At 50.2% G+C, this 57,671-nt stretch carries 47 protein-coding genes (2 of these 47 cut by a window edge); 19 read left to right on the forward strand and 28 right to left on the reverse strand.

What is annotated here, in order from left to right; genetic code table 11:
- A protein-coding gene (locus H6G21_RS05690) for a LuxR C-terminal-related transcriptional regulator (RefSeq protein ID WP_242041673.1) crosses the window boundary here: on the reverse strand, window positions 1–969 show its 5' portion. The gene continues 459 nt to the left of window position 1, outside the view; the window shows 969 of its 1,428 coding nt (coding positions 1–969); the start codon lies at window positions 967–969; its stop codon lies beyond the left edge, outside the window.
- Window positions 970–1,564: 595 nt separating this feature from the next.
- On the opposite strand from H6G21_RS05690, the gene H6G21_RS05695 reads away from it, so the two are divergent.
- Window positions 1,565–2,314: a cadmium resistance transporter gene (locus H6G21_RS05695; protein WP_190571462.1), complete on the forward strand. Its 750-nt coding sequence runs from the start codon at window positions 1,565–1,567 to the stop codon at window positions 2,312–2,314.
- A gap of 240 nt (window positions 2,315–2,554) precedes the next feature.
- Here H6G21_RS05695 and rpe read toward each other — a convergent pair whose 3' ends face one another.
- Window positions 2,555–3,253: a ribulose-phosphate 3-epimerase gene (gene rpe, locus H6G21_RS05700; RefSeq protein WP_190571464.1), complete on the reverse strand. Its 699-nt coding sequence runs from the start codon at window positions 3,251–3,253 to the stop codon at window positions 2,555–2,557.
- A gap of 188 nt (window positions 3,254–3,441) precedes the next feature.
- Between rpe and H6G21_RS05705 the strand changes: the two genes are divergently transcribed.
- Entirely contained in the window at window positions 3,442–5,271 is a 1,830-nt protein-coding gene (locus tag H6G21_RS05705; protein ID WP_242041674.1) for a S8 family serine peptidase, read from the forward strand.
- Between the two features lie 119 nt (window positions 5,272–5,390).
- Here H6G21_RS05705 and H6G21_RS05710 read toward each other — a convergent pair whose 3' ends face one another.
- Window positions 5,391–7,247, reverse strand: a complete 1,857-nt coding sequence (locus H6G21_RS05710; RefSeq protein WP_190571468.1) for a hypothetical protein — start codon at window positions 7,245–7,247, stop codon at window positions 5,391–5,393.
- A gap of 474 nt (window positions 7,248–7,721) precedes the next feature.
- Window positions 7,722–8,831 carry a polysaccharide pyruvyl transferase CsaB gene (gene csaB, locus H6G21_RS05715; protein WP_347277985.1) on the reverse strand — a complete coding sequence of 370 codons (1,110 nt, stop codon included), beginning with the start codon at window positions 8,829–8,831 and terminating at the stop codon, window positions 7,722–7,724.
- Between the two features lie 83 nt (window positions 8,832–8,914).
- Between csaB and H6G21_RS05720 the strand changes: the two genes are divergently transcribed.
- The 3 genes from H6G21_RS05720 (at window position 8,915) to tsaB (ending at window position 10,563) form a co-directional block, all read left to right on the forward strand.
- Window positions 8,915–9,217 carry a DUF2499 domain-containing protein gene (locus H6G21_RS05720; protein ID WP_190571470.1) on the forward strand — a complete coding sequence of 101 codons (303 nt, stop codon included), beginning with the start codon at window positions 8,915–8,917 and terminating at the stop codon, window positions 9,215–9,217.
- Between the two features lie 202 nt (window positions 9,218–9,419).
- Entirely contained in the window at window positions 9,420–9,725 is a 306-nt protein-coding gene (locus H6G21_RS05725) for a DUF3593 domain-containing protein (RefSeq protein ID WP_190571472.1), read from the forward strand.
- A gap of 154 nt (window positions 9,726–9,879) precedes the next feature.
- Entirely contained in the window at window positions 9,880–10,563 is a 684-nt protein-coding gene (gene tsaB, locus H6G21_RS05730; protein WP_190571475.1) for a tRNA (adenosine(37)-N6)-threonylcarbamoyltransferase complex dimerization subunit type 1 TsaB, read from the forward strand.
- 55 nt (window positions 10,564–10,618) lie between these two features.
- Here tsaB and H6G21_RS05735 read toward each other — a convergent pair whose 3' ends face one another.
- The 6 genes from H6G21_RS05735 to thyX form a co-directional block, all read right to left on the reverse strand.
- The gene (locus tag H6G21_RS05735) at window positions 10,619–10,999 is read right to left on the reverse strand and encodes a hypothetical protein (protein ID WP_190571477.1); all 381 of its coding nucleotides are present in this window, start codon (window positions 10,997–10,999) and stop codon (window positions 10,619–10,621) included.
- A 501-nt stretch (window positions 11,000–11,500) separates the two neighbouring features.
- Entirely contained in the window at window positions 11,501–13,765 is a 2,265-nt protein-coding gene (locus tag H6G21_RS05740) for a PBP1A family penicillin-binding protein (RefSeq protein WP_190571479.1), read from the reverse strand.
- 246 nt (window positions 13,766–14,011) lie between these two features.
- Window positions 14,012–14,425 (reverse strand): phage holin family protein, encoded by a 414-nt coding sequence (locus H6G21_RS05745; RefSeq protein WP_190571482.1) that lies wholly within the window; start codon window positions 14,423–14,425, stop codon window positions 14,012–14,014.
- Between the two features lie 280 nt (window positions 14,426–14,705).
- Window positions 14,706–15,464, reverse strand: a complete 759-nt coding sequence (locus H6G21_RS25965; RefSeq protein ID WP_199307048.1) for a biopolymer transporter ExbD — start codon at window positions 15,462–15,464, stop codon at window positions 14,706–14,708.
- 6 nt (window positions 15,465–15,470) lie between these two features.
- Window positions 15,471–16,202, reverse strand: a complete 732-nt coding sequence (locus H6G21_RS05755) for a MotA/TolQ/ExbB proton channel family protein (protein WP_190571484.1) — start codon at window positions 16,200–16,202, stop codon at window positions 15,471–15,473.
- A 320-nt stretch (window positions 16,203–16,522) separates the two neighbouring features.
- Entirely contained in the window at window positions 16,523–17,251 is a 729-nt protein-coding gene (thyX, locus tag H6G21_RS05760) for an FAD-dependent thymidylate synthase (protein ID WP_190571486.1), read from the reverse strand.
- A 234-nt stretch (window positions 17,252–17,485) separates the two neighbouring features.
- Here thyX and H6G21_RS05765 point away from each other — a divergent pair, with 234 nt between their 5' ends.
- A complete protein-coding gene (locus H6G21_RS05765; RefSeq protein WP_190571487.1) occupies window positions 17,486–18,370 on the forward strand; it encodes a tetratricopeptide repeat protein in 885 nt (294 codons plus the stop codon).
- Between the two features lie 125 nt (window positions 18,371–18,495).
- Window positions 18,496–19,110: a YdcF family protein gene (locus H6G21_RS05770; RefSeq protein ID WP_190571488.1), complete on the forward strand. Its 615-nt coding sequence runs from the start codon at window positions 18,496–18,498 to the stop codon at window positions 19,108–19,110.
- 135 nt (window positions 19,111–19,245) lie between these two features.
- Here H6G21_RS05770 and H6G21_RS05775 read toward each other — a convergent pair whose 3' ends face one another.
- The 3 genes from H6G21_RS05775 to efp form a co-directional block, all read right to left on the reverse strand.
- Window positions 19,246–19,608 (reverse strand): metalloregulator ArsR/SmtB family transcription factor, encoded by a 363-nt coding sequence (locus H6G21_RS05775; protein WP_190571489.1) that lies wholly within the window; start codon window positions 19,606–19,608, stop codon window positions 19,246–19,248.
- A gap of 149 nt (window positions 19,609–19,757) precedes the next feature.
- Entirely contained in the window at window positions 19,758–20,246 is a 489-nt protein-coding gene (gene accB / locus H6G21_RS05780) for an acetyl-CoA carboxylase biotin carboxyl carrier protein (protein ID WP_190571490.1), read from the reverse strand.
- Window positions 20,247–20,362: 116 nt separating this feature from the next.
- A complete protein-coding gene (gene efp / locus H6G21_RS05785) occupies window positions 20,363–20,923 on the reverse strand; it encodes an elongation factor P (RefSeq protein ID WP_190571491.1) in 561 nt (186 codons plus the stop codon).
- A 231-nt stretch (window positions 20,924–21,154) separates the two neighbouring features.
- Here efp and H6G21_RS05790 point away from each other — a divergent pair, with 231 nt between their 5' ends.
- Both H6G21_RS05790 and thiL read left to right on the forward strand, forming a co-directional pair.
- Window positions 21,155–22,243 carry a peptidylprolyl isomerase gene (locus H6G21_RS05790; RefSeq protein ID WP_190571492.1) on the forward strand — a complete coding sequence of 363 codons (1,089 nt, stop codon included), beginning with the start codon at window positions 21,155–21,157 and terminating at the stop codon, window positions 22,241–22,243.
- A gap of 105 nt (window positions 22,244–22,348) precedes the next feature.
- On the forward strand, window positions 22,349–23,434 hold the full coding sequence (gene thiL, locus H6G21_RS05795) for a thiamine-phosphate kinase (protein ID WP_190571493.1): 1,086 nt from the start codon (window positions 22,349–22,351) through the stop codon (window positions 23,432–23,434).
- 342 nt (window positions 23,435–23,776) lie between these two features.
- On the opposite strand, the gene H6G21_RS05800 is transcribed toward thiL, so the two are convergent.
- Window positions 23,777–24,787, reverse strand: coding sequence for a type I glyceraldehyde-3-phosphate dehydrogenase (locus H6G21_RS05800; protein WP_190571494.1), 1,011 nt, complete (start codon window positions 24,785–24,787; stop codon window positions 23,777–23,779).
- Between the two features lie 1,068 nt (window positions 24,788–25,855).
- Here H6G21_RS05800 and murC point away from each other — a divergent pair.
- The 4 genes from murC (at window position 25,856) to H6G21_RS05820 (ending at window position 29,742) form a co-directional block, all read left to right on the forward strand.
- Window positions 25,856–27,346, forward strand: a complete 1,491-nt coding sequence (gene murC / locus H6G21_RS05805) for a UDP-N-acetylmuramate--L-alanine ligase (protein ID WP_190571495.1) — start codon at window positions 25,856–25,858, stop codon at window positions 27,344–27,346.
- A gap of 149 nt (window positions 27,347–27,495) precedes the next feature.
- Window positions 27,496–28,500: a UDP-N-acetylmuramate dehydrogenase gene (murB, locus tag H6G21_RS05810; protein WP_190571496.1), complete on the forward strand. Its 1,005-nt coding sequence runs from the start codon at window positions 27,496–27,498 to the stop codon at window positions 28,498–28,500.
- Between the two features lie 276 nt (window positions 28,501–28,776).
- The gene (locus tag H6G21_RS05815) at window positions 28,777–29,127 is read left to right on the forward strand and encodes a YbaB/EbfC family nucleoid-associated protein (protein ID WP_190571497.1); all 351 of its coding nucleotides are present in this window, start codon (window positions 28,777–28,779) and stop codon (window positions 29,125–29,127) included.
- Window positions 29,128–29,253: 126 nt separating this feature from the next.
- Complete coding sequence (locus H6G21_RS05820; protein WP_190571498.1) at window positions 29,254–29,742, forward strand: low molecular weight protein-tyrosine-phosphatase; 489 nt, start codon at window positions 29,254–29,256, stop codon at window positions 29,740–29,742.
- Window positions 29,743–29,869: 127 nt separating this feature from the next.
- On the opposite strand, the gene H6G21_RS05825 is transcribed toward H6G21_RS05820, so the two are convergent.
- Together H6G21_RS05825 and H6G21_RS05830 are read right to left on the reverse strand one after the other, a co-directional pair.
- The gene (locus H6G21_RS05825) at window positions 29,870–30,574 is read right to left on the reverse strand and encodes a response regulator transcription factor (protein WP_190571499.1); all 705 of its coding nucleotides are present in this window, start codon (window positions 30,572–30,574) and stop codon (window positions 29,870–29,872) included.
- Window positions 30,575–30,877: 303 nt separating this feature from the next.
- The gene (locus H6G21_RS05830) at window positions 30,878–31,318 is read right to left on the reverse strand and encodes a dTDP-4-dehydrorhamnose 3,5-epimerase (RefSeq protein ID WP_190571500.1); all 441 of its coding nucleotides are present in this window, start codon (window positions 31,316–31,318) and stop codon (window positions 30,878–30,880) included.
- Between the two features lie 661 nt (window positions 31,319–31,979).
- Between H6G21_RS05830 and H6G21_RS05835 the strand changes: the two genes are divergently transcribed.
- Entirely contained in the window at window positions 31,980–32,273 is a 294-nt protein-coding gene (locus H6G21_RS05835; protein ID WP_190571501.1) for a DUF1232 domain-containing protein, read from the forward strand.
- A 204-nt stretch (window positions 32,274–32,477) separates the two neighbouring features.
- Here the strand turns inward: H6G21_RS05835 and H6G21_RS05840 are convergent, their stop codons facing one another.
- The 5 genes from H6G21_RS05840 to H6G21_RS05860 form a co-directional block, all read right to left on the reverse strand.
- On the reverse strand, window positions 32,478–33,584 hold the full coding sequence (locus tag H6G21_RS05840) for a response regulator transcription factor (protein ID WP_190571502.1): 1,107 nt from the start codon (window positions 33,582–33,584) through the stop codon (window positions 32,478–32,480).
- Window positions 33,585–34,026: 442 nt separating this feature from the next.
- Window positions 34,027–35,118, reverse strand: a complete 1,092-nt coding sequence (locus H6G21_RS05845; protein ID WP_190571503.1) for a hybrid sensor histidine kinase/response regulator — start codon at window positions 35,116–35,118, stop codon at window positions 34,027–34,029.
- A gap of 34 nt (window positions 35,119–35,152) precedes the next feature.
- A complete protein-coding gene (locus H6G21_RS05850; RefSeq protein ID WP_190571504.1) occupies window positions 35,153–39,022 on the reverse strand; it encodes a PAS domain S-box protein in 3,870 nt (1,289 codons plus the stop codon).
- Between the two features lie 336 nt (window positions 39,023–39,358).
- Complete coding sequence (locus tag H6G21_RS05855; protein WP_199307049.1) at window positions 39,359–40,468, reverse strand: response regulator; 1,110 nt, start codon at window positions 40,466–40,468, stop codon at window positions 39,359–39,361.
- 222 nt (window positions 40,469–40,690) lie between these two features.
- Window positions 40,691–42,004, reverse strand: coding sequence for a PAS domain-containing sensor histidine kinase (locus tag H6G21_RS05860; RefSeq protein WP_190571507.1), 1,314 nt, complete (start codon window positions 42,002–42,004; stop codon window positions 40,691–40,693).
- 886 nt (window positions 42,005–42,890) lie between these two features.
- Between H6G21_RS05860 and H6G21_RS05865 the strand changes: the two genes are divergently transcribed.
- Window positions 42,891–45,803 carry a CHAT domain-containing tetratricopeptide repeat protein gene (locus tag H6G21_RS05865; protein WP_190571509.1) on the forward strand — a complete coding sequence of 971 codons (2,913 nt, stop codon included), beginning with the start codon at window positions 42,891–42,893 and terminating at the stop codon, window positions 45,801–45,803.
- On the opposite strand, the gene H6G21_RS05870 is transcribed toward H6G21_RS05865, so the two are convergent.
- The 5 genes from H6G21_RS05870 to H6G21_RS05890 form a co-directional block, all read right to left on the reverse strand.
- The gene (locus tag H6G21_RS05870; protein ID WP_190571511.1) at window positions 45,789–45,998 is read right to left on the reverse strand and encodes a hypothetical protein; all 210 of its coding nucleotides are present in this window, start codon (window positions 45,996–45,998) and stop codon (window positions 45,789–45,791) included. The two genes, H6G21_RS05865 and H6G21_RS05870, sit on opposite strands and share 15 nt — an antisense overlap.
- 147 nt (window positions 45,999–46,145) lie before the next feature.
- Window positions 46,146–46,637, reverse strand: coding sequence for a spore coat U domain-containing protein (locus H6G21_RS05875; RefSeq protein ID WP_190571513.1), 492 nt, complete (start codon window positions 46,635–46,637; stop codon window positions 46,146–46,148).
- On the reverse strand, window positions 46,634–48,979 hold the full coding sequence (locus H6G21_RS05880; RefSeq protein WP_190571516.1) for a fimbria/pilus outer membrane usher protein: 2,346 nt from the start codon (window positions 48,977–48,979) through the stop codon (window positions 46,634–46,636). Before H6G21_RS05880 ends, H6G21_RS05875 begins: the two co-directional genes overlap by 4 nt.
- Before the next feature lie 136 nt (window positions 48,980–49,115).
- Window positions 49,116–49,925: a fimbria/pilus periplasmic chaperone gene (locus H6G21_RS05885; protein WP_190571518.1), complete on the reverse strand. Its 810-nt coding sequence runs from the start codon at window positions 49,923–49,925 to the stop codon at window positions 49,116–49,118.
- A gap of 172 nt (window positions 49,926–50,097) precedes the next feature.
- Window positions 50,098–50,625 (reverse strand): spore coat U domain-containing protein, encoded by a 528-nt coding sequence (locus H6G21_RS05890; protein ID WP_190571520.1) that lies wholly within the window; start codon window positions 50,623–50,625, stop codon window positions 50,098–50,100.
- A gap of 1,105 nt (window positions 50,626–51,730) precedes the next feature.
- On the opposite strand from H6G21_RS05890, the gene H6G21_RS25615 reads away from it, so the two are divergent.
- The 4 genes from H6G21_RS25615 to ychF all read left to right on the forward strand — a co-directional run bounded on the left by H6G21_RS25615 (window position 51,731) and on the right by ychF (window position 56,431).
- Window positions 51,731–52,207: a hypothetical protein gene (locus H6G21_RS25615; protein WP_242041675.1), complete on the forward strand. Its 477-nt coding sequence runs from the start codon at window positions 51,731–51,733 to the stop codon at window positions 52,205–52,207.
- Between the two features lie 327 nt (window positions 52,208–52,534).
- Window positions 52,535–54,457: an AMP-binding protein gene (locus tag H6G21_RS05900; RefSeq protein WP_190571522.1), complete on the forward strand. Its 1,923-nt coding sequence runs from the start codon at window positions 52,535–52,537 to the stop codon at window positions 54,455–54,457.
- Between the two features lie 132 nt (window positions 54,458–54,589).
- Entirely contained in the window at window positions 54,590–55,039 is a 450-nt protein-coding gene (locus tag H6G21_RS05905; RefSeq protein ID WP_190571524.1) for a YlqD family protein, read from the forward strand.
- A 300-nt stretch (window positions 55,040–55,339) separates the two neighbouring features.
- Window positions 55,340–56,431 carry a redox-regulated ATPase YchF gene (gene ychF, locus H6G21_RS05910; protein ID WP_190571526.1) on the forward strand — a complete coding sequence of 364 codons (1,092 nt, stop codon included), beginning with the start codon at window positions 55,340–55,342 and terminating at the stop codon, window positions 56,429–56,431.
- Between the two features lie 59 nt (window positions 56,432–56,490).
- On the opposite strand, the gene H6G21_RS05915 is transcribed toward ychF, so the two are convergent.
- A complete protein-coding gene (locus tag H6G21_RS05915; protein WP_190571528.1) occupies window positions 56,491–57,486 on the reverse strand; it encodes a pentapeptide repeat-containing protein in 996 nt (331 codons plus the stop codon).
- Between the two features lie 15 nt (window positions 57,487–57,501).
- Window positions 57,502–57,671: the end of a hypothetical protein gene (locus tag H6G21_RS25620; protein WP_242041676.1), read on the reverse strand. 1,213 nt of this gene lie beyond the right edge of the window; 170 of the gene's 1,383 nt are visible here — the last part of the coding sequence; its start codon lies off the right edge, out of view; the stop codon is at window positions 57,502–57,504.

Below are 57,671 nucleotides of genomic sequence, written 5' to 3' on the forward strand. Positions count from 1 at the left end.
TAGCCGCAGATCGGAGGGTTGTTGGCGATAGGGAAGGGTGAGTTGAATTTGCAGTGCCCGTTGGTTGGAGAGGGGTTGGGTGGTGAGTTGCCCCCCCAACCCGGACGCGAGAAGTTGAATTTCGGCAAGATGGCCATCAATTAGGTCGGTGGCGGCTGGCGATGGGTTAGAAACGGTGATCTCTAGGGATACACCTTGGTCGTCATACAGGAGTCGGGTGTAGGCGGCCTGGTTGAGGGTTTCCGCTAGTTTGAGCAAAAGATAGTGGGTCGAGAGGTCAAGGGTGCGTTCTGTCCCCAGCATGGTCAACCGCGACCCACTGAGAATTTTAGCGATTTGGTCGGAGAGGGGAATCTCGCTGCTGCTATGCCCCACGGCCAGTTGCCAGTTGTGCTTTTCTGTTTGGTATTGGATGGCAGTGCTGAGGGCGACGGTGACTAGGGTGCTGAGGGTGGGCAGCACTTCCAGAAATTCTGGTTCGAGGGGATGGTGGCTGAACAGGGCCAGTACGCCAATGACGCGCTGACCGATCGCGAGGGGATAGCCAGCAAAGCCGCGAATTTGGTGGGCGATCGCCCATTCCCGATTGCCCACCCAGGGTTCTTCTGGCAGGTTGTTACTCAAAAAGGAGACGCGGTTTTGGGCGATTTTGCCCACTTTATACGCCCCCATGGGCACGCGGCCAAAAAAGCCATTGGTGTGGGTGTACATGCCCGATGAGGCGACCAACCGCAAGAGGGTTTGATTGGATTCTAATAACCAGATGCGGGCAAAGGCGCAATTAAATCGCTCAACTAATCCATCAGTCAGAGATTGCGCCAGTAATTCTGGCTCTAGGCATCCCGCAAATGACTGGGCAATTTCGGTGGCTTGCTGCAAGTCAAATAGCAGGTGCGCTGGGTTAAGCAGGCTATCTGACGAGGTGGGCATTCGAGGTGGACTATTGTTGGCGTGGGGCGGCAGAACCATAGTCTCTATTGAGGCGTAGTTCTGCATTTGGCTGTGTATCTACGGTTACAAAGCTAAGGTTCTATGTGCAGTTGGCGGGGAAGAATGCTGATGTATTCGCCTGGAGTATATTCGCTCGGGGGTGGGGTGGGAAGGGGTTGGCTCCAGAGCAAGGGTTCGGCAACTATCGGCAACTCAACCCAGGCAATCCAGCTATTGACTCATGAAAATGAGTATTTCGTGACAATATCAGAAAGAATGGCTCAGGGGCAATTGTAAAGCAGGATAGGAAACCAATGCTTTTGTCTTGCGCTGTCAATGGATCTGGAGAATCCCCCATGACAACTTGCAACAGATCGTAATCACTTCCAGAGCTAGATTTAGGAACAATTGTATTCACCCCTGCAATTACCAACATGCTCAGTCAGTCTGAGATAGTAGCATTGTTACAACACTATCAATCAGGCGATTAATAATGTAGCTGTAAATGATTCAGCAAATTACGATTTAGTCGTGAACCGTTCAGAGAATAATGAACCTGGATTATTCGATCGAATGTGTTTTTCTGTTACAGTAGATTCACTTTAGTAATGCATTGGATATTGCAAATCATTACATGCATTGGGTATTGCAAGCAATTACAACAGGTATCGCTGCCTTCATTGCCACTAATCTTGATGATCTGATTCTGTTAACGATTTTATTCAGCCAAGTGTATTCTGCTGGCGATCGAGATGCTGCACCAACAGAGGGGCAACCCAGTCATGGACGAAAAGCTGAGGGGTCGCTAGTTCAAGCTCAGAAAATTCGGGCTCAGCAAATTCGGGCTCAGCAAATTGTTACTGGTCAATATCTCGGATTTCTGATCCTTGTGTTGGCCAGCTTACCAGGTGTTTTAGGCGGTTGGATTGTGCCTCGGCCCTGGTTGGGATTGTTGGGGTTACTCCCGATCGCCATTGGCCTGCACCAACTGTTGCATCAAGAACCCGAAGCAACCGTTCAGCAAGTCAATGTCATAGCCCTCCCCGATCGGCCCCAGCGAAATTCTCGCAAAATCACCGCTTTACTGAGTTCGCCGATCGGCCAAGTTGCGGCCATTACCGTCGCCAATGGGGGCGACAATCTGGGGATTTACGTACCTTTGTTTGCCAGTCAACCTGTGGCGACGGTTGGCTTAATTTTGGTCGTCTTTTTTGGCCTGGTCGGCGTCTGGTGCGCGATCGCCTATTTCCTAACCCGCCATCCAGTCATCGTAAAAATTCTGGCGCGTTATGGGCACTTGCTTTTACCTCTCGTATTGATCGGTTTAGGCATCATGATCATCATGGAAAGCCAAACTTTGACATTGTTGCCCAACTGGTTATAGCGGGACTGGGCAAATTATCGACAAATTATCATCGACAAATTATCCTAGTCGGTTCTGCTTACTGGAAATCAACCTACCGAAAATAAAAAGAGCAAATAAAAAGAGCGGGTAACGAACTTACCCACTCTTCCTGATTTTTAGGTTTTGAATTTTTGTCTCGAGTGAAGTTTCCCGGAAACGAGATCTGGCTTCAATGTGCTGGCGAGAATATGCTAGCGAGCCGATCGTCTGGAATTAACCTTAAACCGCCGCCAATTCCTTTTCAGGACGCTTGCTGTTGCGGATACTGTCGATCGCGGCAGCATAATCCGGCGCGTTAAACACCGCAGACCCAGCCACGATCGCATTGGCCCCTGCTTCCAGCACTTGCCAGGTATTGTTCCCCTTCAAGCCACCATCCACTTCAATCCAAGGATCCAAGCCACGCTCATCACACATTTGACGCAGTTGCTTGATCTTGGGCACAACGCCGGGAATAAAGCTCTGGCCACCGAAACCCGGGTTAACGCTCATGATCAAGATCAAATCGCACAGATCTAGAACATACTCGATCGTCTCCAACGAAGTCCCAGGATTCAGCACAACCCCTGCTTGCTTACCCAGATCCTTAATCATGCCCAGGGTGCGATGCAAGTGAATCGTAGCGCTCTGTTCCGCATGGACGGAAATGATATCAGCCCCTGCCTTGGCAAAGTCTGCAACGTAACGCTCAGGCTCAACGATCATCAAATGCACATCCAAGGGCTTTTGGGTGTGGGGACGGACTGCATCCACAATCAGTGGACCGATCGTGATGTTGGGAACAAACCGACCATCCATCACATCAACATGGATCCAATCAGCTCCAGCGGCATCTACCGCACGGATTTCTTCTCCTAAACGACTGAAATCAGCAGACAAAATCGACGGGGAAATAACGATCGGCTTGTTTGAAGTCATGGTGGCAGTGGGTCGTTGACGACGAGTAGACAACAAATTTGTGATTAGTTTAACAAAATGTGAATCTTTCCTTTCAGAATTTTGGTGAGGAAATCGACAAATTTTGAATGAAGGTGAGATTGCGCGGTCGGAGGCCAATTCAGGGTGTAGGGTGTAAATAGTGGGGATTTGAAAATCGGAAGTAGGACATGATACGCCAATTCAGGCCAAAGTTACGGGAATCAAGCGCAAACGGTCTTGATTTACCCCAGTTTTGGCTGATTCACACGCTGCTCTCCCCCCAGAAACGATTCCTGGTCAGTTTAGTGCTGATCTCTTGGAGTCTGATGGGGTTTAACCAACCCGTTCCGATCGAAGATTCGTCGATTGGCGATAAAGGCATTGATGCCCTACGCCTCCAGAAATCTCCCCATAACTTAACCGGGCGCAAAATTGCGATCGGGCAAGTAGAAGTGGGTCGCCCTCCTAAGTTTGGGGTGGACAAAGCCAAGGATCGCAGTCGGCGGATTCAACCAGAATCGGCGTTTTTCCATGTTCCCATCGTCGATGCCTTTTTCCGCGATCGTAAGCCGGGACGGAATGTCAGTGTTGACCCCCATGCGACCCAGGTGGCCAGCCTCTTGGTCAGTGACAGTAAAGCCATCCGAGGCGTTGCGCCCAATGCTCGCCTGTATGTGGCGGGGGCCGGAGCCATGAACCGAGGGGCCCAGCAGGAAGACTGCCTCGCAGCCCAAACCGTCGCCATGCAAAATGGGGGGGATGTGCGGGCCATCAACATTAGTTTTGGGGAATCCCTACGACAGGATCCACGTTCAAAGGCCGTGCTAGATGGCAACGCCCTCCTCACCCAATGTTTAGATTGGTCTGCGAGGGTTCATGATGTTCTGTACGTGGTCGCAGGCAATCAAGGCAAAGGCGGCATTCCCATTCCAACTGATAACTACAATGGGATGACGATCGCCTTTACCCAACGGGTAGACGATCGCTATGCCAAGATCGATTTTTCTAATATTGGGGATAGCAGCCCATCGGTGTTAAAACGCAATGAGGGGATTGAGTCGAACCTGAATAACCGTCGATCGATCGCCTTGGCTGCACCGGGATATCGAGTCAATGTACGACGACTGGATGGTCAAGTCGTGACGACCAGCGGCACCAGCTTTGCGACGCCCCACGTTACTGGAACGGTGGCGCTGCTGCAAGAATACGGCGATCGCCAACTCCGAAAATCCTGCCAACGGGGCGAGGGCTGCCGTCTGCCTTGGACGATCGATGCCCGTCGTCACGAAGTCATGAAAGCGGTATTAATGAATTCCGCCGATAAATTACAGGACACCGATGGTCGGCGGTTAGGCATGACCCGCACAATTTTTCAGAAGAACAATCAAACTTGGCTGGAGAGCGATGCGGCTCAATCCCCCAAAATTCCCTTGAACTTTCAGATGGGGGCAGGTCAGTTGAATGCCTATCGTGCCTATCAACAATTCAGTGCAGGACAGTGGAATCCCCAGAAGTCCGTGCCCGCGATCGGATGGGACTATAACGAAGTCCTTCACTCACCGAACGATCGAAAACGGCATTCAGCATCTGTGAACGCCCGATCTGGCTCCACTTCTAACTCACCCACTGACCCCACTGCTGACAGAATCTCGGCCAGTCCAGTGTATCGGGACTATGTTTTAAATCAACCCATTGCCGCAGGCCAGTACGTGTCCATCACCTTGACTTGGAGTCGCCAAGTGGAGCTGATCGATCGCAACCAAAATGGCCAGTACGACATTGGTGAAGGCTTCAACGATCGCGGTCTTAATAATCTTGATCTGTACCTCATGCCGATCGAGGAAAACGATATCCGCAAAAGCGTAGCCGCTTCCATCAGTGAAGTAGACAGCACAGAACATGTCTTTCAAGCAGTTCCAGTGACTGGCCGCTACAAAATCCGGGTCTATTTCCGCCAAGCGGTCAATGCACTCAGCCAATCCTATGCCTTGGCTTGGTGGACGGCTACGGCCAAGTAGAGTCCCCCAGGAAGCTTCCGGGTTACCTGCCAGCCATCTCTTGAACCGGACTGCTTGCAATCGAATGAACGCCTTGGCAATGTCTTGTTAGCTATGCCTGAAACTGGCTGTGCCGGGAACTAGCTGTGCCGGGGAAAACTAGGTAGCTCAACGGCTGATAGTGAATCCCGCTTTTTCATCGATCGCGTCGGATAGAGGATGGGGGCAATTTCTGACATTTCATTGAAAACGTCCGGGGCAAGGGGGTCGTCGATCTCAGATCGATCGTGGTCAGAATCGCGATCGTGGTCAGCACCCGGCTGGGCTGGACGGCCTGCCTCACCTGCCGCTGGAGTACCTAGATGGGCCAGGGGAGAAGCCGCTTCTGCACCATCCCCATCACTAGTGGAAGGACTGGAGGCCATTGCAGTAGCCTCTCTTGTAGCAATTTTTCTTGCAGCGTCTACCGTCCCTGGCCACTGAACCACTCGCCCTGCGATCGAAGTCAGACTGGGTTGCTGTGGGGGCGTATCCTGGGAACTCACCGGAAGATTGTCGGCCAGGTCGCCGGACTGGCTGGCTAGATGACTGTCTAACCGATGGACGGTCGGGAGAGCTGTCAGCGAACTAGACAATGCATCAGGATCCGCTAAATCAGCAGCCAGGACAGAATCCCCTAAGGAGAGATCGGGGGCCTCACCCTGCACGGTCGTTTCCCCCAAGGGGCTGTGTAGTCTATCGCTGCCCCCTGGGCCTGTTGCATGATCTACTTCAGAAGATACCTGCCGCTGAATCGTATAACTGACCATAGGTTGCTCATCCCCAGATGAACCTATCTCGTCGGGCACGATCGGCGGTATTTGCTCATGGGACGCAGCGATCGAATCAGATACCACCATTGAGTCAGATGTCACTGAGTCAGATGCCACCGCAGCTTCAACCGGCTGACCATTCATAAAAGCATTCATCCAAGCCTGAAAGGCCGGATCTAGGGTCTCATTCTCTTCATAGGAGGCCGACCAGGGCTGAACCGGCTGCGAACGTGGAATGCTTAATTTGACCGGTTGCCCCTGAAGTAAATCAAGGTCTGCGGCCACCAGGGAAGGTTCTTCCACCCCATCGGGCACCGAGCTATGCATGTAGGTGGCTGTGGGCACATCCAGACATTTCTCCAACGCCGCTTTAAATTGCAGCGTGTAGCGCTGTTGACGGTGTAGGCGAGATCGGAGATCGCGACAGGTAATTTCCATCTGGTGGAAAGTTTGCATTTGTTCGGTGTAGCGTTGTTGTGCCAGCGCACATTCCCGCTCTAGCTGAGCAATTTGTTCGTGACTGCTCTGAAGCTGTACCGTAATCGTCTCCACCAAAATCTGCTGCTTTTGCGCCGTTTGATGGGAGCGCTCCAATTCTTGGAAGAGCTCTCGAATGCGACCCTGCGCTTTGTGCAATTCTTGGTTATGCTGCTGAATCAGTTCGGCTTGATCCGTTGTATTTTGAGGTTGAGCTAAGGCTAGGGTTTCCCAGCGCTCCATTTCTTCCCGCAGAGCGGATTGGGACGTGGCCAACGCCCTCTCTAGTTGGCTCACTTGCTCCCGCAGTTCTTGATTCTGCCGCTGTAGTTCCTGGAATGAGGCTTCCTTGCTGCTGCTAGCGTACCCCTCTGATCCAGTCGGCTCGCCCCCAGCCTCTCCCCCGATCGCCGCTGCCCCATCTCCCAAGTTCCAGGTCACTTCCGCCATCGTAATTTCAGGCAACGCATCAACACTCGTTGCATGGGGAAAGGTCACCGTGGTCCAACCATCGTCATTGCCGTCATGGCTGCCATTGCCGGGAATGGATTCATTGCCTGCTGCTGAGGTATCTGACCTGGCAGCTACCTCATCCGATAACTCTGTCGATCGCGCGGTTGATCGCAACTGAGTCGGCTGAATCTGAGTTAGTTCAGACTGGCTAGAAGGCTGACTAGAATTGGGGTTAGGAACTGCGGCTTCACTCATTGTTAACTCATCCTGAATGATAGGGGCTCCTCAAGGTGTCCGTCGAAGAGTTCTAGATGGAAAATCGATCCAGAGAATACAGGGCCATAACAAATTCCCTAGAAACTCCTGGCAGTGGCTATTCACCCATTCTGTCCCTTTATCGGATAAACCCGGCAACATTTCTGCTAAAGGGATGACAGTAAGTAGGATAACCCAATTCCACTAGAACGCTGTGCTTGATCTTGCGGATTACCGTGATCTCATTGATCACTTCGATCACCTAGGGATTTCACGGAGATGCAACGAAAAAGATTGCCCCAACAAATACCATTTCCTCAACATCGACAAAGGTTTCAGGGAATCTTTTAGGTCGCTGGAATGGAATACTGAAAACAGATATCCACAACAGGGGTGATAACGGGCAGAGGCTAGGGTACCCAGAACATTGGAAAAAGCAACAAACTCCTCTAAAAATTTTTAGATTGTTGCAAACTACCGCATCACTTGACACAAAATTTCACGATGAACGATCGCTTGTTGGATTAAATTCTCGCGATAGGATTGGGCAGCCCAGGTCTTCGCACCCAAGAGATCAAGCCATTCTTGTACTATTTTCTGTACTAAGACTTCAGGATCAGACGACAACTGACCGAGTTCCTGTCCTGGCAGATGCAGGGCTTGCATCACTTGGGACACCTTAGGGTCATAGCTCAGGGCATAGCAGCGGCAATCCTCTGCTGCCGCCATAATGACTGCATGAAGTCGCATCGCGATCGTGAGATCCACCTTCTGAAAAATCCCCTTCACCTGCTGCGGATCCTCCAGTAGCACAATGGGACTATCGGGAAACTGGGTTTGCAGCCGTTGGGCCAGTGCCCAATCAAGGCTCTGTTGGAAGGGCAAGAAGACAAAAGAAACCCGAGCCTTTTGCTGAAACTGTTGCAGGGCCTGAATCAGCAGCTCTAGCCACGGTTCAGTTAGCGTTGCATGTTGGCGCACATTCACCGCGACCCAGGGCCGTGGTAACCCTTGGGTCAGGCGATCGAAGGTGGGGGACTGGCGGGGGGTCATGGCCCAAACCGGATCCGGCGCAAGGGTATGGGGAATCTGCCAGCGAGAGAGCAGCCCTGCGGAACCCAAATCTCGTACACTGACTGCCTGACAGCGTTTCAGCACATGGCGGGTCATCCAGCGATTATAGGACTTGTGGAGGGGGCCAAGGCCCTGCGCCCAAGCGATCGTTTGCAGGCCCATCAGTTGCGCCAGTTTCATCAATCCGGCATAGTACAGGGGGCTGATGGCACTGCTGGTGTCCTGCATGAGACTGCCGCCCCCCCAGATGAAATAGCGAGCCCCCTCATAGGCTTTGAGGATTTCCCCCAGCTTCCAACGATCGTAGGCTTCGACCCCGTAGCGATCGTAGGTTTGGTGGGGATCTTTGGACAGCACAACGGGGGTGATATGCTCCGGCAGCATTTGCAACAGGGACACCAGCAGGGCTTCATCGCCTGCATTGCCCATGCCGTAGTAGCCACACAGAACCGCTCGTTCTGAGGCTGGAGAGGAGGGAAGGGGGTTCGATCGTTGGTTGGAATCAGTCACAGCTTCGCCAGAATGAAAAATCGCGATGGTGAAGGAATTAGCGTACCTTATACTTCAGTACCCGTCTTTCAAAGTAATCGCCCATGAATGCCTTGTCCATTCCTACTTGGATTATTCACGTCTCTAGCGTCATTGAATGGATTGCTGCCATTTGGCTGGTGTGGCGGTATGCCGAAGTGATGGGCTACCCTGCGTGGAAAACGCTGTCCTGGGGGATGTTGCCAGCATTGATTAGTGCAATGTGTGCTTGTACTTGGCACTTTTTTGATAACTTACCGGGGTTAGGTTGGTTGGTGACCCTGCAAGCCGCAACAACAGCGATCGGCAATTGCACAATGATGGCCGCAGCTTGGTGGATTTGGCGAAACGCTAAACTGAGTCCTTAGATTAGGATCTGGCCGAATCTCGCATCATTGACTTGCCCAACTGACTTGCCCAACTGACTTGCCCAACTCTCGACCAACTGGCTTGCTCAACTTAAAGTTTTTAAAGGCACTATTTTTTTAAAGCCACTGCCAACAATCACTGCCAACAATTATTGTCCACTACCGGCTCACTGCCCACTACTGACTCCACAAATTTTCTCCCATGTCTAAGGAATCATTATTTGCGCTATCTCTCTTTCCCTATTTGGGTTTTCTGTGGTTTTTGACCCGTTCTCGCCAAACGCCCAAACTTGCATTGGCCGGCTTTTACCTCCTACTAGTCTTTGTTGCGGTTACAATTCCTGCTGGCATTTATGCAAAGGTTGCCTATGGGAAGGAATTAGCTAATGTTGATTGGCTCCATGGCAGTGCAGAATCCTTTCTCACGCTGTCCAATATTTTTGTTGTCCTAGGATTTCAACAGGCATTGCGGAAAGCGAAAACAGCTAATCCAACGGATCATTCTTGATATTCATCTCTCAAAGTTTTTTGGAAATGATTTATCACTCGCCACAATTTGGCTACAGTCATCATTCTGGCTAAAGCAATTATTCTGACTAAAGCAATTATTCTGGCTAAAGCAATCAATCCTGTCCTCAATTCAGTCTGTGACTATTTCTGAGATGTCCCACTCCGCTACTTCTCCAAAAACTTGCTACGGCTTGGCGATTCATACCAGTAGCCCCACCTTTGGCTTGGCGATCGCGTCAGTCCACGATCGGCAATCAATGCGTTGCCAGAGTTGGGATTTGGGTCGTGAGGTGTCTAGCCTACTGCACCAATATTTGGCAGATTTCCTAGCACCACAAACCTGGTCGGATTTGGCGTTTATTGCCGTTGCCAAAGGGCCAGGGGGATTTACAGGAACTCGCCTAGGGGTGGTAGCAGCCCGGACATTGGCGCAACAATTGCAGATTCCATTGTTTGGCATTTCCAGCCTAGCGGCGATCGCTGGGGCCAAGGGGGATCCTAACCAGGCGATCGCGGTTCAAATGCCCGCCCAACGGGGAGAATTACATACGGGAATTTTTCAATGGCAATATGCGCAGGCCGAACCTCACCCAAACCCGGTACTGCCCCAACAGTCATTGACGCCCGTACAACCTGAACGGGTCTACCAACCTGAAGCCTGGGACAGAACTTTACAAGCCTTGCCGATGAATTACGACCTGATTGAAGCACCAACGGCTCAAGGAGAGTATGCCGCTGTAGTCCTAGAACTGGCCCAACAGCGATGGCACCAAGGAATTCGCCCTCACTGGTCAGAAACCTTGCCCACCTACGGTCAGCATCCGGTCGATCGCTAGGTGGTTGTGATGGGCCGATCGGCAATCCTGTTCGGTAATCCCGATCGGCAGACCCTCATAACGATCGAGGCAATTTTTCTGTGATGGAGAGGTTTTGAGCTTCAACATACAAAGCCCCTTCTACGGAGAGAATCGCCTCCATGAGAGATTTCGCAAGCATTCCGTCGGGTAGGTTGCCCATGAGAATCACAACCCGCCCCCGTTGAGAAATACGCAAATTTTTCACGAGATCAATGCCAAACAGTTCCTGCAATTGCAGGACAACCCGCTTAGCAAGACCATTGTGATCGTATTGGCCATCAACCCCAATGCGTTCTGGAGGAATGGCCGTTAAGGTGAGATTTGCCGGAAGATGCAGTGTAGAAAGCGATCGACGAGCGGACTTATCAGGCTCGATCGGAGCGTTAATTATTTCTGATGATTGAGAGTTTTGCACCCATGAATTTGGAGAATTCATTAGATTTTATGGAGCGATATTATTCAGTCAACAACTCATTCGAACTTCATTAAAACTTTTCCAATATCAGCATACAATCTCCCCCAGGACAGAAGCCTAAAGTGAGTGTTATTTATTTATTTTTGTATATTTTAAAAATTATTTTTGGAAAACTTGCTAATCACCGCGACTTATCCGCAAATACACGGTATTACCAACCCAGAAGTCACCATTATCTAAAGGACAGTTCCCTCAATATTTAATTGTTGTCAACATTTTTTGGATTCTTTATCTTAATCTTCACAAATTTCACCGATCGCAGTACTCGGGCCACGAACTGTGCGATCGTTTTTCGCCCTAGCACCGACACGATAGGATTTCACTAACAGTTTTCATGACCGTTTTTCACTGCCAATTTTCACTGCCAGTTTTCACGACCGTTTTTCACTGCCAGTTTTCACAGCAGGTTTTCACAGCGAGTACCCAGAGGCTCAGGACAATCTACAACGCCTTTCTCATGTATTCTCCCCAGAGCTGAGCAGCTTGGGCACTGCTCCCTCCCGTGGGCGCGTTATCGTCATTCCCGAGCCACACCCCAGTCACTACTTTGCTGCTGGGGACGTAACCGATAAACCAGAGGTCTACGTTGTCGTTTGTAGTACCCGTTTTGCCTGCTTCGCCCCGTCCGATCGCCGCGGCCCGCCCGGTACCACTGCGCACGACCCCTTGCAGCAAACTGGTCATCGTGTCCGCCACTTCTGGAGCCACCACTTGGGTCGGGGCTTCCTGTTGGGCTTCGTAGACCACTCGGCAGGTGGCTAAATTATTGCGATCGGTGCAGTCCCCACTGTCCAAAATGCGAGTAATAGTGCGGGGTCTAGCTTTCAGTCCTTGGTTCGCTAACACTCCAAACGCGGAGGTCATTTCTAACACAGTGGTTTCACTTTGCCCAAGCACCAACCCCGGTACCGGATCGAGCTTGGAGGTAATTCCCATTTTGCGCGCAGTTTGCACCACTTGATCTAGTCCAACTTCCTGGGCAACCCGCAGCGCGATCGCATTATCCGACTTCGCCACTGCCGCAAACAAATCTTCACTGCCCCCGCCACAGCCCGCAAAACTTTGTCCATCCCAATTCAAGGGTGCACAGGAAAAGGATTGGTAGGGTTGAATGCCATTCTCTAGACCAGCAGTATAGGCAAAGATTTTAAAGGTAGAACCAGGCTGCCGTTGGGCTTGAGTAGCACGGTTAAACTGGCTTTCTTGGTAATTAGCCCCCCCCACCAAGGCCAGCACTTCTCCCGTGGCTGCATTTAGGGTGACGATCGCCCCTTGGGAATAGCCCGCTGCGGCTCCGCGATTAGCCACTGCATTGGCTAAGGATTGTTCCGCAGCCTTTTGCATTTGAGGATCCAGCGCAGTTTGAATAACAAAGTTACCCTCCTGCGCCACGTTCTCCCCCAAGAGGTCACCGAGTTCCCTTAACACTTGACTGTAGTAATAGGGAGCCATGGTATTGGCAAGGGTTTCCTTGGCCTTGGGACTGAGTTCGATGCGCGATCGTCTGGCCTTCGTGGCTTCTTCCTGACTGACCATGCCCTGTTCGGCCATGCGGGTCAGCACTCGGTTGCGATATTCCACCGCCGACTGATAATCTTTGACGGGGTTAAACGCATTGGGTGCAGGAAGAATACCCGCCAAGGTTGCCGCTTCATTCAGATCCAGATCCTTGGCTGACTTGCCAAAGTAAAATTGTGCCGCATCTTCAAAGCCATAGTTGCCAAAGCCGAGATAAACCCGACTTAGGTAAATCCGCATGAGCTCATCTTTGCTATAGGCGGTTTCCAGCTTGAGGGCAACCATGGCTTCCTTAAATTTCCGCCCGGTGGAGTCTTCGCTGCCCACATAGTCCCGCAGCAGATTCCGTGCCAGTTGCTGCGTCAGGGTACTGGCCCCTTCCCGAATGCCCCCACTTTTCACGTTCGTCACGATCGCCCGCAGCGTGCCGATCGGATCAACTCCAATGTGCCAATAGAACCGCGAGTCCTCCGAAGCCATGACCGCCCTAGGGAGATAACGCGACACCTGGGACATCGATTTGACATCCTGGTGGCTGGTGTTGGGAGGAATGGGGGTTAACGGAGTCACACCATCGCGGGCATAGACGATCGTGGGCCCCGTCACCGAGTTAGGCAAGGGATAGACCGAAAACTGTGTCCAGCTAATGGCGATCGTCCCTGCAATCAGAGCCGATACCCCAGCTAGCCCATAGAGACCGTAGCGAATGGCTCGTAGGTACCAGGCCGGGGGATCATAGTACTGCACCCGGACAGCCCCTTCCAGATCCGTAGGCCCCAGGGTAAACAGATCGTTGTGGTACAGCGTGACAGAGCGTAACCGTTTTTTGCCGCGATAAATACCATTAGTCGAATTTTCATCCCGAATCACAAACCGTTGGCGACCGGGAATGATGCCTAAAATTTTGCGAGGTTGCCGATCGCGGTTAATCGAAGCGTGCACCTGACTGACGACGGGATTGCGCACCACAATGTCGCACTGCTGGGAACTGCGGCCCATGAGATAGCGCTCGCCTAACAAAGGATAGACCTGAGCCTGGGTTTCGCCGCCCCCTTGAATCCGCAATTCTGGCACTTTGGCATTGGCTTGCAGCCGAATTTTGGAAAAGCGCACCCGCGTGGGCACAGTCTGCAACAGTTGTGTCAGACGGGTCACAGGATTTTTTTTAGGCGGTTGGGGAGAACTCATGGGCAAATGCTAGAACTGCAATAACTCTGGCCGACGGGGGCACCAGACTTTCTTCTATAAATGAGCTACAAAAATAGCAGGAACACTTCCGGTGAGGTTTCCGAGTGTCCCTGCATCATTCTAGTCAACCGATCGCGTGGCAACACGACGATCGTTCAGGATTTCCGTAAATGTTTGCAATCCTAGGTCTGCTTTGTTGCAATCCTAGGCCGGTTTTGGGTGTGCCTTGAAATTAACCTCTTGAAATTAACCTAAGGTATGGCTCAAAAAGATGGGTAATAAGATGGCCGCTCCTTTGGGTAAGGAAATCAGGCCGACGGTAATCAAGATCTTGCGCAGAATGGAATACACGATCGTCAGCGCGATGGAACCCAGGATGGCGCTGATAATGCCATTGCGAAGACGGAAGCCTTCGATAAGCCATGCGGCTAAGCCAAAAATGATGATGTTAATGATCAGGGAAACTGGCGAGAAGATAATGGTGAAGTTCAAAAGATTTTCTAAGGGCTGAGACAGCGCATTGAGAATTCCGAACACCACAGCGGCGGCCAATGCTTTTTCCGGGCTATCGATCTCAACCCCGATCGGCAATTTTGAAATGAGGTAGAAGCTGATCGCCATAACAACGATCGTGACCAAAATTGTAATCAGCCAACCCATATACTGAGTCTCCTAACAGGTAAATGTCTTGAAAACTGGAATATTCTTAGAATCAAGGCATTTGCCGCCAAGTCGATTTTTTTTCCAGTTAAATTCAGGATTTACCCCGTTTCCCCAGAGAAAAAGGCCAAAAGTCAACAGTTTTACTTCATAAACCTCAATCCCAATCAACCTCAATCCCAGCAGTTGCTCATACAAACAGTTGCTCGTACAAACAGTTGCTCGTACAAACAGTTGCTCGTACAAACAGTTGCTCATCTAAATCAACTGCTCATCTAAATCAATTGCTAGCCGGGGGTGGGGCTCCATTGGAGGGACTGACTGGGGATCCGATCGCCGGTGAATTAGGCACTGCACCAGGTAAACCCGTATTGGGATCGATCGGAGTTGTGGAACTATTAGGAAACAGTAAACTGCCGGGTTGTCCAGTCGGCTGCATTCCAGGCTGAACACCGGGCTGCATTCCAGGTTGCACACCCGGTTGAATACCGGGCTGGATACCGGGCTGGATACCAGGTTGCATTCCAGGCTGAGCCCCCGGTTGCAGCAGCGGATCCGTCATACCACCGGGAAAGGGAGTAATCGAAGGAAAGGGCGTCGGGTTGGTTAAGCCAGGGGTTACGGAGGGAGCTGTGATGGGGGTTGTTGTCGCTAGGGCCACCCGATCGCCCCCCACAGCCCGCAACGTATCCAACACTTGGATCACATTGTCGTAAAAAGCGTTGGGGGAGGCATTTAGCACTAGGACACCATTGGGATTTTTCTCCCGATAGGTTTTCAGCATTTGCTCTAGTTGAGAGCGATCGATCTGCGTCTTATCCACATAGAGAACGCCATCTTGGGTCAACGTGACCACTAACTTCTCTAAGGGCTGAACCGTGCTGGTTTTCGATTGGGGCAGATTGAGATTAATCCCCTGGGGCCGCTGGAATTGCAGAACTGCCAGGATAAAAAACGTGAGAATGCAAAAAATCACGTCAATTAACGGCAGAATCTGAACCTGGGCCTCATCGGTGGGGGAATCTAGGTTGATTTTCATCGTGGACTATCCCTCTAGGCTGGAAATCTCATTCGTCAAATCTTCAGGCAGGACGATCGGGGCTACGGTTTCTCCCCGAGTCATCTCGATCGTAGCCGTTGGATCCCCTTGCCGCTCATACTGCCATTTTTGCCGATAGAGCAGTTCCAGCTCATTCCCCGATCGGCGAAACACTTTGGCTTGGTTAAAGATCAACCCTTGAAAAATGCGATAAAACCCCAAGGCCACCAGCGCCACAATTAGCCCTGTTGCCGTACTAATCAACGATGCCCCAATCCCGCCGACCGCATCCTTAGAGGCTTCCGTTCCCAAGGCTGTCACCGTGATGGAGTACAGCGTTTGAATCAATCCCAAAACCGTTCCCAGCAAACCGAGCAACGGAGCCATGGCAATCACAGCTTCTAGAACCTTATTCCCCCGTTGCATCCCAGCAATTTCTTCATCAGCGGCGGATTCCAGGGCCAAGCGAAACAGATCTGGATCCGGAGCTTGCAATCTCAGGGCAGCGTAGAGAAAACGCCCGATCGGTTGGTCGTAGGCTTGGCGCGCAATTTCACTGGCGAGCATCCAATCGCGACGGGAAGCATCCAAAATTCGGTTAACGACTTCCCGCTCCTGTTTCAGAACCGTAAACCAAAAGCGAATCCGCTCAAAAATTGCGGTTACAGCCAAAACAGACAATAGCAACAAGGGAATCATGGTTGGGCCGCCCTTGTTGAAAATATCGACTAAGTTCATCGTCGTTTCTCCCCCACCGTTTTTGCCACCGATGTTTCTACTACCGAAGGGTTGTATCACCGATAAGTTGTATCACCGATAATATTTGCCACCGCTTTTGTCTAGAGCATTTTACCGACTGAAATTGCCGATCGTGCATTGAATTCATGCCCCAAGTTCCCCACAGGTATCCATTTCCTCCCCGGTTCTCCACGGGAGGTCAGCCCTAGAGTTCAACCTCCTATAGTCAAACCCCAGTCAAACCCCAGTCAAACCAGAGTTAAATCAGAGTTACCCCTCCTAGGTTAAATACTCTAGGTTAAATCCCCTAGCTCAACCCCCTAGGGAGACAGTCGAGCTTTGCCCCAGCGGTTTTTGTGGTACCACTCCGCGATCGCGGGAACCCAAGCTTCAAAATGCGGCCAGATCAACTCACAAAGTTGAATAATCTCCAATTGCGCATCATTTTTTGCCCGCAAGTCCAAAAAGTGCATCAAACTCCGGCAGTTAAAACTCACCACAAAATGCTGCCGAATTGCATAGGGGATCAAGTCCCGCGCGTGCTCCTCAGCATAGCCTTCAACCCGAATTTTGTGGGCGTAGTGTTGAGCGAGTTTTTCGCACCAGTCCCGATCGGTCTGGCGAGCCGTAGCTGTGTACTCATACTTCGCACCCTGGCGATCGGTATAAAACCCCACGGGCCGGAGATAAAACACTTCTTCCAGCTCCCGCTTACCATCCACCACATCCAGAATTCTCTGCCCGGTGTATCGACCGGACTGCACATCAAAACTGACAGAAACACGGTGGGTTCTCGCCTGCTGCATCACACTGTGGGGAAACCAACCACAATTCAGCACGATTTGGGGATGCTCGATCGGCCCAAAGTGCCCCCGGTTTCCCGCCAGCAGATTACGAATGACGACCTCCCCAGCTTTGGGTTCATCGGGGAAGCGATCGCGCTCATCCCAGACAAAGCCTTCAGCATAGTCTTGGTGCATGGCCGCATAAATGGTCTGTTGGGGATTCGGGGTTTGGGAGAGAACTTCGACTTTAAAGTAAGGATCCATAGAAACCATTGGGAGGGAAACTGGGCACTGCCATCAGAATCAAGGAACGTTTTATACTGGAGTGAGCGCCCCAAAGCTTAATAGCATAGATCAAACCTTCTGCCAGTGATGTACAAAAAAAATTTTGATTTGACTGCCCCAAGATAGCCTTGATCGATTAAGCTAACGGTGTCAGACTTCAGACCCCTGTAACATCATTTGTTAAACCTGTTAAACCCAACCTGTTAAACCACTGTGTATAAACGGATTGCGCTTCTCTTTACTATCCTGTTGTTGAACTCCGGCATTGCAAGGCGTCCTGCGATCGCTTACCTGGTTCCCCATTTGCCCCATCTCGACGATCGGCAGTTGGAACGTGAGGGCAATGACCTGTTAGGAGAATCGATTCAACTGGCACAGTTGCAACAGTTTGACCTTGCCATTACCCGTGCAAAGTTGGCAACCCAACTGATTCCCAAGAATCCGGATGTGTGGTCGGTGTTGGGGGGGCTATATCTAGCTGATAACAAAACTGATCTAAGTATTGCTGCCCTACAAAAGGCCAAGGCCCTAGAACCGAAGGAATCTGCAATTTGGTTCCGCTTGGGCAATGCCTATTTCCAGAAAAAAGATTATCCCAAGGCGATCGAGTCCCTGCAATCGGGCTTAGCGCTCAAACCCAATGTTCCCGGTGCGTTGTTTGACCTGGGAAATGCTTATTTGATGTCCGGGAAAAAGAACGAGGCGATCGCAACCTACGAAAAAGCCTACGCCCAGGATAAAAAATTTTGGTACCCCCTGAACAATATTGGGTTGATCAAGTACGAGATCGGAGACGTTAAGGAAGCGATTCGACTCTGGAAGCTGTCCGTTGCCGCTGCAACAGATAGTACTGGGGCAGAGCCAAAACTGGCCTTAGCCGTAGCAACCTATCAGACAGGCGACCAAGATCAAGGACTGAAACTGGGTGAAGCCGCTGTGAAGCTAGATAGCCGTTACAGTGATATCAAATTTTTAAAGGAAAACCTGTGGGGCGATCGGCTGATTGCTGCGACCCAAGAATTTCTGGAACTTCCTAGAATTAAAGCCGCGATCTCCCAGTCCAAATCTACCGAATCGGAGGGACGTTCTCCTCGCTAAGTTGCTCGCCACAAGTCTAGTGATCCTCGCTAGCCATCTTTTAAAGTTCTACAAGGTCTACTGATTTAACCCGCGTTCCTGGGAAATTCGTAGCAGCATCGCGCAAACTTCATAGCGAGTTAGTCATGGGTGGACGGGGCACATTGGTGTTCAAACGGCGGCAACTGCAACGGCAGACGGCCAAACGGAGAAAACTCAGTTTCCCTTGGTGGGTGTTGCTGTTCTTGCCTATTTTCGTGGGCTTGGGCTATCGCCAAGCAAGAATGTGGTTTACCCAACCCCAGGCGGTACTGGTATTAGGAGGCGAGCCAAGCCGCGAACAATTTGCAGCAAAATTTGCCCAAAAACATCCTCAACTCCCCATTTGGATTTCTTCCGGTGCGCCCCAGGAATACGCGGAATGGGTGTTTAATGATGCCGGTGTCAGCTTCGATCGGGTTCATCTGGACTACCGTGCCGTGGATACTTTGACAAACTTCACCACCCTGGCCGACGAACTGCAAGCGCGAGGAATTCGTAATATTTATCTCGTGACCTCCGACTACCACATGCGTCGTGCCAGCCTGATTGGCGAAATTGTTCTGGGCAGTCGAGGCATTATTTTCCATCCAGTCAAAATTGAATCGGTTCCCCCTACCCCAGAGGAACCGATGGCAAAAACAATTCGAGATGGCGGTCGGGCTTTATTGTGGATCACCACTGGCTACACAGGAGCCGATCTCAAGTCAGCTCAAAAGTAGACAAACTCACAGTAAAGAGTTGTCAAACTCACAGGGAGTAGTTAAACTCACAAGCGCCAAACATAGACCGATCGGTAGCACGCTGCTATGGCGCATTGAACAGTGCATTAATACAGTTCATTAATACCCAGGCACTTACTGCGAGTCGGGTTTGCTGGCAAGGCTAAAGGAGCGGAAATGCTGAGCTTGCTGTTCAATCCGGGTCGCAATGCGATCGCAGACCAGATTACACAGCTCGAAAATCAGCTCATCCGCCACACTGTAGTATGCTAAAGTCCCTTGACTGCGGCGAGTCAAAATTCCCGCTTGCAACATGACTTTCAGGTGCTTAGAGACATTGGCCTGACTGGTTTCCGTCGCCTCCACCAAGTCCTGCACACACTTCTCACCATCACGCAATAAATTCAAAATGCGCAACCGCATCGGTTCGCCTAACACACTAAAGTAGTCGGCGACCTGTTGAACAACTTCCTGGGGCACGGATGCTACTGGTTCCATATAGGCTGCAAGAAAACCAAATAACGAAGTAGCAATGATCCCCACATCTTATGCTGATATTTCGTCGTATAGCAATAGAGTTATCAAAGTCAATAAAACCACCAGAGACACCGTTGCCTTGTCCCTGGTGTCCTACAGGGTTCGCTGGCCTAAGCAGGATTAACCCGCATCAGCACTTGACCAAACTCAACGGGCTGGGCATTTTGCACCAAAATTTCGACCACTTCCCCTGAAATCTCAGCTTCGATTTCATTCATCAGCTTCATTGCTTCAATGATGCAGACGGTTTGGCCAGAACGCACCCGATCGCCCACTTCGACAAAGGGATGTTCATCGGGGCCAGGGGCGCGATAGAAGGTACCAACCATGGGTGACTTAATCTCAACCCACCGTTGGTCTGCTGTATGGGGAGGCGCAGCGGGGGCAGTTGGAGGAGCAGCAACGGGAATGGCCGCAGTCTCAGCAATCACGGGCTGCTGTAAAACTGGAACCTCAACCCGTGCGACAGGAATGGCTTCGGCTGTTGTGCCCCGCCGCACGGTGAGTTCAAACTCCTCACTCTTTAACGTCAACTCCGCGATGTCCGTTTGATTTAAAGCTAGGAGTAAATCACGAAGTTCGTTGAAGTTCAGTGCCACGGCTTAATCTTGCTCCCTCAAATAAATGCCCCAATAACTCCCGATCGGGAAGCTATGAGTCCTGAATTGTAATGATGGTGGTGTGATTACAGTGATTCTAGGAAATGAGATTTCGCTTAGTTCTCACGACCCAGATACTTGTCATCGCGGGTATCAACACGAATCTTTTCACCCACTGAGATAAACAAAGGTACCATCACCGTTGCTCCGGTTTCGACTTTAGCCGGTTTGGTTCCACCCGTTGCAGTATCCCCTTTAACACCAGGATCGGCTTCAATCACTTCTAGAACAACGGAGTTGGGCAGTTCCACTTCCATGACTTTGTCGCCCCATTTGACGACATCCACTTCCATGCCTTCTTTCAGATATTTCACCCGATCGCCGATTTGCGCCGCTGTCAGCCGACCTTCGTCGTAGGTCTCCATGTCCATAAAGACGTACTCATCACCGTCCTTATAGGTGTGCTGCATGGTGCTTTTTTCCAGTGTGGCCTGCGGCACCGTTTCCCCAGCTCGGAAGGTTCGTTCAACCACCCCTCCCGTTTGAACGTTCTTCAATTTAGTTCGAACAAAAGCGGCACCTTTACCGGGCTTCACATGGAGAAACTCAACGACACGCCAAACCGCACCATCAAGCTCAATGCTGACACCAGGGCGAAAATCATTACTGGAGATCATGGGTCACTAAAATACATTCGGCAAAACATTCGGCAACTTATTGTACCGTTGCGCGTGACGTTCTGTTCGTGACTTTTCTGAGGCGTTTCTAGATGACTAGGGCGATCGACCCACTCAACGCCAGCGCTGTTGATTCTTTTTCCATCGCTTCAATATTTGCTCGGCCTGAGGGCTCCCTGACTGTGGCACAATCATCACAAGGATTGAAATCGTGCGATCGATGGGATAACTATGTCTTTTTGGAATCGGTTGAAGCGCCAGCTACTCGTTCTGGCACTGGCTTGCTTGGCCTGGAGTTATTGGATGCCCAGCACCCAAGCATTGCCCCAAGGGAATGCTATTACGGATCCAAAAGCGTTACTGCGCTATGCACTCCCCATTGAAAATCCTGAGGTTCGGAAGCTCCAAGCCGCGATCGAAGATATTTCCCAGCAATTGCGAGCCAATCGACGATGGGGCGCAGTGGTAGCGGATCTCAACCGTGCTGAGCGAGTTGTGGCAGATAAGCAGGCCGCCTTGCTCGGCAGTATCCCCGACGATCGCAAGCCCCAAGCGGAAGCACTGCTGGGAGACATTCAGGCAGAGATTGGCCAGATGCAAGCGGGTCTAGAAGCCAAAAATCGTCAGGCTACGTTGGATCAGCGGGCCGCCCTCCTGGATAGGATTGGTAGCTTTGAGGAATTGATGGTGCAGGGCTATCCCTATGAGGTGCCTGAAGAATACAGCAATTTACCTCAATTAAAGGGACGGGCCACGGTGGATATTCAAACCACCCAAGGAACGGTGACAGCAGTGCTGGATGGCTACAGTGCGCCGGTGACTGCGGGCAATTTTGTGGATTTGGTGCAGCGCGGATTTTATAACAATCTCCCCTTCACCCGATCGGAAGATTTCTATATCCTGCAAGTTGGCGATCCCGAAGGCCCCGAAGTCGGCTTTGTGGATCCGAAGACGAAGAAATATCGGGCCATTCCCCTAGAAGTTCTGGCTAAAGGGGATAAAGAACCCACCTACGGTATCACTTTAGAAGACGCGGGTCGCCCCTTGGATCAGCCCGTGCTACCCTTTTCAGCCTACGGTGCCATGGCCTTAGCCCGATCGGATGAAGATCCCAACGGCGGCTCTTCCCAATTCTTCTTCTTCCTCTTTGAACCAGAACTGACACCAGCAGGCATTAACTTACTGGATGGCCGATATGCCATCTTTGGCTATGTGGTGGAAGGCAATGATATTCTGCGCACCTTAAAAGCGGGAACCGATAAAATCATCTCCGCCAAGGTGGTCAGCGGCGCAGAAAATTTGGTTCAACCTAAAGCCTAGCGCCTTGAGCAATCTAGAGCCTCTATCACTCTAGAGCCTTGGTCAATATTTCGATTGGTTATTTCTCAAGTAGGCTGGATAAGCAGGTCTTATCCAGTTTTTTTTATGGGTAGCAGCAATCGTCGTGAAACCACGATCGCCCATCCTGAGGCGATCGATACAAGATTAATCTGTGATCTGGGTGAGCAAGGCTTGCTCCAACTGATCCAGCAATTCTGTCCGATCGGGGTAGTCGGGGATGATGCAGCCGTGATCCCCCGCCCCAAGCAGGATGCCCTCGTCATGACAACGGATGTGTTGGTCGATGGGGTGCATTTTAGCGATCGCACCACACCGCCCCATAGTGTTGGCTGGCGCGCGGTGGCCGCAAACCTGTCCGATTTAGCTGCCATGGGGGCAAAACCGATCGGTTTAACCGTGGGATTGGGATTACCGCCAAACACGCCGGTTGCTTGGGTAAACGACCTCTATCAAGGCATGGCAGATTGCTTGCAAACCTTTGGGGGAGCTATTTTGGGAGGGGACTTGGTTCGATCGCCTGTGCGAACCGTTTCAATTACCGCGTTGGGTGAAGTGGAGCAAGCCCATGCAATCCAACGATCGCAGGCGAAGCCCGGAGACGTGATCGTCCTGACGGGTTACCATGGCCTATCTCGGGCTGGATTGGAGGTGTTATTGGATGACAACAGCGCAGAGTCAGGGATCAGCGCTTCCGATGGGTACGAACTTTCTGAAGGCGATCGGCAAACCTTGATTCGAGCCCACCAATATCCCAGGCCACAATTAACCATTGGACGACAAGCAGCACAGTTCGATCGGGTGGCCGGCATGGACTCCAGTGATGGACTCGCGGATGCGATCGTGCAAATTTGTCGGGCCAGTGGTGTGGGAGCCCAGATTCATGATCTACCGATCCATCCTATTTTACAAACCCATCCCAAAAGCATTGATTGGACACTCTACGGAGGAGAAGACTTTGAATTAGTTCTTTGTCTCCCCCCGGAGGATGCAGCACAACTGCTCAAACCATTGTCTACGCCTGTTCAGGTGATTGGCCAAATCACTGCTGATCCGACCATACAGCTTCTGGCAGCTACAGGCCAAAGGATATCGATCGATCTAGATGCAGGCGACCTAGCAGCAGGATTTCAACATTTCAGCCCCCTGCCCAATCACCGTGATGCAGGATAGTCATCCACTGCACATCAATCACTGGGCATCAATCACTGGGCATCAATCCACTACACAACCCGCAGCATTGGCACACTCGATGCCAAAACATTCATCACTAAAATATTCAATACCAAAACACTCAACACCAAAACAGCAAGCATCGCAATCGCAAATGTCGCAATAGTAAATATTCATACAGTCGATATAACAGCAGTAAATACCAAAATCATAAATAAAGTAAATAAATAAAGGTGGATTCGGTAAGAACCCACCTTCTGTCAAATTCTCTTACTAAAATCCTGTTGTAACAAACAGTGATTTCTCAGAGCTTTTTCTAGTTTTCAAATGGCTCGGAGTGACTTACTTCCACTTGGTCGCAACGACTTCTGCTAAGTCAACCACCCGTTGGCTGTAGCCCCACTCATTGTCATACCAAGCAACAACTTTAATCATGTCGCCGCCCATGACCAGGGTCAGAGCAGAGTCAACGATCGAAGACTCATCGGTTCCAGCGTGGTCAGAAGACACCAGAGGCTCATCGCAATATTTGATGATGCCCTTCATCGCGCCTTCAGAAGCTGCTTTCAGCACGCTGTTCACTTCTTCTGCGATCGTGCTCTTTTCAATTTGAGCCACCAAGTCCACAACAGATACGTTGGGGGTAGGAACCCGCAGTGCAATCCCGTTGAGCTTCCCTGCCATTGCCGGATAGACCAAAGCAACAGCCTTAGCTGCCCCAGTCGAGGTGGGAACAATGTTGATTGCTGCAGCCCTTGCCCGACGCAGGTCCCGGTGGCTAGCATCCAGGATCCGCTGATCGCCGGTGTAGCTATGGGTAGTCGTCATGGTGCCTTTCACAATACCGAAGTTCTCATGCAGCACTTTGACGATCGGAGCCAAGCAGTTGGTGGTGCAGCTTGCGTTACTGATGACTTGGCAACGATCGTGATCATAATCACTTTCGTTTACACCCACCACAAAGGTGCCATCATCATTTTTACCAGGCGCGGTAATCAGAACCTTCTTCGCACCCGCTTTGACGTGCTTCAGGGCACCTTCTTTGCTGGTGAACACCCCAGTGGACTCGATCACCAAATCTACTTCCCAATCCTTCCAGGGCAAGTTTTCAGGATTGCGATCGGAGTAGCACTTGATCACATTGCCATTTACGGTAATGGTGCTGTCATCAGCGCTGACTTCACCATTGAACCGGCCCAACATGGAGTCATATTTAATCAAGTGGGCGTTCGTCCGGGGATCGGAGGTATCGTTTAGACCGACGATTTGAAAGTTGCTACTTTGCCGACCTGCCCAGCACCGTAAAAAGTTACGTCCAATGCGTCCAAAGCCGTTGATCGCGACTCTAATCACAGCGTCTTGCCCTCTGTTAGTAAATACCTATTGACGGAATCAATCATATCCTAAAAGGCTGACCGATTCGTAGCGAGTCTGAGGGATTTCCTGCCTGCCCAAATCAGGGGTCACTTTTCGCCCAATTCCTTGAATAGACGTACTTAGGCGACCTGAAGAAAAGATAGAAACGATGAGGAATTAGAATTTTGGTAGATTAATAGTCACTATGAATCAGTATTTAAGGATTAGGAATACTTATTTTGATAGCAATCCTCAGTTTTAATAGCAATTTCAGGTCTTCTCAAGGCGCAAGGCGGGGCTAGAAGAACCGCACAAGAGACCGGATACTTGCAATGCCCCTATGCAATGACTCTTGCAATAACGAATGCTCTTGCAATAACGAATGACTGCACTCGCAACTGCACCCTGTATACTGCACTCCCCGATTTTGTACTAGAGCCCTTGGCAAGGGTGACTGATAGGAAACAGGAGATAGGAAACAGGAGACCCTAAATTGTGCTAGATATTGCGAGACGATCGAGGGGGCGAGACGATCGATTACAGGGCCTGAATCCCCCTACCAAGAAGCAGTTTCGTCCAGTTAGAGAGCTAAGATACCCAGGGGCTTGCCCAATCTCTTAGATCCCAGATTCAGACTGGATTAGGTTATGAGAACAAATTGATCAAAGTCGATATTTAGGTCGATATCAGATAGATATCGGATCACAGTTTTGTACTTATTTCTGTACTGACTTGTACTGATTAATGGATGGATCGCAGGTAGATCAATTAAGAAGCGTTATCCTTCGATCGTCAATTCAACAGCCTTTAACTTTTAGAGAAAAAATTCTCAAAATGCCTTTTATGGAATTGAGCGTATCAATCAATACTTTGCTCAAATCAGAAAGAACGCTTAAAATTCCTTGTCAAGTCTTCAAAGATTAATAAGGACTATCTAGCTAAATGAAGCGAATTTGATCCCATAAATCTCTATCCAAGGTGTATGGAGATTGTGTGTTCCGAAAAAGCAATTCTTGCTATGATAGCGCGTGTTATTCGGTGTGGTGTTCGGTGTGAGGAGCTAAAATGCTGAATTCGATCGATTTCAGCGGAAGACCGTTTCATTTCATCGGAATTGGCGGAATTGGGATGTCGGCAATCGCCCACATTCTTGTCCACCGCAAGCTGCCAGTTTCCGGATCTGACCTTCGGTTGACCCATATTACGGAGCGTCTCCGGGCAGAAGGGGCTCATATTTTTTTAGAACAAAGTGCTGCGAATCTGGAATTTTTCCGATCGCGGCAGCCCGCTGCCGTTGGAGGAGTGACTGGGATTGCAGAGGAAACTGGAGCGGATGCAATGCCGCCGAAACTCCTGCCACAGGTTGTTTGCTCAACTGCGATCCACCCAGAGAATCCAGAGTATCAAGCAGCACGAGCCTTAGGATGTCCTATCCTACATCGTTCTGACGTTCTAGCCGGTTTGATGCAGCAGTACCAGGGGATCGCAGTGGCGGGAACCCATGGTAAAACGACGACTAGTAGCTTACTGGGCTACCTTCTTCTTGAGACAGGAATGGATCCGACGATCGTTGTCGGTGGAGAAGTTCTGGCCTGGGATGGCAATGCCAGAGCAGGGAAAAGCGATTATCTCGTGGCTGAAGCGGACGAATCTGATGGTTCCTTGGTCAAGTTTAACGCGCAGATTGGCATCATCACCAATATTGAATTGGATCATCCCGATCACTACAGCGACTTAGAAGAAGTTGTAGAAACGTTCCAAACCTTTGCAAGCCACTGCAAAACACTAGTCGGTTCGATCGATTGTCCAACGGTGCTGGATCGAATTCAGCCCACCATTACCTATAGCTTGGATCCTCAAAAAGGAGCCACCTACAGCGTCCAAAATGTCCTGTATGACGCCGATGGCACAGTGGCCCAAGTCTATGAAAGGGGAGAATACCTTGGGGATCTGAAATTAAAGATCCTAGGAACCCATAACTTGAGTAATGCCCTAGCTGCGTTGGCGGTGGGGCGTTTCTTAGGTTTGGACTTTGCTGCGATCGCGACCGCCCTCTCTACCTTTGAAGGCGCACGTCGTCGCTTTGAACTCCGGGGTGAAGCCAACCAAATCCGGTTTATCGATGACTATGCTCACCATCCCAGCGAAATTCAAGTCACACTGGCAGCCGCTCGGTTACAGGTCAGTGCGGCGGGCGCGTACCGTCGGCTAGTGGCGGTTTTCCAGCCCCATCGTTATAGCCGAATGCTGACTTTTTTGCCGGAATTTTCCCAATCCTTTGTGGATGCAGATGTAGTCATCATTAGCGATATTTACAGTGCAGGTGAAGCAAATCCCGGTAACATGACAGGTCAGCATTTAGCGGATCGGATTGCCGAAAATCATGCTGGAACCGTGCACTACCAGCCTTCTCTCCCCCAGATCAGCGAATTTCTGAATCACAACCTCCAACCGGGTGATCTCGTGATCTTTTTAGGTGCTGGAAACCTAAATCAGATTATTCCTGATGCGATCGCATACCAGCGGGAGCAGGCCGAAAAAATTTCGCATATTTGATGGGTGTCATTTTCTATCCAACGCGAGGGAATTATTCTATTCGAAGTTTGGATGGAGACTCTAGGGATTTGTCCAGCAGCTTCAATTCATCTCAAACTTGGACAGCCGATCATTCGTTTTCCTACTAGGATGTCAGCAACGGTAATACTATGACGCTTTCTCGGAACCCCCTGCCCACGGTTGATGAGCTGGGAGCACCTGCTAGTCTCCGTTATTCTTCCTCTCTCAGTTCAATCCTGCTTGACAAGACCGTGAGTTTCCCTGGTACAGACTGTTTGATTAAGTCTAATGTTCCACTTTCAACCCTGACATCCTTTCAAGTCGGTGGCCCTGCGGAGTGGTACGTTGCCCCCCAGACGGTGCAAGAGTTACAAATGAGTCTGGCTTGGGCGGTTGAGCGGGAAATTCCCATTACCTTATTAGGAGCAGGATCCAATCTTTTGATCAGCGATCGAGGTCTACCGGGGTTGGTGGTGGGAACCCGCTACCTCAAGCAAATGATCTTTGATGAGGAAACCGGCCAATTGACCGTAGGAGCCGGAACAATGTTACCCCTGCTTGCCCAACGGGTCGCTAAGCGCGGCTGGCGAGGACTGGAGTGGGCTGTTGGCATTCCCGGCACAGTGGGCGGATCGGTAGTGATGAATGCAGGAGCCCATGGGGGTTGTATTTCTGACATTCTAGTAGAAGTCCAAGTGCTCAATATGGACGGAACCTGTGAAGTGCTGACAGCCGATCAGTTAGCCTATCGTTATCGGACGTCGAATTTGCAAGGCGGGGGACGGCTCGTAACCCAAGCGACATTCCAAATGCAGCCCGGATTTGATCCAATCGAAGTACGGCGAGATACCGATTATCATCTTAACCAACGGCACAGCACCCAGCCCTACGATCGGCCCAGTTGTGGCAGTGTATTTCGCAATCCTGGGGAATACAAAGCCGGTTGGTTAATTGAGCAGGCAGGGCTGAAAGGCTATCAGATTGGGGGCGCTAAGGTGGCTGAACGCCATGCAAACTTTATCCTGAACTGCGGAGAAGCAACCGCGACGGATATTTTTAGATTGATCCACCATGTACAACGCCGCGTTGAACAGCAATGGTCTTTACACTTGGAACCGGAAGTCCGGATTTTAGGGGATTTCCAAGCAGCCTAACGGCACAGGGTTAGCTGACTCTGAGTAGGAATGTCCTCCAGTTGCGGGAACAGGCCGTGATCCAGCTCTGGAAGGACAGTTTTCTTTTTTGGGGTCCGTTTGAGTCTGGCCTTGGGATTCTGGGCTTTGAGATTCTGGATATAGGGATCTGGGTACAGGGATTCTGAGTATAGGGATCTGGGCGTTGAGATTTGGAATAGTCTCAGGCTTCCTCCTGCACAATTTCCGATCGATGGCATAATGGAGGCTGCTCAACTCGTACCTGCGTGAGAATTTATGGGACAAGGACAGGGATTTGGTGGCTTCGGTCTCGGTAAGATGAAGGAACTGACTGAAGCAATTAAGAAAGCTCAGCAAGTTCAAGAAGGTGCAAAACAACTCCAGGAAGATCTGGAGAAAATGGAAATTGAAGGGATTGCTCAAGGGGGCCTGGTTAAGGTTTACATGAGTGGAAACCAAGAACCGCGCCGAGTTGAAATTTCACCGGAAGCCATGAATGAGGGCGCTGACATGCTCTCGGATCTTGTGATGGCAGCCATGAAAGATGCCTACGAAAAGTCCACGGCAACGATGCGTGAACGGATGGAAGAACTGACGGGTGGTTTGAATCTACCGGGGTTCGGTTGATCTCGACCGTGTGATCCATCCACCAGACTTGGCTTATAAGCTTCATAAAGGCGTGTCTATGGCACGTCTTTACTATTAAATAGCTCGATTAATAGCTCGATAACTTGAAAGGGGATGATTCTCGCCATGGCTGCTTCCTATCGCTTGCTGTTTGTCTGCTTGGGCAATATTTGCCGATCGCCCTCTGCGGAAAATATTATGAATTACCTGATTGACCAGCGAGGTTTGGGTGATCTCATTGAATGCGACTCAGCAGGAACGTCCAGCTACCATGTGGGCAGTCCCCCCGATCGGCGGATGAATGTGGCTGCGCAGCGGCAGCTTGGAATTCAACTCAAAGGGCGAGCCAGACAATTTCAACCCTACGATTTTGATGAATTTGACTTGATTCTGGCAATGGATCAGGACAATTACGAAAATCTCTATTACTTAGACCGACAAGGTCAGTATCGCGATAAGTTGCGCTTGATGTGCGAATTTTGTACCCAGCACGACCTGAAGGAGGTACCCGATCCCTACTACGGGGGAGAGGCTGGATTTAATTTTGTCATTGACTTGCTCATGGATGCTTGTTCTGGACTCTTAGATCACCTGAAAGCCTCGGGAAAAATTTGACCACTGCCACGAAATTTAAGCGACTCGCGTTCAGCTGCCCGCGCAGCCACGGAAGAGTTCAAGCTAGATCAACGAACAGCTAGATCAACGAACAGCTAGATCAACAAACAGCTAGATCAACAAACAGCTAGATAACTAAATGGTGCTCAACGGCGTAGCGCACTAATTCAGCTCGGTTGCCTGTACCTGTTTTACGCAGGAGGCTACTGACATGTTTTTCGATCGTACGGGGGCTCAGGTGAAGTTGCTCACCGATTTGGATATTCGATAAGCCCTTGCTCAATAACTTCAGGACATCCTGCTCCCGCTGACTGAATTCCAAATGATTCGATAGATCCACTGAGAACGTCCGCGGTGGGTTGAGATTGTTCATCGAGGAAAACGCCTGTTGGGGTGGGGCATCCCCATTCCCTCCCGCTAGGTTGCCAGATTCCCGGCTTAATTTCCAGTCCATGAGGATCTGCGCCCGATCTAGCAAGTTGCGAATGACAGCACTTAATTCAGTGAATTCAAACGGCTTTTGCAAATAGACATCACAGCCCAATTGGTACCCCAGCACTCGATGGGGCACATCTGCTTTGCCCGTGAGGAAGATAATCGGCAGCAACCGCATATCCAGCGATCGGCGCACCTGTCGCACCAGCTCGTAGCCATCCATCTGCGGCATGGCGATATCAGTAATGATCAAGTGAGGATGATGGGCTTGAGCAAGGGCGAGCGCATCCTTACCATTGTCCGCACTGAATACAATATAGCCCTGTGACTCTAGGTAATCGCTTACCGAGAGTCTTGTCCCAGGGTCATCTTCTGCAACCAAAATTGTCAAAGGCATGGGCGGGCATCAGTAAAGCCTAATCCCAGAATAAACCTTTCAGAGAATCTAGCATGGGAGAATTCACAGTTTGTGTCGCAATTTAGCGTAACTCTGTGACAAGTCAGTTCAGAGCAATCTAAATTTACAAAAGGAATGCCCTACCAATCTGCGATCGGCCAATGACTGGATCAGACAAGGCAATTCAATAAGGCCGTGAAATAAGGCCATGAAATAAGGCCGTGAAATAAAGCAGTGAATGAGATAGAAGAACTTCTACAAACAGACCACGACCTAGGAGATTTCAGGCAATTTCAGGCAATTTCAGGCAATTTGTCGGCATTGCAGGTCTTGCAGCTGGCGATGGGCCGAATTTAAATCATAGGGAAAGGGTCGCCGTAGAGGCACATAGTCCCGATCGTAGGGAGCACTATGCCGCAGCACGGCATTGACTAGGACGCAGGGGTCTTGACTGGGGTTAATGGCCCCATGGGGAACACCTGGAGGAATGGTCACCACAACCGGATGGGTCTCGCTGAGCGGGATGTATTGATAGCGACGATTCTGGAGAACCACGAGGACAAAACTGCCCCGTACCACTAAAAGTTGATCGGTTTGCGATCGGTGGACAAACAAATCATCGATCGCGCCTGCCGCGACACTCACAAGCATGGTTTCATGACTCGACTGGGGGGTATAAAACTCAGCCATTCCGCCTTTAATCGAATCTAGAGTTCGGATTTCTACCCGTTTTGTGAGTCCCATAACACCTTCCTAAGCAGAGAGAATAGCAATTAGCTTCATTGAGGATCCAATTAGCTTCTACTATAGCGATCCAAAATATTAAAGAATGTGTCATTTAGAACAAAAGCGCCGTTTTATGGTACGAAATATCTTCTTGGTAGGTTGCATCTTGGTATAAACGTTTGGCAAATTGATGCAAGCAGGGGATGCGACCAGATGTTCAACCAACCGCTTGACCAGATATTTGACCAGATCTTTGGCCAGATATTCGACCCATCGTTCAACTAATCATTTGCCACCTGCGATCGCATTTCATCGCATTTCATCGCATTTCATTGGGTCTGGTGTTTGTAGCAACCTCTGCTGGAGCAGCTAGTTAGCGATCGGACAAAGAGGGAGATGGATTTCAAACCCGGAGATTCTCGTCCATTTTGAAAAAGATCTGCCAGGATAGAAAGCAATCATCCTTTTGGAACTGTTAGGTTACAGCGAAATCGCAACACAATAGGCTACTGAGCACAAACTGCTGAGCACATGAGCACAGACCCTTGAACACAGACTGCGGAACACAGACTACTGAGCACAGACTGCTGAGCGATTTTCTTCCGTCCGATCGAGGATATTGATCGATTCTGGTTAGCCCATTTCAAATCTTTTCTGATTCTGGCTTTAATCATTCGTTATGAAACTACCGACCCAAGTATTTTCTGATGTGTACCAACAACTGGTTCGTAATTCCAAGTATCGTTGGCTGATTGTTGTAGGTTCGATCGTTTATTTGGTCAGCCCACCCAATCTATGGACGGATCTGTTCCCAATTATTGGCTGGATTGATGATGGGTTGTTGATCACGTTGTTGGTCACCGAATTGACAGCAGCACTCCAGGAATTTCGCGATCGACGTTCGCAGCCTACAGCAACTGTGTCAGACGAACATAAAACAACGGTGGATGTAGATTCCACCCAAGTGAAGTAGGTCACCTCGCAGCCGATCAGCGCTGGGAAACCCGAGTACAAGCTTGCGTTAGCGTGGTTGTCAGGAGTTAGAGCGCCCTAGAGCACAACGTTGGAGCGCCCTGGGGCAAAACTAAGTTTGATCTTCAGACGCTCTTGCCCCATCGATTGTAATTGCGTCGATCGATGAAACAAGAGCGCATGGTGTCCCTCCGGCAGACGGGGGTCAGGGGTGAGCCATCAATCCGGTCGTCAGCGCTTTTAAGCATTCCTCTTCACTGACAATGGGTGTACAGGCAACTAAATGCCAACGATCGAGAATTGTTTGATTGTTATAAATAAAAATGGCTAACTCTCGATGATGCTCCAATAAGTGAAAAACAAAGGGTAGCGTTTCCTCTCCCGAATTCAAAAAGTTCGTACTAATGATGGCGGCCTTGGGAGCTAACCAATCTAAAACAGGTTTTGCTTCCGTTGGATTAGCGGTGATGTAGGGTTTCCAACCTTGTGCTCCTACCTGTTGTGCAATTTGCTCTGCGATCGTGCGTTGTTCTTCAACAATCAGTAAGCTCAAAACTTCCGAGGGCGCTTCCGGTTCCGTAACGGGGACAGCGGGTTCTAGGGGCAGTTCTGAAGATGGAGTCGCGATCGCTGCAAACGTTGTATTTAATCGATATCCGAGGCCATAGACCGTTTCGATGAGATCTTCCATTCCCACCGTTTTCAGCTTTTGGCGCAATCCTTTAATGTGGGATTTAACCGTATTTTCCTCTGGCAACTCATGCTCAAACGACCAGAGTTGATTAATGATCGCACCTCGGCTAAACAACCGCTGGGGATGCCGGAGGAATAATTCTAAAAGTGCCAACTCTTTGGGGCGTAGAGCCAAGGGCTTACCATCGTAGGAAACTTCACAAGCACAGGGATCCAGCCGTAATTTCCCAATTTCGAGGACAGATGACATGGGAAGCTGCTGTCCACGGCGCAGTAAAGCGCGAACTCGGGCATTTAATTCTGCTAACCGTACCGGCTTGACTAAGTAATCATCGGCACCAGAGTCTAAGCCAATAATTTGATCGTGGCTGGTGCCTCGAGCCGTCAGCATCAGGACAGGTACTAGCTGCCCATCTTCCCGCAATTTCCGGCACAATGTAATTCCATCCAGTCGAGGTAGCATGACATCGAGGATAATCAAGTCGTATTCTACGGCTTGCAGCATTTCCCAACCGATCAGGCCATCTTGAGCCGTATCAATGAGATAGTGTTGCTCAGAGAGGGCATCCACAAATTGTGTGGCCAGATCCTGATTATCTTCAATAATTAGAATTCGCATACTATGTATCGACACGCATTGAAACTACATCATGGGCACTACACTCATTTCAGAAACTAGTGAATCTCTACCTAGTAAATCGCTTTAAGTCGCTACCTTTAAGTCGCTACATTGTGTGGATAGAAATTACTCTCCCTGAAGCGAGTAACACTGTTGATCGCTTACACGAAACACCTGAGTATTCCCACAATTCTGCGAATCGTTCACTTCACTGGGCACTTTTAATGCAAGAACAACCCCGCCTGTAATCACTGTAGAGATTGTCAAAATTGCAACTAAGCCCACTTTATAGAAGTTGTTTTGTAACAGCATCGGCGTAACCTGAACCCTATACTGTTAGTGTGATTGCCAAAAGTGGAAAACTAGATGACCGCTTTATAAACCCAAGTAATTACTTCATCTTCACTTCATCCTTGCTGAACCGCAACATTAGGGAATCCTGCTAAATCGCAACTGTAAAGATAGAACCTTTGGGTTCATTCGCTTCTAAGGAAATTCGCCCCCCATGGGCTTCGATCGCCATTTTACAAAAGGCCAAGCCCAAGCCCGTTTGCTTAACCCCTTGGAACCCCTCCCCGACTTCATATTTCTGAAAGAGGCGATCCTGCAACTCTTCACTGACCCCACGGCCCGTATCTTTTACATGAATTTGCATTTGGATCTCTTCAGGATATTCAACTGCGATCGTGACTTGGCTATTGGAAGGTGAAAACTTGATCGCATTTGAGACTAAATTATCTAACACTCGCTGAATCAGGAGGGGATCAAGGCAAACTTGTTTTTTGTGGGAAGGATGATCGAGGACAACCTTAACCCCTTTTTGCGTCGCAATTTCCTCAAATTCTGCAGCAACTTGGTGACAGAGATCTTCCAAATCCAAGTGACTAGGATTGAGGACGAGTCGTCCCGATTCCAGCTTGGCCATTAATAGCAAACTATCTACCAGACATTCCAATTGACGGGTTGCCCCACGAATCTGTTCAACCTTCTTCGCTTGCTTATCTTGTATCCCAGCCATTTCCAAAATGTCGCAGGCTAGGACGATCGTCGATAGAGGATTGCGCAAATCATGCACAATCATGTTGGACATATCTTCTCGCAGTTGGAGAGAATCTTCTTTTAAGGCCAACAGATGCTGGAGCTCGTCATATTGCTGCTTGATACGTAGCATCGATCGAACCCGAGCCCGCAACTCAATCCCATTGACAGGCTTTCCAACAAAATCATCCGCCCCAGCCTCTAAGCAACTGGCTAGATCCTGTTTCGAGTTCAGCGCAGTCACCATAATTACGGGAATATGCTGCCAACTAGGACTGGCTTTGAGCCGACGACACACTTCTAGGCCATCCATTTCTGGCATCATGACATCGAGCAGAATGACATCGGGAATCTGCTTTTCGAGGAAAGCTAAGGCCGCAGGGCCACTGTTCACATATTCCAGATGATAGCCCTCTTTAAACAGCAGGATTTCCACCACATCAAAGTTGTCTGGCTCATCATCAATCACCAAGAGATAGGGAGTAGTTTCATTCATACAGGCTTTCCGTCCGTGTCGTTCCTAGAGAGTGCTATGGGCTAATCGAACAAGTGAGGGGAGGTAGTTGCAATAACTCGTGAATGGTAAGTGTTAACTGTTTTAAGGACACCGGCTTCGTCATATATTGATTGGCTCCGGTGGCTAAACATCGTTCCCGATCGCCCTGCATAACCAGCGCAGTCAGTGCAATGATGGGAATCGCTTGGGTGGCCGGGTGAGACCGGATACTTTGAATCGCCATCAAGCCATCGGTTCCCGGCATTTGAATATCCATAATAATCAGTTGGGGTTTGAGTGTTTGACTCATTTGAATGGCTTCTGCACCATCCTTTGCCATTTTTAAGCGATATCCTTGTTCGATTAAATAGTCCGAGAGCATTTCCCGATTGGCTTCATTGTCCTCTGCCAGCAAAATCAATGGTGCGGGCTGACTCGGCTGTACGGGTTCATCCGGTTCATAGGTGGGCAGGGGTTCGATCGTCACCGTCGGTTGAGGCTTCAGCCAAGGCTTATTCTTGAGTTGCCAGGGAAGTGTAATGGTAAACTGACTGCCTTTCCCCACTTCACTTTTCACCGCGATCGTCCCGTTATGTAACTGCACAATCCGTTTGACCAGCGCTAAGCCCAAGCCAGTACCTTCATACTGACGATTGAGGCTGCTATCAATTTGGACAAAGGACTGAAAGAGTTTATTGAGGTCTTCTTGGGCAATCCCAATCCCAGTATCAATCACATGAAAATTGATTTTTTGATTAATTTCATCCAGCTCTACAATCAATGAAATCTGACCCTGTTCCGGTGTAAATTTCACCGCATTACTTAACAGGTTGATCAGTGATTGCCGCATCCGCAAATCATCCACTTGAATATAGATGCCCTCAGCGGGAACCTGCAAATGGATTTGGAGAGACTTCTTCGTGGCGAGTTGACGAATAAAACTCAAACTGGACTCACATAAATGGTGAATATCCACCATGGCCATGTGCAACTCCAGCTTGCCAGATTCAATTTTTGCTAAATCTAGAATGTCGTTAATCAACTCCAGCAAATGCCGCCCGCTTCGTTCGATCGTGCCGATCGATTTAAGTTGCTTAGCATTTAAATCCCCATAGACCTGATCTAACAACCCTTCTGACAAGCCTAGAATGGCATTGAGCGGTGTGCGCAATTCATGGCTCATATTGGCCAGAAACTCATCCTTGAGGCGGGTCACCCGAGCCAATTCCAGGTTGGCATCCGCAAGGCAATCATTAATAATTTGGAGTTTATCTTCAGCGCGTTTTCGCTCACTAATATCGATTTGGATAAAGACGGCATTTTGTTCGCGATTGTATTTCTGCGCGATCGTTAAATAGGTAAAGGATTCCGAATCAACGACATAGGTAATTTCTTGACTGGCAGATTGCTGATTGGAGGCAAAGAACTCCTTAACGAACTGAATAAATTGACTTTCCTCCTGCATAAAGCCAACGGGACGCCCGGTGAAGTCCTCGGGTTGGAGTTGGAATTGTTCAGCAACTTTACGATTCACCCCCAAATACGTCTGATTGGCACCTACCCAGGAAATCGTTTCGGGAACTGCATTGAGTACAGCCTTGAGTTGCTCCTTGGATTCCTGCAAGGCATTTTCACCCTGCTTACGGGTCATAGCCGTGGCAATGTAGGTCGTAACCGTCTTGGCAATCTTAATTTCTTCTTCCGAAAAAATATGAGGCGTATCGTAGTAGACAATCACTTTACCCAGGTTCTGACTTTGATAGCACAGGGGAAAGGACGCCGCCGCTTGAATCGACTCCACAGCCCGTAAATGGGTCAAAAAGGGAATGCCCGCCGTATCACTAAAATCCGACAGAATCACTACCTGATCATTCAACCCCGTTTGGGAGGTTTCAAAATGACTTTCCACAGCGGTTTGATAATTCTGGCTCAGGCCGACCGAAGCCTGATAGCGGGGAATACCCCGATCGTCCGGAATTAAGATGGCCGCCGAAAAGACCTGTAAGGTTTGACAAATGCCATTGAGGCCGATCGTATAAATCTCCTCTAAGGTTTCCGCCTGATTGAGATCCAGCACTAAGTGATACAGCCAGTTCAATCGTTCAATCTGAAGGTTGAGTTGCGCTTCTGTCCGTTGGTGCTGTTGAATTTCTGCAATTAACTTTTCATTGGTTAAGGTCAGTTCGTGGGTGCGTTGCTGCACCCGCTGTTCTAATTTGGCATTCAGTTCATGCAGGGCCGAAGTCGCCCGTTGCCGTTCTAGTTCAGACGCAGCACGGGCAGCCAGAATTTTCAAAATTCGTTCAAAGTGTTCCCGATCGTGCATGGGCAAGTTGTCGAGAATAAAGAGGTGCCCAAAGGTCGTGCCCTCTCCATCCTGCATGGCAACCCCCAAATAGCTTTCTGCTTCCAGGGCAATCAAATTTTTGTCTCGGGGAAATAGCTGTTGCAGATTCTCGGCACAGTGGTAAACGCCATGGCGGAACACCTGCTCGCAGGGGGTGCCAGCAACCGGGTAGCGAAGATTGGGAGACACTTGGTGATCCGACCAAACCACTAAGGTCGAAACCCAATCCCCTTCTAGGGTGCCGATCGCCGCTTGACGGACGCCTAGCACTTGGGTGATTTGATGCACAAGAATTCGTAAAAATCGATCGCCCGTGGAAGAGACCGTCCCTTCGACTAAATTGCGCAGCGCCACTTCAAATTGGTTCTGTTCCGTCCTGGAGGGTTGCGATCGACTCACTTGGTAGATCACAATCTGAAACCCCAACACCTTACCCGCGTGACTGCGAATGGGAGAAACTTGCGCACTGAGTTGGCACCAATTGCCTCGCGCTTGCCGACACCTCAGCTCAAGTCCGATCGGTTGGTAGGCTAGTGTCAATAGCTCCGATCGTTGCAATTGCCCATAGTTTTGCCAATCCTCCGGATGGATGAAGGCACCCAGGGCTTGATCTTGCAACGCACCCGGTTCAACACCCACCAATTGATAGAACTGCGGAGAAGCATAGGTGATTTGGCCATTAACGGTATGAGTTAAGAGCATTCTGTTGGCAATTTCAGAACCACTCAGTGGGCCAGTTTCACTAATGGCAAGACCCGCTTCGGCCTGTTTGCGATCGGTAATATCTGTGATGGTGCCCAGGTAGCTGGTCTGCGCAGTCGGCTGATCCAAAACTGGAACAATCTGTCCATAGACCCAACGGATCTGCCCACTGGGATGTTGAAATCGATATTCCGCAATAAATTCACTCTGGGTCTGGAGAGCATACTGCCATAACGTGATGATCTGCCCACGATCTTGCTCATCAACGGTTGCAATCCAGTCAGCCTGAAGTAATTCGGCTCGTGAGTAACCCGTGATCTGGCAATAGCGATCGTTGAACTCTTCATAGGTGCCCGTCCCGCTGAGCCAAAAGACGCCCACCGGAGAAATTTGGGCGAGTTGGTCATAGCACGTTTGACGTGATAGGGCACGATCGACAGTAGGCGCGGGCCATGGCGAACCCACTTGAGCCAGGGTGAGCAGAGAGTGGATCGTGAGGGAGAAGAGTTCGGGTTGGAGAACCCGCTGCGATAGGTAGCTCCATTCCCGAGAGTCTATTAAACCTAGTTGTCTGGGATTAAAGTCATCGGGGCCGATCCAAAGACAGGGGATGCCCAATGCTTGCAACGGTTGTTGAGCCGTGAGCAGGGTATCTCTATCGACCGCCTCACTGAAACCGATCACCATGAGTTGGGGACGCTGCTGTTCACAATACATCAGCCCGGCTTCTAGCGTCAGGCAAGTATTCACTTCAAACTGATATCGCCAATCGTTATTCAACCATTGCAGATAACAGTCTCTCAATGGCTTGGCTGCCTCAATGAGGAGGATCGAGATAGGCAGATCGAAGGGCATAGGAGGTACGATCGTTAGGCGAGCAAATCAGCACTGAAATATAAGGCTTATTCGTTCTAGCATTCACTATCTTGGCCAAAAATCTCTGCTTTCAAAAATCCTAATCTTGTAATCACCCTCCATTTTGGGCAGGATCCAACTGTGAGTTACCTTGGAGAGAATCGGTGATCCTAGAAACTATCCTGACAGTAGTGAGCCCTGATAGAGTAAGACTGATAGCCGTGAGCCCTGATAGAATGAGCCCTGACAGCTGTGAATACTGATAACAGTGAGTCCTGCAGAATTCCGTTGGGTACACCTCTCTAGAATGATGGGGAAGATTCGATCGTATCGCAATTAAATTGTGGATGCAGGCACCGCCGCCGGTAAATGCACCGTGATATGGGTTCCGAGATCCAACTGGCTGGTGAGGGTGAGCTTGCCACCAAACCATTCAATTAAACGCTTCGCAATAATCAACCCTAACCCAATCCCCTGCTGTTCATAGGTTGAACGCTCGAATTGCACATAGGCTCCTAGGGCTTTGATCTGCTGGGCATTCATCCCTCTACCTTGATCAATCACGTCAAGGCAATAGGAATTTTGAGCGACCCGACCAATCACCTTGACGGGGGTGCCCTGCTCAGAGAACTTAAATGCGTTATCGATCAATTCAATCGCGATTTTTTCCATGTATTCGGCAGAAATTCCAGCCGTCGATCGTTGCAGATCAATGTGAAGATCTGGGGAACGATTCCACCGATGGGCAACTTCTCTAGCCGTATGTTGAACAATGTCATTGATTTCGTAGGCGTCGGATGCCGATCGGATCGGAGGTGCCCCAAGGCGGCTCTGCATTTCAAGATCCAGGTAGAGCAGCGCATTTTGGGTCAGGTGATGGAGCCGTTTTGCGGATGTCCGAATAAACTCCAGCAATTCAACAATTTCAGATTCTTCTAGCGCATCCCGATCGTTGAGAAGCAGGTCGGTGGAACAGAGGATGCCATTGAGGGGCGTATTGAGTTCGTGGGGCAGGGCATGTTTGATCGCGTCCCGAAAGTGGCTAATCCGAGATTGGGTTTGGTCTTCGGAAATCGCTTGTTTGGTCAGTTGGGTGGAAACCGCTCGCAGCAGTTCATCCGCTGTAAACGGTTTAGTCAGGTAATCATCTGCCCCCGCTTCCATCCCTTGCCGGAGATCCCGACGATCGGCCTTAGCCGTGAGAAAAATAAAGGGAATACCCGCCGTGGTTTCCTTCTGCCGCAGGGAGTGCAGCACGCCATGCCCATCGAGTTCGGGCATCATGACATCGCACAAAATTAAGTCCGGTTGCGTTTGCTCGGCTAACTGAAGTCCCTGTAGCCCATCGGGCGCTACGATCGGATCATAGTTAGACAGCATCAAAATTTCTTCAATATTGGCCCGAATGGCCCCTTCATCTTCAATGACTAGAATTTTTCCCACCATGGTTAACCTCCCATTTCATGATGGCTAGCAGTAGTTCCTAAGAGCATCGCCAAAACTATCTAGCCATTCTTTACGAGTTATTTTTTTAAGCGAATGAATCGGTAAAACTACGTGCATTTACAACGCATGCGTTAGGCGATCGCCCTAGGCGCTGTGCATTAATCAATATGCGTTAGTCAATATGCGTGAATCAAAAGGAAACCATCATGCAGGATGCTGGACTTAGGCCTGAGTTAAACGGGGAATGGTTACCGTAAAAATGCTGCCTTGATTAAGCTGACTGCAAACTTCTAACTGACCACCATGCAATGCCAGACACTTTTCAACGATGCATAGACCAAGCCCTGTTCCTGGAATAGTACCCACATTTTGCCCACGATGAAACAACTGACAGATCTGAGAGAGATCTTCTGGGGCAATCCCAATGCCTTGATCTTCAATGGCAATGCGAATCGTATCTTCCTGGAGGGTCACTGCAATTTTGATTAAACTTTCTGGACGGGAATACTTGTTAGCATTGGACAGAAGATGGGTGAAAATTTGCCGGAAAAGCCCCCGATCGATCAAAACCTTATGCCATTGCAGGGACGAGTTCAGATCCTCAGATTGGGCGCTGCGGGTGGGCTGAACCGCTGTTGAAATGGCAATTAAGCGATCGGGCGATTGAATATTGAGGTCTTTTACCAGTTCTTCAATTAATTCCAGGCAATCACAGGCAGTGGGTCGGCACTCCAGATATCCCGTATCCGCTTTGTACAGCAATAGGATTTCATCTAAGATCTGGGTTGTATGCTGCACATAGGTTTGAATGCATTGCAAGTGATGATTTTTCTTGCTGACATCAATTTGATCCCCAAAATGGGTAAGAATGCTGGCGGAAGAAGCAATCACTGCGAGGGGGGTACGAAGTTCGTGGGAAGCACGGGTGACGAAGTGGGTACAGAGTTCACGAAAGTCTGGATTGGGAACACAGACCTCCAAGGTTTTCTGGCGATCGCCAGGGGTCTCTTGCCGGGGGGTGGAACCCAATGGATCTAAGCCCAAGGGATCTAAACCCAAGGGATCTAAACCCAGTGGATTAGCTTGTTGCTCAGATTTTGCATTGACTAAGTCAACCGGACTCAGACTTAAGAAAAGAATGGGCATTGCCTCCGTGCTATGGCTCAATGTTTGGAGCTGTATTTCTGCCAGCATTTTGACGGGAACTTGATGCTTCGTTTGGAGCCACATTTCGATGGACTCTTCCTGATGTTCAAACTTTGGATAGAATCCTTCTAGCGTGCGATCGGCCTGATCTGATTCCCGATTAGGCGCAATGAGATCAACCAGAAACAGTTGCTGTGCTTCGAGCAGGCTATAACCGAATTGTTCCTGCCAAGCCCGATTGACATGGAGAATCCGACCGTCTTTGAGAGAGACCAATTTCACAGCTTGAGGCAGACTATCTAGGCAAAGATTAAGCAGCGCATCCTTGATTTGGAGCTGATGCTGGAGGTGGCAAATTTGATTTTCTAAAACATCGATTGTCGCGTCCATTCTTCTTTGACTCAATGTATGACTTAACATGACGTGGCTCTCACAAATCTTTGGCCTGACCAACAATAGGAACACTCACTCAGTAGACATTGCATAGGTGAAGGGCGATCGTCTGACCATCACCCCCATCTGACCATCACCCCCATCTGACCATCGCCCCAAGGGGGGAGGGAGATCTTCCTCATCGATTGCGCAACGTCAACCAATTTTTGGGCTACATAGAGTACAAATCGAGTACAAATCAAACGACAAAGGACTGACCCAGGGTATGGGCCAACTTGCATCCAGATTACCCATTTGAGGTAGCCTTTGCACATTTGTAAGCAGATGTCAGCAGACTTCTATGCAAGCAGGCTTCTACGAGAAGACTCTCCTACGTGGTGTCCCATAGACTGAATCCGTAGGATGACTTTCCGATTCCAACATTTACGCAGATTGAATGACATTCATCCAAGGCTCCATTTCCTGTGATTACACTATTCACTGAAACCAAAGGGTCAGCATCTTGGGTTACAGGATGCTGATAGCCGCGAGGGTATCTGAAAAATTACTGAGGAAAGTTCTACGGACTCTGATGGCTAATGAGTCAGTTCCAGTAGATAGAACTACTGAATGAATCATCATTGCTTTACCTTATCTACATAAAACAGGAGATTTGTGCAATGGTGGAGGACGAAAATCAAAAACCGTCGCAATAGATAACAAGCTGACCGACGCATAGAGCGGTCTGGGGATGGTACGAGGCCGACATAGGGACACGCGAAGAAGGATTACGGATTTTTCCATTTTGGGGAACGCTGAATCTATCTCCAATCCTTCCACCCTACTTCCAGCCCATTTCCACCGAACTTCCACCGAACTTCCACCCCAGCGTCAGACAAACCCTATGGTTCTTCCTTTGGTTGCATTATTAGGACAAGCTACGATCGCGCCATCCACCCTCTCTGTAACTCACGCATTCCCATCTTCAGAGCCCCAATCTCCAGGCACCCAGGCTCCGGGCAGTGCACCCATGGCAACCCAACGATCAGAACGCCCTCCCTCTTCGCCCCAGCCGCAATCGTCCCCACAGCCACAATCGTCCCCACAGCCGCAATCAGCCAAACTTTCCGATTGGGAACGCTGTCAGCACCAGTGGCAAGCCCACCAACTAGAAGGGGCATTGCGATCGTGCCAAGCAGCCTTGGAGCAGGCTCGTAACCGACGCGATCGCGAGATGGAAGGCCGCATTCTGACGAGCCTTGGCATTTTGTATCGATCGTTGGGTCAGCCGTCAGAGTCGCTACAAGCGTTGACCCAGAGTGTGGCAGTCTATCGCCAGATGCACCATGCGTCGGGGTTATCCATGGCGTTGTTCTATTGGGGCCAAGCGCAAACCCTCCAGGGCAATTTGGATCAGGCGATCGCGGCATATCAGGAAGGACTTCGCCTAGTTCAGCCCCCGCAGGATTGGAGCAGGAAGGTGCATTTTCTCTTTCATCTCAGTGGAACGTATTCTCTCCAAGGAAATTTGGATGCAGCGATCGCGACCTATCAAGATATCTTGACCCAGGCGAAACAATGGGGCGATCGCGACAGTGAATTTAGTGCGCTGAATGGTTTAGGGAGCTTGTATACCACGCAGGGGAATTACGCCAAGGCGATCGAATACCATCAACGGAGCTTGCAGCAGGCCGCAGCACGGAAAGCCGAAGCCCAGAGAGTACAGGCGCTCAGTAGCTTGGGCCTCGTTTATTACACGCTTGGGGATTACGATCGGGCGAGTCAGACCTATCACAGGGCGCTGCCCCTGGCCCAACAGTTGAAAGATGCACGGGGCGAAGCTGCCATTTTGAGCGGATTGGGACTGGTCTATTCCGCCCGCAAGGAATGGCAACGGGGCATTGATTATCAACAGCGGAGTCTCGTTTTGGTTCGCAAGTTGGGCGATCGAGCCGGAGAGGCTAGCCTATTAGCCAACTTGGGGGGGGCCTATCGCAATGCAGGCAAATTTCAAGCGGCGATCGCTACCCTTGAACAAAGTGTGGCCCTTCTTCAGGATTTGGGTGATCGGCCTCGGCTGGGACGGCTGCTGGCTAACTTAGGCAGTGTGTACCGCAACCAACGGCAGTACCAACAAGCGATCGCATACTATCAGCAAAGCCTGACCCTGGCCCAGCAAACTCGCGATCGGGAGGTGGAGGGGTATGTTTTATTTAACTTAGGCTTTGTCAATTTTGAGCGGGGTCAATTAGCGGAGGCAGAACAATTTTTACGGTCAGCCATTACGGTGCGCGAAAGCCAGCGACAACTGTTGGGGCAGCGGGATAGCCTCAAGGTGGCGATCGGAGACATGGAAATTACTGCCGATAGCTATCGCTATTTACAACGGGTATTGGTGGCGCGGAATCAACCGGAGGCCGCATTGGAAGTGGCAGAGTGGAGCCGTGCCCGTGCCTTTGCAGATTTGGTGACGCAGCGCTTCGCCACATCCCATTCGACAGCCCAGTCAGAACCCCAGTCTATATCCCCTGGCAGAGCGCATTCGGCCTTGCGGGAACCGCCAATTAACCTGAAGACGATTCGGCAGATCGCCCATCAGCAAAAGGCCACGATCGTGGAGTATTCCATTCTGGATGGTGGATACGATATCACGACCCAGGGGCAGGGAGCGGATGCAACGTTGTTGATTTGGGTGATTCAGCCGACAGGCAAGATTACCCTGCGGCGAGTGGCGATCGGGGAAGCATTGGAAAAATCTCTGCCACAATTGGTCAGTCTGAGTCGGGAGCAAGTGGGGGTACGGGCAAAAGTGAGTGTGGTGCGGGTGGCGGATACTCGCACGATCGAGGCCGATGCACCACCGCCTTTAACAACGTTGCATAAATTGTTGATTGAACCAATTGCAGATTTATTACCTAAACAATCGAGCGATCGTGTCATTTTCGTACCGCAGGGGTCTCTTTTTCTCGTACCTTTTGCAGTGTTTCAGGATGAACAGGGCCGATATTTAATTGAAAAGTATACGTTAGTCACAGCACCTTCTATTCAAGTTTTAGATTTGATTAGCAGGTCTCAGCATAGTGATCAAAACTTTAGAAAATCTACCAACATTACAATATCGACTTCATTAACTAATACGTTACTAAATACATCATCAAAACATTCAAAATCACTTCACCAGAATACCTCTGTCTTGATTGTAGGAAATCCCACGATGCCGAAGCTTCCGGCAATGGAGGGTGCAGAGCCAGAAACGTTGGAAAGTCTACCGGGAACGGAGCAGGAAGCGAAGGAAATTGCGGCGCTTTTTAATACGCAACCGTTACTAGGTTCATCTGCGACCAAGGCGGCGGTGTTACAACGCATTGGGCAGGCGCGCATTGTGCATTTGGCGACCCATGGATTGCTGGATGATGTGCATGGGACGGGAATGCCGGGGGCGATCGCGCTAGCTCCGTCAGGACAGGATGATGGATTTCTGACGGCGCGGGAGTTGATGGATTTGCAATTGTCGGCGGAGTTGGTGGTTTTAAGTGCGTGCGATACGGGGCGGGGACAGATTACGGGGGATGGGGTGATTGGGTTGTCGCGATCGCTGTTTGCTGCGGGTGTGCCGAGTGTGATTGTGTCTTTGTGGCAGGTGCCAGATACGGCGACGGCCTATCTGATGACGGCGTTTTATCGCAATCTAGCCCACACGCCTGACAAGGCCCAAGCCCTCCGCCAAGCGATGCTACAAACGAAGGAGCAATTCCCCGATCCGCGGGATTGGGCAGCATTTACGCTGGTGGGCGAAGCGAATTCAGGTATGGATTGAGCATCTCACCCATGCCCCGTCTACACCAGGCACAGGCATCGGTTTCCCCCAATACACCCTATCCAAAAACCCAAGGGAATGGAGTTGGTTAATGATGGACTGCACCGTTTCCTTCGTACCAAAAAGCTGTAGCCGGAAGTATGGCCGAAACCGTTCGATCGAACAATCCCGATCGCTACCAGAACCTGTAAACATAATTGAGCTTCTCCTTGTAGAGAGTATGGTTTCTACCCGCATTTCCTGGTTCTAAATTGGGAATGCGGGTGGAAAGAAGCCCAAAAACTAGAGCCACCCCGTTTGACATCACAAATCAAGAGTGACTCGATTCCAAACCAATATCTCTTAAAAATTAATCGTAATCGTCACTGTATCGCTGTAATTGCCCACCTTCACCGAAGTTTGCTGCGCGGGAATTCTGCCATAGACCGGAATCGACGTGCTCACATTCTCCCCCGGAGCCACCGGGCCATACTGAGACGTTCCCCCAGAACCATCCCCCCATACCGTCGATCGCGTCGGATCAAGATAGAAATTGTAGTTCAACGAATCCGACCCTTGACGCATTTGGCGCGTTGCAAAACTCCCACTGTTCCCCTGACTGAGATCGATCGTAATCGTTCCCGGAGCCACCTCCGTACAGCGATAGGTAATACTCCCCGTAGAGTCATTGTGCGCACTGTTAAATACATCATAGGCCCCAAAATTCACTCCCACTACCGACTCGATCGAGCAACTGGGCAGCGCAAAACTCGGCCTTGCCATCCCCACTGTGCTGAAGATCAGCCCATAGGACAGCCAACGCAGCGTACTTCCGTTCAGCCATTGCAACTTCATGGACGTTTTGCCTCCTGGGTTGCCATCACACAACGCAACTGCCCCAACTTAATAAACGACTCCTTGGACTGGGGCACCGTAATCGAAAACCGACAAACACCCCCCTCATATTCCACCTCCGCCCCATAGGTGCCAGCGGCAAGATTCTCTAAATAAAATTCCCCCTGTTTCCCCAGCGGCGACACCACCGATCGCGCCTGTCCCCCCACCGTCACTTGGCCATAACTGGGAATCTCCGACTGCCCACCCTTGTCAATCACCAGAGTCCCCATAATCGCCTGCGCCTTCTCCACCGCAAACCGCACGACCGCCCCGCCCCGATAGGGGGGCGCAATCACCTGCTCCGTCCCTCCCACATCATAGTTATTCGGGATATCCTCGGTGGTAATGCCCAAGCGATTGCCGTAGTAGGGCAACAGATTCGGAACCAACAAACTGCCATTCCGATTCGTTGTCCCCACAGTCTGATTATTTAACAACCCCTGCACCCCTTGCAGTCCAGGCACGTCAATCAAGGCAAAACTCCCCGTCAGCGGCTGGGAAAGCATCACCTTCCCACCGATCGCAACAATGCTACCGGAAGCCCTTAAGTTAGTAGAGCGTTGATCATTAAAGCGATCGTGGGTCAGTTCATACCGACCAAAGGGCGCTTGATATTGGAACATCGCATTGGAAGTGGTACTTTGACTCCCCGTTTGGCCTTGGAAGCGATAGCCCAATCCGGTGTAGGTCGCAATCGGTTTTTGGATTTGGGCAATGGTGGACTGGGTTTCGCCATTGCGTTGGTGGGAGAGGTTAGCAGTGCTGCCATTCCCAAGGCTGTAGTTCAGACCGATATACAGATCCGTACTGGAATCCTGGTCTTGCCGCTGGTTACGATTCACTGAAATCGACAGATTTATCTGGGAATTCAACCGCACCGTACTGCCTAGGGCAATCGTGGTTGTTGGGCCTTGATCCCGCCAATGGGCATAGGCATAGCGCCCAAACAGACTGACATTGCGACTCACCGAAACACTGGTAAAGGCATTGAAGTCGAAGGTGGCCCGATCGTCCGTCGGATTCAAACTCATGGTGGCATAGTACGGACTCATGGCCCGGGCAGAAAACCCCAAGCTAAATTTTTTACCCGAGTAGGCATAGGACAACGCCGCTGCACTGCCCGATCGGCCATCGGCTTGGCTCGCCGCGATCGCCAAACCCATCTCCCCAAAGGGCAAGCGAGCCGCCAGATTCGCCCCGCCGCTCAGCAAGCCCGTAGACGCTTCCAACCGCAATCCCGCTGTCAGGGAATTCGTAATCCCAAAGCGGTGACGCGCGAGAAAAACGGGAGCACCGTAGTCGAAACTTTCCGTATTCAGGTTATTTCTGCGGAACCCTAGGTTGTAGCTAAATTCCGACAGCCCTGGAGCCAGCAACCCTGCGGAATAGTAATAGGGATAGCTAATTTGTTGTTCTCGGCCAAAGGCATCCCGCAGCACTAACCGCGCCGCACCGCTACCGGACACCACTGGCAAGTCCTTAATCCGAAATGGGCCCGGTGGCAGTTCTTCCCGCTTCACCAAAGCATCGTTAACATAGACATCCACTGTGGAAGGCGTCAGTGCCGCCCCCGACAATCCCAAGGTGGGCGATCGTAAAAAGTAGGGATCTAGGCTAAATTCCCGCCCGTAGCTAATCCCCGCAAAAAATGCCGATCCGCCTAACTCGTCCGTATTGGCAAAGTGATCACCCAAAACCCAACGGGTCATGTTGCCAGGATTGTCGATCGTTAAATTCGTCTGCCCGCGCACCAGCTTGCCATTCTGCCCACGATTGAGGCTACTGTAGAGCAGTTGATTACCAAAGCTCAGACCCATTTCGCCAAAGAAGCTGAAGCGCTGAAAGTCTTGGGCATTGACTGCGTAGTTGAGAAACAAACTGGTGTTTTTGCTGTAAACCAGATTAGCAGGCCGATCGCGGTTCGCGACACTGACCACCGTCGTTGCTAATTGTTCAGGCGGAACGGTGAGTTTGAGGGTTGTGGCAGTTTCATCTAGTTCATAGCGAATGGTGGGGGCTAGGGCACTCAACCGCACATAGTCTTCCCCATTCAGCGTTTCCTGGGACTTGGGCAAATTGCTGATTCCCGCTTGTTGCAGATCTTTCAGCCGCACCAGTGCATCCCCCGATCGCAGACGAATGGGAATTTCCTGTTTTTTGACTAGGTTAACGACTAAATCAAAAATTGCGCGTTGATCTGCCGCGCGGACGATCGTGGGAGAAGCCGCAATGAAGACTGTAATGGCTGTAGGTAGTGCAATGGAGGCAAGCAGGGGGCTGCAACGAAGGGGCCACTCCATAAGTAATTCCTAGGAGTTAGAGAATAAGGAATAAATTGAGAAATGAATTCTGACGAATCAGCTTGTAGAGGCACACACTGGTAGTTAGCAGAGTTAATTAATAGATTTAACTAGTCAATTTAACTAGTAGATTTAATTAACGGGAAGTCGCAGAACAAAGACCATTGGGTGTTTGAGCATTTTGCGTCAAGCGTTGCTTGGTACCGTATTCCACTTCGATCGTAATGGCTTTAACCTTGGCACAATCCGTTTTAGGAACCTCTAAATCGAAGTTGCGGGTACTGTTGGATAAGATGTACCAGCCTGCTGTGGAGCGATCGAAAATGGGTTTCTCTAGTGTTGAACCATAGCCTTTCACCCGAACTTGTTGAGCCGTGAAATGGGTATTTCCCGTATTTTTCACCTGAAAAGCAATCTTCCCATTCTGTGCTTGAATTGCCTGAATTTCACCACTAATTTTAGGTTGGGTTGGCTGGATAAAAATTGGGATGCTCATTTTAGTGAGCACTTGAACTTGCAGCGCTGAGTTAGTAGCTTGCGGGGTTTTCAGCGGTGGCAACTCTTCCACCACAATACGATAGGTTTTTTCTTGTTCGCTAGGATCAGCCGTAATTCCAATACGAACATTACGACTTTCTCCCGGAGCCAAACTCAGCATATTCGGGAAGAAGATAACATCTTCCGTTGACTCCAGTTGGACAGGACTGGTTGCGGTTTGTGACCAAGTAAAGGCACTGACTTGGAACCGTAACGGCTTAGGACTATCGTTCCGAATCGAAAGTATTTTACTAGATGCAGATCGATCGGCTTTTGGAGACAGATAAATTTGGATCGGGCTCACACTAAAGTTACTAGCAACTGCGGAGCTGATTGGCCCTAAAAGCCCTAATCCCAGCAATGAAGCCAAAACTGTTGAAGATGTCCAGGAAACAGGTAGACGAAACATAAGCAGCTATGCATGAGATAAGCAGGAAATCTCTTTCCTGCTTATATAGATTTCACGGGAGATTTGATTAGAGTTACATAACCAACACCAGGCTGATTAATCCTAAAATGATTGGTTATGCAACTCATGCTTTATCACTTCACTATCTATCAGTGATTTCTAGTAGACAGCACTAGAAGGAGACAGTAGCAACAACCGTGTCAGCATAGCTACCAGTCGTTACGAGATTTTGACCCGCTGCAACTTGACCGTAAACGGTCAAGTTCTGTGCAGACCCTGTTCCATTTTGGCTGGTACCAGTACCCGCTGTATTGCCCCATACGGTAGTGCGGCCAGCATCCGAATACAGGCTATAGCTCATCATGGCTGCCCCGTTAGCCATACGACGTAGTGGAGCAGCATCGGTAGAACCCGTATCTGCATTTGACCCTTGGCCCAAGGTCACTACGGTAGGAGCACCATTGGTACAGGTGACGGTTACTGTTCCTGTTGCGTCAAGCGGGATTGATGCGTTGGCAACGATGGGATCGTAAGCACCGAAACCAATGGGAGCGGTGCTGATGGTGCAGTTTGCAGTGACCGAAGCGGAGGTTCCCAAGTTGGCGGTTGCAGTCCCAGCGGAAGCAGCGGAAGCCCCTGTAATCACGCCTAAAACCAAACCAGAAGCGATAGCAATAGAGCGAATGAAAGACTTAGACATGGTGGTAGACTCCTGTGTATTAAGGCTGAGATGTGTGACTTCAAAAATGCTCGATACGTGTCAGACTGCTAAAAATTGAGAGTGCTCTACTTCATTGAGAGTGCTCTACTTCATTGAGAGTGCTCTATTTCGCAGTTGTGATGACCTGTACTGAAAATTTAGTCATCTTGAAGCAGTTTCAGGATTACATCGAATCAGTAATTTCAGTAGAAACAAGGTTCAACTCATTCGTGATTTCGATTGCATTTCTCTGCTCTAAATTCAGTTAAAACTTCAAAGGTGAAAAAGTTGTGAAATGAAGTGGAAGATATCGATTTTTTTTGATTTTCTGATCTGATTCGAATGCACTCAAAGAAATTAGAGATGAATGATAGACGATCGCCCAAATCTGGGTATGTTAAGAACAGCCCGATCAATGGTCTGACAGCCTTGCATACATAGAGTCTGACTTCTTTTTACTTGAGGTCTAAGACTTGCATTGTTGTTGATTTGTCTGACGAGAAATATTCCCTAAGGCATACTCCTCAAGATGCTTTAGCTTTATATTTTTGATGATCGTGATTCATGGATTGAAGTGATCTCTATCACGTCTAAAACTGAAATCAATCACGACTTCTAGAAGAAAGAAATCTTTTGTTTTTTATTTCTGTAAATCAATCGCAAATTTAGTTCATTTTTGAGATTGATATTCATTGCTATTCCTTGTTTTCTTGACAGGCAATAGCATAATTTTCTGTTTTCAATCGGCATCCCGATCGCAAATAGAATTGTGATCTAAATGACAGGACTAACCGATCTAAATCACAGGCTGTTTTTTAGTAACCTATGTTCTTTTAGTGACCTATAGTAACCTCACCTATAGCAACCTCACCTATAGTGACCTCTGTTTTTAGTAACCTATGCTTTTTAGCAAGCTAGCTGTCGTTACGTCATCATTGAGTTGCATCATCATTGAGTTGCGTCATCATTGACTTCTACGGCACCGTGATACCGCACACTGTTTCCAGTATGCCCCACCTCAGGCTGCAAATAAACGGCAAATAATCAGTAGGATAGGAACTGAGAACACCGCAGAGCAGTCTACTTCTAACGAGGACAGATGGGAATGCATATTTTCACGCAATTGCGACTGGCTAAACATCCCCCCTTGTACCCGATCGCCCAGCCCCCTAGCCCTTCCCTTGCCCGGGTCAGTCTCTCCGCGATCGTGTTATCGACCGTGTTAACCGCTATGTTAACGGCTGTGTTAACCACTATTTTGTCAACCTTGGCTGCTGGGCTGACGCCTTCCCGTGCGATCGCGGCTCCTGTCGCCTCCCCGCTGCCTCAACCCTCAGAACCCAGCAATCCCGCTCCAGCCGATCTCCCCGAAGAAGTTCTCCGGACGGAAATTATCACCGAAGCCCGATCGCCCATTGATGGCAAACCCATGACCGCCCAGGAATATGCTGAACTGTTGGTGGAAATCAACCAAGCCAATCAGGTGGAACCCCAAGTTTCACCCAAAGTGCGTCAAACGGTGGGACTCCTCAAGCTGCGTAAATTTCTCAAAACGGTACTCCCCCTTTTGCCGATTAAATGACATCCATCAACTCCTATCTATATCCCATCTATTCAGTCATCGCCCATCCAGAAACACCTATCCAGAACGCTTGAAACCCCTCGCCCACTTGCGGGACTGTCCTGCGGGATCTCCTGCCCTGAGATGACCAACGATAGGCTAGAGCCAGGATTAGCTAACACCCAGACCCTCTCAAATAGCCCCTCCCAAATAACCATGTGCACGACTAGACCCAGCAACCTTCCAGGTGTGAATTCTGTCGTCCACGTCGAGGTTTTTTAGGAATAATGGTTCTCACTTAGAGTGGTTTAGAGTGTTGAGTGTAGTGTTGAGATTAGGAGAGCACCTATGGCTGGAGGATTGGCAGCGCAGGAACGTCAAAACTTAGCGCGATCGCAGGATTACATGCAAGCACAGTCGATTCCCGCAATGTGGGCGATCGCTAGCCAAAAGTTTGCCAATATTACCGCACTTATCGATCCCCATGCCAAGCCAGCGGTACAGATCACTTACCAAACGCTGTACCAGCAAATGCAGCAGTTTGGAGCCGGATTGCAAGCGCTGGGCATTCAACCCACCCAGGATCCCATTCCAGCCCGTGTGGCACTCTTTTCTGATAACTGTCCCCGCTGGCCCATCGCCGACCAGGGCATTATGCAAGCGGGCGCAGTGGATGTGGTACGCAGTTCCCAAGCGGATACCGAGGAATTACTCTACATCCTGCGGCACAGCGGCGCGATCGGGCTAATTGTGGAAGATTTAGCGACTTATCAAAAACTGCGTCCGGGATTGGAAGAGATTGCCCTCGGGTTCATTATTTTGCTGTCGGATGAAACGCTGCCCGAAGAGTCCACCTACAAAGTGCTGTCCTTTAGCCAAGTTCTCAGCCAAGGGTCGATCGCTGCCCTGAAGCCCGCCCAGTTCACCCGCAACACCTTGGCAACGCTGATGTATACCTCGGGGACTTCGGGCATGCCAAAGGGCGTCATGCTGACCCATGGTAATCTGTTGCATCAGGTTGTGGCGGCTTCTGGGGTGGCCCAACCCATGCCGGGGGAACGGGTGATGAGCATTCTGCCGATTTGGCATTGCTACGAACGCACGTTTGAGTACTTCATCTTTTCGCGGGGCTGCACGCAGATTTACACCAACATCCGCTATGTCAAACAGGATCTGAAGGACCATCGCCCCCACTATATGGTCGGTGTGCCCCGACTGTGGGAATCGATCTACGAAGGGATCCAAAAGCAGTTCCGGTCCCAACCTGCGGATAAACAAAAGCTGGTTAATTTCTTCCTGACCCAGAGCGATCGCTACATCAAAGCCAAACGGATTCTGCAAAACCTGAGCTTGGAGAATCTCACCCCATCGGTGGGCCAAAAATTCGCCGCAGCCCTACAAATCCCCGTTTTATGGATCCTGCACAAAATTGGCGATCGCTTGGTGTATGCCAAGGTTCGAGCGGGTACGGGCGGGAATTTGAAATTTGTGGTCAGTGGGGGCGGTTCGATCGCCGATCACCTAGAAGACTTTTTTGAAATTGTCGGCATTGATATTCTGGGTGGCTATGGCTTGACGGAAACGGCCCCGATTACCCATGTGCGACGCCCCTGGCGCAATATTCGCGGATCCGATGGTGAAGCACTCGTCGATACGGAAACCAAAATTGTCGATCTGGAAAGCCGCCAACCTTTGCCCGCCGGGAAACAGGGGATCGTCCTGTTGCGAGGGCCACAGATTATGCAGGGCTATTTCAACAATCCGGAAGCAACCCGCAAGGCGATCGATCCTGAAGGGTGGTTTGATTCCGGGGATTTGGGATACCTGACTGCGACGGGAGATCTAGTCATTACCGGACGCGCCAAGGATACGATCGTCCTGACCAATGGCGAAAACATTGAACCCCAACCGATCGAAGATGTCTGTCTCTGTAGTCCTTACATCGACCAAATTATGCTGGTGGGTCAGGATCAAAAAGTGCTAGGAGCATTGATCGTTCCCAATACAGATGCCTTAGCAATTTGGTCAGCGGAACAAGGTTACGCGGATGTTGATCTCAAGAGTAAACCCATTCAAGATCTGTTCAAAGCCGAGTTAACCCAGCGGGTCAAGGATCGTCCTGGATACCGACCGGATGACCAAATTCGGGTGTTTCGGCTCCTAGAAGAACCCTTTACAATCGACAACGGTTTGTTAACCCAGACTTTGAAAATTCGCCGCAATGTTGTATCCGATCGCTATGCGGGTATCATTGACGAGATGTTTAGCTAACTGGGGTCAAGTTCTGTTGATGTGATTGCACTCAATTGCTAAACAGATTCCGCCGGATCGTCCGGTTCGATCGTGAATGAACCAATGTCCCCCCAACATCACATTTAAAATTAGTCTCCCCCACAGGTTTCTATGGAAGTTTCTAATTCTCATCTGTTAATTCAGCGCAACGTTGCTGTCACTGCGATCGTCACCCCTCGCTGGAAAGACGAAGCTCAACAACAACTGCAACAGCAACTGAACCAAGTGGACAGTCAGCTTCAACAGTTAGATCTGCAATTGCAACAAGTGCTGACCGAAGTTCAAAAGCAAAGCCTACAACCACCGGGGCCAGAAACGGTTCAGCAGATCGAAAATATCAAAATCCAGTTCAACCAAGGCAAAAGTGAGTTGCTAGAACAAAAAAACCAAGTTCTGCAACAGCTTCAGCAAGTCCAAACCTTGGAATTGAACCAAGAAGTAAATCAAGGCCAAGTGGTCAGTGTTTTCAAGATTGAAAAAGGCGATAACCTGATCGGCAAGATGAATGTGGAAATTGTGCTGCGCGACGGCATTGTGGAAGAAATTCGTGGGGATGTGTAATTCTCAGATTCTGTAAGTCTCAGATCTATACCTCCAAATAAAAGGGTCGATCGCGCGATCGACCCTTTTTTCATCCCAGCTCTTTTTTCATCCCAGCTCTTTTTTCATCCCAGACAGTGCAGCCAACCCTTCAACCGCCCCAGACCACCCCCCCTCAAAACTCGCAAGCGCTTGAAACCCATAACAAACCTGCAACAAAATGTAAAACGAAATGTAATAGGATGATTAATCGGCTGTCTAAGCCAGTCCATCCAAGCCAGTCCATCCAAACCCATCCATCCCAAATCACAATCAATCACTATGCTGAGAGCCGGAATCGTCGGACTACCCAACGTTGGAAAATCCACCCTATTTAACGCGATCGTGGGAAATGCTAAAGCCCAAGCGGCAAACTTTCCCTTTTGTACGATCGAACCCAACGTCGGCATTGTGGCCGTTCCCGATCCCCGTCTCACCGTCCTAGCCAAAATTTCCAGCTCGTCAGAAATTGTGCCCGCACGGGTGGAATTTGTGGACATTGCGGGCTTGGTCAAAGGCGCAAGCCAAGGGGAAGGCTTGGGCAACCAGTTCCTCGCGAACATTCGTGAAGTTGATGCGATCGTCCATGTGGTGCGATGCTTTGAAAACGACGACATCATCCACGTTTCCGGCTCTGTGGATCCCCTGCGTGATGTGGATGTGATTAACCTAGAACTGGGTTTGGCGGACTTAGCCCAGGCCGAAAAACGGATTGAACGGGCCCGCAAAGACGCCCGCACCAAAAAAGAAATCCAGGTGGAAGTCGATGCCTTAGACAAAATTATTACGGCACTGAACGCAGGGAAATCCGCCCGATCGGTCGAACTCAATGAAGAGGAAGAACTCGCCATCAAGGCCATGGGCTTCCTGACCCGCAAACCCGTCATCTACGCCACCAACGTTTCTGAAGATGACTTGGCGACGGGGAACGCCTTTGTGGATAAAGTGCGGGCGATCGCGGCGGACGAAGGCGCGCAGGTGGTCGTGATTTCCGCTCAAGTGGAATCAGAACTGATCGAATTGCCGGAAGAGGAACGGGCCGAATTTCTGGAGTCCCTAGGCGTGACGGAAGGTGGGCTGCAATCCCTCATCCGAGCCACCTACAATCTCCTGGGACTGCAAACCTACTTCACCACTGGGCCCAAGGAAACCCGCGCCTGGACGATTCGCAAGGGCATGGTTGCCCCCCAAGCTGCTGGCGTCATCCACACCGACTTTGAACGCGGCTTCATCCGAGCAGAAACCGTCGCCTACCAAGATTTGGTGGACTGCGGCGCGATGAATGCAGCGAAGGAAAAGGGCCTAGTCCGCAGCGAAGGGAAAGAATACGTCGTCCAAGAAGGCGATGTCATGCTGTTCCGCTTCAATGTTTAACCGTTGAATCTCTCACCGAGATCTCTCACCGGCCCCTCAAACGGTTCGTTTCACCCAGCTTAATCATGCACACTGCCATCGGCCAGAGTCGCCCCTTTGAGCTGGGTTCCCGCCAACATGGTGCTGCTGACCTCCGCCCGGATTAGATTCGCCCCGCGCAGATCGGCCCCGCGCAAGTCAGCCCGTCCCAGGTAGGCTTCAATCAGATTGGCTTCCACCAGGATGGCTCCCTGGAGATTGGCGCGTCCGAGTTCCGCCTTGCTCAGACGCACCCGCTCCATGCGGGCCTGTTGCAAGTTAGCTTTGCTTAGTTTTGCGCCGTTCAAGGTCGCATCGATTAGCGTGGCTCCGCTCAGGTTGCTGCCCGTGAGGTCGATGCGATTCATTTTGGCCTCATGGAGAAAGGCCGCCTGAAAATCCGCCTGCGTTGCAATCACATCGCTGAGAAAGGTATGGGTGAGGATTGCACCAGTCAAGGTCGCTTCGCTGAGATTGGCCCCCTTTAAGCTGGCTTCACTCAAGATTGCCCCCGCCAGATTGGCTCGACTGAGATCAACACCAGTCAAGTTAGCCCCGCGCAAATCGGCTTCCCGCAGATCCGCGCCCCGCAGATTGGCCCCCGCTTGGATGCGGCCTTCCTCCCGTAAATTGGCTCCCCGGAGGCAGGCTCCCTGGAGGTTAGCCCCACTTAAATCCGCCCCCCGCAAATCAGCTCCCATGAGATTGGCATCCACGAGCACCGCCAGGGATAAATCCGCCCCGCGCAGATCGGCCCGCGCTAAGGTTGCCCCCTGTAAGTCGCCATCTCGGAGGTGGGCATTGAGGAGTTCCGCTTGGCTCAGGTTGGCTCCACACAGTTTGGTATGGCGGAGATTGGCTTGGCTCAGATCGGCCCGGTTGAGATAAGTAAAGGTCAAGTTCGCATGGTGAAAGTCGGCTCCTTTGAAATCCGCGCCGATCAAATCTGCGCCAGCCAGATTCCAATTGCTGCCATTCAAACCTGCAAATCGGGTTTCGCCAGCCTGGTAGCGATCGAGTAATTCCTGGGCGTTCATGGTGTGTCTTTCTCCCTAATCTCTAGCCAGCATCACAGTTCTGTGGCTTTCTGACTCACGATCGTCCTCGGAACCTTGCAAGTCGGAAGCGGGTGAACTTGAGATTTGTGAACTTGAGGTTTGTGAACTTGAGGTTTGTGAACTTGAGGTTTGTGAACTTGAGGTTTGTGACTTCGAGATTTGTG

This window comes from Alkalinema sp. FACHB-956, from assembly GCF_014697025.1.
Lineage (GTDB): Bacteria > Cyanobacteriota > Cyanobacteriia > Leptolyngbyales > Leptolyngbyaceae > Alkalinema.

What these genes read in the sequence shown, in the direction of transcription:
- H6G21_RS05695 (WP_190571462.1), top strand. Translation starts at nt 1,565, where the DNA reads ATGCATTGGGTATTGCAAGCAATTACAACAGGTATCGCTGCCTTCATT.
- rpe (WP_190571464.1), bottom strand. Translation starts at nt 3,253, where the DNA reads ATGACTTCAAACAAGCCGATCGTTATTTCCCCGTCGATTTTGTCTGCT.
- H6G21_RS05705 (WP_242041674.1), top strand. Translation starts at nt 3,442, where the DNA reads ATGATACGCCAATTCAGGCCAAAGTTACGGGAATCAAGCGCAAACGGT.
- H6G21_RS05710 (WP_190571468.1), bottom strand. Translation starts at nt 7,247, where the DNA reads ATGAGTGAAGCCGCAGTTCCTAACCCCAATTCTAGTCAGCCTTCTAGC.
- H6G21_RS05720 (WP_190571470.1), top strand. Translation starts at nt 8,915, where the DNA reads ATGAATGCCTTGTCCATTCCTACTTGGATTATTCACGTCTCTAGCGTC.
- H6G21_RS05725 (WP_190571472.1), top strand. Translation starts at nt 9,420, where the DNA reads ATGTCTAAGGAATCATTATTTGCGCTATCTCTCTTTCCCTATTTGGGT.
- tsaB (WP_190571475.1), top strand. Translation starts at nt 9,880, where the DNA reads ATGTCCCACTCCGCTACTTCTCCAAAAACTTGCTACGGCTTGGCGATT.
- H6G21_RS05740 (WP_190571479.1), bottom strand. Translation starts at nt 13,765, where the DNA reads ATGAGTTCTCCCCAACCGCCTAAAAAAAATCCTGTGACCCGTCTGACA.
- H6G21_RS05745 (WP_190571482.1), bottom strand. Translation starts at nt 14,425, where the DNA reads ATGGGTTGGCTGATTACAATTTTGGTCACGATCGTTGTTATGGCGATC.
- H6G21_RS25965 (WP_199307048.1), bottom strand. Translation starts at nt 15,464, where the DNA reads ATGAAAATCAACCTAGATTCCCCCACCGATGAGGCCCAGGTTCAGATT.
- H6G21_RS05755 (WP_190571484.1), bottom strand. Translation starts at nt 16,202, where the DNA reads ATGAACTTAGTCGATATTTTCAACAAGGGCGGCCCAACCATGATTCCC.
- thyX (WP_190571486.1), bottom strand. Translation starts at nt 17,251, where the DNA reads ATGGATCCTTACTTTAAAGTCGAAGTTCTCTCCCAAACCCCGAATCCC.
- H6G21_RS05770 (WP_190571488.1), top strand. Translation starts at nt 18,496, where the DNA reads ATGGGTGGACGGGGCACATTGGTGTTCAAACGGCGGCAACTGCAACGG.
- H6G21_RS05775 (WP_190571489.1), bottom strand. Translation starts at nt 19,608, where the DNA reads ATGGAACCAGTAGCATCCGTGCCCCAGGAAGTTGTTCAACAGGTCGCC.
- efp (WP_190571491.1), bottom strand. Translation starts at nt 20,923, where the DNA reads ATGATCTCCAGTAATGATTTTCGCCCTGGTGTCAGCATTGAGCTTGAT.
- H6G21_RS05790 (WP_190571492.1), top strand. Translation starts at nt 21,155, where the DNA reads ATGTCTTTTTGGAATCGGTTGAAGCGCCAGCTACTCGTTCTGGCACTG.
- thiL (WP_190571493.1), top strand. Translation starts at nt 22,349, where the DNA reads ATGGGTAGCAGCAATCGTCGTGAAACCACGATCGCCCATCCTGAGGCG.
- murC (WP_190571495.1), top strand. Translation starts at nt 25,856, where the DNA reads ATGCTGAATTCGATCGATTTCAGCGGAAGACCGTTTCATTTCATCGGA.
- murB (WP_190571496.1), top strand. Translation starts at nt 27,496, where the DNA reads ATGACGCTTTCTCGGAACCCCCTGCCCACGGTTGATGAGCTGGGAGCA.
- H6G21_RS05815 (WP_190571497.1), top strand. Translation starts at nt 28,777, where the DNA reads ATGGGACAAGGACAGGGATTTGGTGGCTTCGGTCTCGGTAAGATGAAG.
- H6G21_RS05820 (WP_190571498.1), top strand. Translation starts at nt 29,254, where the DNA reads ATGGCTGCTTCCTATCGCTTGCTGTTTGTCTGCTTGGGCAATATTTGC.
- H6G21_RS05825 (WP_190571499.1), bottom strand. Translation starts at nt 30,574, where the DNA reads ATGCCTTTGACAATTTTGGTTGCAGAAGATGACCCTGGGACAAGACTC.
- H6G21_RS05830 (WP_190571500.1), bottom strand. Translation starts at nt 31,318, where the DNA reads ATGGGACTCACAAAACGGGTAGAAATCCGAACTCTAGATTCGATTAAA.
- H6G21_RS05835 (WP_190571501.1), top strand. Translation starts at nt 31,980, where the DNA reads ATGAAACTACCGACCCAAGTATTTTCTGATGTGTACCAACAACTGGTT.
- H6G21_RS05840 (WP_190571502.1), bottom strand. Translation starts at nt 33,584, where the DNA reads ATGCGAATTCTAATTATTGAAGATAATCAGGATCTGGCCACACAATTT.
- H6G21_RS05845 (WP_190571503.1), bottom strand. Translation starts at nt 35,118, where the DNA reads ATGAATGAAACTACTCCCTATCTCTTGGTGATTGATGATGAGCCAGAC.
- H6G21_RS05850 (WP_190571504.1), bottom strand. Translation starts at nt 39,022, where the DNA reads ATGCCCTTCGATCTGCCTATCTCGATCCTCCTCATTGAGGCAGCCAAG.
- H6G21_RS05855 (WP_199307049.1), bottom strand. Translation starts at nt 40,468, where the DNA reads ATGGTGGGAAAAATTCTAGTCATTGAAGATGAAGGGGCCATTCGGGCC.
- H6G21_RS05860 (WP_190571507.1), bottom strand. Translation starts at nt 42,004, where the DNA reads ATGGACGCGACAATCGATGTTTTAGAAAATCAAATTTGCCACCTCCAG.
- H6G21_RS05865 (WP_190571509.1), top strand. Translation starts at nt 42,891, where the DNA reads ATGGTTCTTCCTTTGGTTGCATTATTAGGACAAGCTACGATCGCGCCA.
- H6G21_RS05870 (WP_190571511.1), bottom strand. Translation starts at nt 45,998, where the DNA reads ATGTTTACAGGTTCTGGTAGCGATCGGGATTGTTCGATCGAACGGTTT.
- H6G21_RS05875 (WP_190571513.1), bottom strand. Translation starts at nt 46,637, where the DNA reads ATGAAGTTGCAATGGCTGAACGGAAGTACGCTGCGTTGGCTGTCCTAT.
- H6G21_RS05880 (WP_190571516.1), bottom strand. Translation starts at nt 48,979, where the DNA reads ATGGAGTGGCCCCTTCGTTGCAGCCCCCTGCTTGCCTCCATTGCACTA.
- H6G21_RS05885 (WP_190571518.1), bottom strand. Translation starts at nt 49,925, where the DNA reads ATGTTTCGTCTACCTGTTTCCTGGACATCTTCAACAGTTTTGGCTTCA.
- H6G21_RS05890 (WP_190571520.1), bottom strand. Translation starts at nt 50,625, where the DNA reads ATGTCTAAGTCTTTCATTCGCTCTATTGCTATCGCTTCTGGTTTGGTT.
- H6G21_RS25615 (WP_242041675.1), top strand. Translation starts at nt 51,731, where the DNA reads ATGCATATTTTCACGCAATTGCGACTGGCTAAACATCCCCCCTTGTAC.
- H6G21_RS05900 (WP_190571522.1), top strand. Translation starts at nt 52,535, where the DNA reads ATGGCTGGAGGATTGGCAGCGCAGGAACGTCAAAACTTAGCGCGATCG.
- H6G21_RS05905 (WP_190571524.1), top strand. Translation starts at nt 54,590, where the DNA reads ATGGAAGTTTCTAATTCTCATCTGTTAATTCAGCGCAACGTTGCTGTC.
- ychF (WP_190571526.1), top strand. Translation starts at nt 55,340, where the DNA reads ATGCTGAGAGCCGGAATCGTCGGACTACCCAACGTTGGAAAATCCACC.
- H6G21_RS05915 (WP_190571528.1), bottom strand. Translation starts at nt 57,486, where the DNA reads ATGAACGCCCAGGAATTACTCGATCGCTACCAGGCTGGCGAAACCCGA.